At 46.1% G+C, this 57,671-nt stretch carries 52 protein-coding genes and 1 pseudogene; 13 read left to right on the top strand and 40 right to left on the bottom strand.

What is annotated here, in order from left to right; translation table 11 throughout:
• Positions 1 to 57 precede the first annotated feature (57 nt).
• Genes potC through potA form a run of 3 tightly spaced genes read right to left on the bottom strand, consistent with a single transcriptional unit; the run spans position 58 to position 2,796 of the window.
• Positions 58 to 825, bottom strand: a complete 768-nt coding sequence (potC, locus tag G7083_RS00265) for a spermidine/putrescine ABC transporter permease PotC (RefSeq protein ID WP_166013030.1) — start codon at positions 823 to 825, stop codon at positions 58 to 60.
• Positions 825 to 1,682 (bottom strand): spermidine/putrescine ABC transporter permease PotB, encoded by an 858-nt coding sequence (gene potB / locus G7083_RS00260; protein ID WP_166013029.1) that lies wholly within the window; start codon positions 1,680 to 1,682, stop codon positions 825 to 827. Before potB ends, potC begins: the two co-directional genes overlap by 1 nt.
• Positions 1,666 to 2,796, bottom strand: a complete 1,131-nt coding sequence (potA, locus tag G7083_RS00255; protein WP_319946302.1) for a spermidine/putrescine ABC transporter ATP-binding protein PotA — start codon at positions 2,794 to 2,796, stop codon at positions 1,666 to 1,668. The genes potB and potA overlap by 17 nt, the downstream gene beginning before the upstream one ends.
• 324 nt (positions 2,797 to 3,120) lie before the next feature.
• Here potA and G7083_RS00250 point away from each other — a divergent pair, with 324 nt between their 5' ends.
• Together G7083_RS00250 and G7083_RS00245 are read left to right on the top strand one after the other, a co-directional pair.
• Positions 3,121 to 3,927: a hypothetical protein gene (locus G7083_RS00250; RefSeq protein WP_166013027.1), complete on the top strand. Its 807-nt coding sequence runs from the start codon at positions 3,121 to 3,123 to the stop codon at positions 3,925 to 3,927.
• Positions 3,920 to 4,711 (top strand): glucosaminidase domain-containing protein, encoded by a 792-nt coding sequence (locus G7083_RS00245; protein ID WP_166013026.1) that lies wholly within the window; start codon positions 3,920 to 3,922, stop codon positions 4,709 to 4,711. The genes G7083_RS00250 and G7083_RS00245 overlap by 8 nt, the downstream gene beginning before the upstream one ends.
• 129 nt (positions 4,712 to 4,840) lie before the next feature.
• Here G7083_RS00245 and ttcA read toward each other — a convergent pair whose 3' ends face one another.
• From ttcA to ccoN, 11 genes and pseudogenes are all read right to left on the bottom strand, one after another.
• Positions 4,841 to 5,773 (bottom strand): tRNA 2-thiocytidine(32) synthetase TtcA, encoded by a 933-nt coding sequence (gene ttcA, locus G7083_RS00240; RefSeq protein WP_166013025.1) that lies wholly within the window; start codon positions 5,771 to 5,773, stop codon positions 4,841 to 4,843.
• Between the two features lie 135 nt (positions 5,774 to 5,908).
• Complete coding sequence (uspE, locus tag G7083_RS00235) at positions 5,909 to 6,856, bottom strand: universal stress protein UspE (protein ID WP_166013024.1); 948 nt, start codon at positions 6,854 to 6,856, stop codon at positions 5,909 to 5,911.
• A gap of 128 nt (positions 6,857 to 6,984) precedes the next feature.
• A complete protein-coding gene (locus G7083_RS00230) occupies positions 6,985 to 7,737 on the bottom strand; it encodes an FNR family transcription factor (protein WP_166013023.1) in 753 nt (250 codons plus the stop codon).
• Between the two features lie 89 nt (positions 7,738 to 7,826).
• Positions 7,827 to 8,501, bottom strand: coding sequence for a sulfite exporter TauE/SafE family protein (locus G7083_RS00225; RefSeq protein ID WP_166013022.1), 675 nt, complete (start codon positions 8,499 to 8,501; stop codon positions 7,827 to 7,829).
• Entirely contained in the window at positions 8,498 to 8,662 is a 165-nt protein-coding gene (gene ccoS, locus G7083_RS00220) for a cbb3-type cytochrome oxidase assembly protein CcoS (RefSeq protein ID WP_166013021.1), read from the bottom strand. Before ccoS ends, G7083_RS00225 begins: the two co-directional genes overlap by 4 nt.
• 3 nt (positions 8,663 to 8,665) lie before the next feature.
• Complete coding sequence (locus G7083_RS00215) at positions 8,666 to 11,056, bottom strand: heavy metal translocating P-type ATPase (protein ID WP_166013020.1); 2,391 nt, start codon at positions 11,054 to 11,056, stop codon at positions 8,666 to 8,668.
• Positions 11,057 to 11,060: 4 nt separating this feature from the next.
• Complete coding sequence (locus G7083_RS00210; RefSeq protein WP_166013019.1) at positions 11,061 to 11,537, bottom strand: FixH family protein; 477 nt, start codon at positions 11,535 to 11,537, stop codon at positions 11,061 to 11,063.
• 76 nt (positions 11,538 to 11,613) lie between these two features.
• Positions 11,614 to 12,594: a cytochrome-c oxidase, cbb3-type subunit III gene (gene ccoP, locus G7083_RS00205; protein ID WP_166013018.1), complete on the bottom strand. Its 981-nt coding sequence runs from the start codon at positions 12,592 to 12,594 to the stop codon at positions 11,614 to 11,616.
• A gap of 6 nt (positions 12,595 to 12,600) precedes the next feature.
• Positions 12,601 to 12,765 carry a cbb3-type cytochrome oxidase subunit 3 gene (locus G7083_RS00200; protein WP_166013017.1) on the bottom strand — a complete coding sequence of 55 codons (165 nt, stop codon included), beginning with the start codon at positions 12,763 to 12,765 and terminating at the stop codon, positions 12,601 to 12,603.
• Between the two features lie 11 nt (positions 12,766 to 12,776).
• Positions 12,777 to 13,391 carry a cytochrome-c oxidase, cbb3-type subunit II gene (ccoO, locus tag G7083_RS00195; protein ID WP_166013016.1) on the bottom strand — a complete coding sequence of 205 codons (615 nt, stop codon included), beginning with the start codon at positions 13,389 to 13,391 and terminating at the stop codon, positions 12,777 to 12,779.
• 4 nt (positions 13,392 to 13,395) lie between these two features.
• Positions 13,396 to 14,831: pseudogene (gene ccoN, locus G7083_RS00190) on the bottom strand (cytochrome-c oxidase, cbb3-type subunit I).
• Between the two features lie 197 nt (positions 14,832 to 15,028).
• On the opposite strand from ccoN, the gene G7083_RS00185 reads away from it, so the two are divergent.
• Positions 15,029 to 15,322 (top strand): hypothetical protein, encoded by a 294-nt coding sequence (locus G7083_RS00185; protein WP_166012977.1) that lies wholly within the window; start codon positions 15,029 to 15,031, stop codon positions 15,320 to 15,322.
• 237 nt (positions 15,323 to 15,559) lie between these two features.
• Here G7083_RS00185 and G7083_RS00180 read toward each other — a convergent pair whose 3' ends face one another.
• The 3 genes from G7083_RS00180 to matP all read right to left on the bottom strand — a co-directional run bounded on the left by G7083_RS00180 (position 15,560) and on the right by matP (position 16,801).
• A complete protein-coding gene (locus G7083_RS00180; RefSeq protein WP_166013015.1) occupies positions 15,560 to 15,892 on the bottom strand; it encodes a hypothetical protein in 333 nt (110 codons plus the stop codon).
• A 131-nt stretch (positions 15,893 to 16,023) separates the two neighbouring features.
• A complete protein-coding gene (locus G7083_RS00175) occupies positions 16,024 to 16,341 on the bottom strand; it encodes a DUF3634 family protein (protein ID WP_166013014.1) in 318 nt (105 codons plus the stop codon).
• 10 nt (positions 16,342 to 16,351) lie between these two features.
• Positions 16,352 to 16,801: a macrodomain Ter protein MatP gene (gene matP, locus G7083_RS00170; RefSeq protein WP_166013013.1), complete on the bottom strand. Its 450-nt coding sequence runs from the start codon at positions 16,799 to 16,801 to the stop codon at positions 16,352 to 16,354.
• A gap of 160 nt (positions 16,802 to 16,961) precedes the next feature.
• On the opposite strand from matP, the gene G7083_RS00165 reads away from it, so the two are divergent.
• Positions 16,962 to 18,611, top strand: a complete 1,650-nt coding sequence (locus G7083_RS00165; protein WP_166013012.1) for a Lon protease family protein — start codon at positions 16,962 to 16,964, stop codon at positions 18,609 to 18,611.
• Between the two features lie 64 nt (positions 18,612 to 18,675).
• Positions 18,676 to 19,194, top strand: coding sequence for a bifunctional 3-hydroxydecanoyl-ACP dehydratase/trans-2-decenoyl-ACP isomerase (fabA, locus tag G7083_RS00160; RefSeq protein ID WP_166013011.1), 519 nt, complete (start codon positions 18,676 to 18,678; stop codon positions 19,192 to 19,194).
• Positions 19,195 to 19,307: 113 nt separating this feature from the next.
• On the opposite strand, the gene rmf is transcribed toward fabA, so the two are convergent.
• From rmf to G7083_RS00100, 12 genes are all read right to left on the bottom strand, one after another.
• Positions 19,308 to 19,481, bottom strand: coding sequence for a ribosome modulation factor (gene rmf / locus G7083_RS00155; protein ID WP_166013010.1), 174 nt, complete (start codon positions 19,479 to 19,481; stop codon positions 19,308 to 19,310).
• Between the two features lie 186 nt (positions 19,482 to 19,667).
• A complete protein-coding gene (locus G7083_RS00150; protein ID WP_166013009.1) occupies positions 19,668 to 21,356 on the bottom strand; it encodes a DUF3466 family protein in 1,689 nt (562 codons plus the stop codon).
• Between the two features lie 5 nt (positions 21,357 to 21,361).
• The gene (locus G7083_RS00145) at positions 21,362 to 23,281 is read right to left on the bottom strand and encodes an ABC transporter ATP-binding protein (protein ID WP_166013008.1); all 1,920 of its coding nucleotides are present in this window, start codon (positions 23,279 to 23,281) and stop codon (positions 21,362 to 21,364) included.
• Complete coding sequence (locus G7083_RS00140) at positions 23,259 to 23,495, bottom strand: glutaredoxin family protein (protein ID WP_166013007.1); 237 nt, start codon at positions 23,493 to 23,495, stop codon at positions 23,259 to 23,261. The genes G7083_RS00145 and G7083_RS00140 overlap by 23 nt, the downstream gene beginning before the upstream one ends.
• 7 nt (positions 23,496 to 23,502) lie before the next feature.
• Positions 23,503 to 25,641, bottom strand: a complete 2,139-nt coding sequence (gene rlmKL / locus G7083_RS00135; protein ID WP_166013006.1) for a bifunctional 23S rRNA (guanine(2069)-N(7))-methyltransferase RlmK/23S rRNA (guanine(2445)-N(2))-methyltransferase RlmL — start codon at positions 25,639 to 25,641, stop codon at positions 23,503 to 23,505.
• A gap of 494 nt (positions 25,642 to 26,135) precedes the next feature.
• Positions 26,136 to 26,678, bottom strand: coding sequence for a cell division protein ZapC (locus tag G7083_RS00130; protein ID WP_166013005.1), 543 nt, complete (start codon positions 26,676 to 26,678; stop codon positions 26,136 to 26,138).
• Positions 26,679 to 26,834: 156 nt separating this feature from the next.
• Positions 26,835 to 27,845 carry a quinone-dependent dihydroorotate dehydrogenase gene (gene pyrD, locus G7083_RS00125; RefSeq protein WP_166013004.1) on the bottom strand — a complete coding sequence of 337 codons (1,011 nt, stop codon included), beginning with the start codon at positions 27,843 to 27,845 and terminating at the stop codon, positions 26,835 to 26,837.
• Positions 27,846 to 28,011: 166 nt separating this feature from the next.
• Positions 28,012 to 28,230 (bottom strand): DUF2835 domain-containing protein, encoded by a 219-nt coding sequence (locus G7083_RS00120; protein ID WP_166013003.1) that lies wholly within the window; start codon positions 28,228 to 28,230, stop codon positions 28,012 to 28,014.
• Between the two features lie 46 nt (positions 28,231 to 28,276).
• Complete coding sequence (gene pepN, locus G7083_RS00115) at positions 28,277 to 30,883, bottom strand: aminopeptidase N (RefSeq protein ID WP_166013002.1); 2,607 nt, start codon at positions 30,881 to 30,883, stop codon at positions 28,277 to 28,279.
• A 326-nt stretch (positions 30,884 to 31,209) separates the two neighbouring features.
• On the bottom strand, positions 31,210 to 33,207 hold the full coding sequence (gene prc / locus G7083_RS00110; RefSeq protein WP_166013001.1) for a carboxy terminal-processing peptidase: 1,998 nt from the start codon (positions 33,205 to 33,207) through the stop codon (positions 31,210 to 31,212).
• 17 nt (positions 33,208 to 33,224) lie between these two features.
• The gene (gene proQ / locus G7083_RS00105) at positions 33,225 to 33,848 is read right to left on the bottom strand and encodes an RNA chaperone ProQ (protein WP_166013000.1); all 624 of its coding nucleotides are present in this window, start codon (positions 33,846 to 33,848) and stop codon (positions 33,225 to 33,227) included.
• Between the two features lie 100 nt (positions 33,849 to 33,948).
• Positions 33,949 to 34,422: a GAF domain-containing protein gene (locus G7083_RS00100; RefSeq protein ID WP_166012999.1), complete on the bottom strand. Its 474-nt coding sequence runs from the start codon at positions 34,420 to 34,422 to the stop codon at positions 33,949 to 33,951.
• 85 nt (positions 34,423 to 34,507) lie between these two features.
• Here G7083_RS00100 and G7083_RS00095 point away from each other — a divergent pair, with 85 nt between their 5' ends.
• The 4 genes from G7083_RS00095 to rsmF all read left to right on the top strand — a co-directional run bounded on the left by G7083_RS00095 (position 34,508) and on the right by rsmF (position 41,778).
• Positions 34,508 to 36,304, top strand: coding sequence for an ABC transporter ATP-binding protein (locus G7083_RS00095; protein ID WP_166012998.1), 1,797 nt, complete (start codon positions 34,508 to 34,510; stop codon positions 36,302 to 36,304).
• A gap of 42 nt (positions 36,305 to 36,346) precedes the next feature.
• Positions 36,347 to 37,588 (top strand): paraquat-inducible protein A, encoded by a 1,242-nt coding sequence (locus tag G7083_RS00090; RefSeq protein ID WP_166012997.1) that lies wholly within the window; start codon positions 36,347 to 36,349, stop codon positions 37,586 to 37,588.
• A 9-nt stretch (positions 37,589 to 37,597) separates the two neighbouring features.
• A complete protein-coding gene (locus tag G7083_RS00085; protein WP_166012996.1) occupies positions 37,598 to 40,237 on the top strand; it encodes a PqiB family protein in 2,640 nt (879 codons plus the stop codon).
• A 119-nt stretch (positions 40,238 to 40,356) separates the two neighbouring features.
• Positions 40,357 to 41,778, top strand: coding sequence for a 16S rRNA (cytosine(1407)-C(5))-methyltransferase RsmF (gene rsmF / locus G7083_RS00080; RefSeq protein ID WP_166012995.1), 1,422 nt, complete (start codon positions 40,357 to 40,359; stop codon positions 41,776 to 41,778).
• A gap of 185 nt (positions 41,779 to 41,963) precedes the next feature.
• Here rsmF and G7083_RS00075 read toward each other — a convergent pair whose 3' ends face one another.
• Positions 41,964 to 42,797 carry a S1 RNA-binding domain-containing protein gene (locus G7083_RS00075; RefSeq protein ID WP_166012994.1) on the bottom strand — a complete coding sequence of 278 codons (834 nt, stop codon included), beginning with the start codon at positions 42,795 to 42,797 and terminating at the stop codon, positions 41,964 to 41,966.
• Positions 42,798 to 42,897: 100 nt separating this feature from the next.
• Here G7083_RS00075 and G7083_RS00070 point away from each other — a divergent pair, with 100 nt between their 5' ends.
• The 3 genes from G7083_RS00070 to G7083_RS00060 all read left to right on the top strand — a co-directional run bounded on the left by G7083_RS00070 (position 42,898) and on the right by G7083_RS00060 (position 45,960).
• Positions 42,898 to 44,247, top strand: a complete 1,350-nt coding sequence (locus tag G7083_RS00070; protein WP_166012993.1) for a hypothetical protein — start codon at positions 42,898 to 42,900, stop codon at positions 44,245 to 44,247.
• Between the two features lie 159 nt (positions 44,248 to 44,406).
• Positions 44,407 to 45,468, top strand: a complete 1,062-nt coding sequence (locus G7083_RS00065; RefSeq protein WP_166012992.1) for a 3-deoxy-7-phosphoheptulonate synthase — start codon at positions 44,407 to 44,409, stop codon at positions 45,466 to 45,468.
• A gap of 9 nt (positions 45,469 to 45,477) precedes the next feature.
• Positions 45,478 to 45,960: a YajQ family cyclic di-GMP-binding protein gene (locus G7083_RS00060; protein WP_166012991.1), complete on the top strand. Its 483-nt coding sequence runs from the start codon at positions 45,478 to 45,480 to the stop codon at positions 45,958 to 45,960.
• A gap of 178 nt (positions 45,961 to 46,138) precedes the next feature.
• Here the strand turns inward: G7083_RS00060 and G7083_RS00055 are convergent, their stop codons facing one another.
• The 9 genes from G7083_RS00055 to G7083_RS00015 form a co-directional block, all read right to left on the bottom strand.
• A complete protein-coding gene (locus G7083_RS00055; RefSeq protein WP_166012990.1) occupies positions 46,139 to 46,561 on the bottom strand; it encodes a hypothetical protein in 423 nt (140 codons plus the stop codon).
• On the bottom strand, positions 46,548 to 47,615 hold the full coding sequence (locus G7083_RS00050) for a formate dehydrogenase subunit gamma (RefSeq protein ID WP_166012989.1): 1,068 nt from the start codon (positions 47,613 to 47,615) through the stop codon (positions 46,548 to 46,550). Before G7083_RS00050 ends, G7083_RS00055 begins: the two co-directional genes overlap by 14 nt.
• A gap of 6 nt (positions 47,616 to 47,621) precedes the next feature.
• On the bottom strand, positions 47,622 to 48,230 hold the full coding sequence (gene fdh3B, locus G7083_RS00045; RefSeq protein ID WP_166012988.1) for a formate dehydrogenase FDH3 subunit beta: 609 nt from the start codon (positions 48,228 to 48,230) through the stop codon (positions 47,622 to 47,624).
• Between the two features lie 11 nt (positions 48,231 to 48,241).
• Positions 48,242 to 51,097, bottom strand: coding sequence for a formate dehydrogenase subunit alpha (locus G7083_RS00040; protein ID WP_166012987.1), 2,856 nt, complete (start codon positions 51,095 to 51,097; stop codon positions 48,242 to 48,244).
• Between the two features lie 11 nt (positions 51,098 to 51,108).
• Entirely contained in the window at positions 51,109 to 51,306 is a 198-nt protein-coding gene (locus G7083_RS00035) for a twin-arginine translocation signal domain-containing protein (protein ID WP_166012986.1), read from the bottom strand.
• Between the two features lie 77 nt (positions 51,307 to 51,383).
• Positions 51,384 to 52,022, bottom strand: a complete 639-nt coding sequence (locus G7083_RS00030) for a molecular chaperone (protein ID WP_166012985.1) — start codon at positions 52,020 to 52,022, stop codon at positions 51,384 to 51,386.
• Positions 52,023 to 52,032: 10 nt separating this feature from the next.
• The gene (locus tag G7083_RS00025; RefSeq protein ID WP_166012984.1) at positions 52,033 to 53,691 is read right to left on the bottom strand and encodes a 4Fe-4S binding protein; all 1,659 of its coding nucleotides are present in this window, start codon (positions 53,689 to 53,691) and stop codon (positions 52,033 to 52,035) included.
• Positions 53,692 to 53,933: 242 nt separating this feature from the next.
• Complete coding sequence (locus G7083_RS00020) at positions 53,934 to 54,533, bottom strand: DUF3306 domain-containing protein (RefSeq protein ID WP_166012983.1); 600 nt, start codon at positions 54,531 to 54,533, stop codon at positions 53,934 to 53,936.
• Complete coding sequence (locus tag G7083_RS00015; RefSeq protein WP_166012982.1) at positions 54,460 to 54,936, bottom strand: DUF3305 domain-containing protein; 477 nt, start codon at positions 54,934 to 54,936, stop codon at positions 54,460 to 54,462. The genes G7083_RS00020 and G7083_RS00015 overlap by 74 nt, the downstream gene beginning before the upstream one ends.
• Before the next feature lie 170 nt (positions 54,937 to 55,106).
• Here G7083_RS00015 and G7083_RS00010 point away from each other — a divergent pair, with 170 nt between their 5' ends.
• Positions 55,107 to 55,940: a formate dehydrogenase accessory sulfurtransferase FdhD gene (locus G7083_RS00010; RefSeq protein ID WP_166012981.1), complete on the top strand. Its 834-nt coding sequence runs from the start codon at positions 55,107 to 55,109 to the stop codon at positions 55,938 to 55,940.
• 105 nt (positions 55,941 to 56,045) lie between these two features.
• Here the strand turns inward: G7083_RS00010 and G7083_RS00005 are convergent, their stop codons facing one another.
• Entirely contained in the window at positions 56,046 to 57,638 is a 1,593-nt protein-coding gene (locus tag G7083_RS00005) for an ABC-F family ATPase (RefSeq protein WP_166012980.1), read from the bottom strand.
• Positions 57,639 to 57,671: the final 33 nt, after the last annotated feature.

Genomic DNA, 57,671 nt, shown 5'->3' with positions numbered 1-57,671 from the left:
TACAAAGAAAAACAGAATGACTCCTATCATTCTGTTTCGCGTATATCCCAAAGGATATCAATTTTTTTCTCTTGCTAACAACTGCGAAAGGATAACAAGAGTCAATGACACGACTAACATGACGGTCGCCAGTGCGTTAACTTCTGGTGATATGCCAACTTTAACCATGGAATAAATCTTCAATGGTAGAATTTCATAGGTCGGCCCAGTCACAAACGAACTGATAATCACATCATCCAGCGATAGGGTAAAGCTGAGTAACCAGCCAGCCGCGACCGCAGGTTTTGCCAAAGGTAGAATGATCTTCTTAAGTATAACCCATTCTCCAGCACCGAGATCTTTGGCTGCTTCCAGCATTTTGACATCAAAACCGTTAAGTCGCGTATACACACTCACCACCACAAAAGGTAAACAGAAGGTGATGTGTGCAATCAGCAGAGTAAGGAAACCCAGTTTGGCACCCATGACTAAGAACAACGCAAGCAGTGAAATCGCCATCACAATATCGGGTGACATCATCACTACAAACAGCATGCCACTGACGATTTTTTTACCTTTAAACTGGTAACGGAATAGAGCCACCGCAGTTAAACTACCAATCAAGGTTGCCGCCGTCGCAGAAAACACCGCAATATTGAGCGAGTGCCAAGCCGCTTGCATTAAGCTGTCGTTATTCATCAGCGCGTGATACCACTTGGTGGTAAAACCACCCCATTTGATACCAAACTTGTTGTCATTAAATGAGTTTGCAATCAACACAATGATTGGCAGGTACAAAAATAAGTACACTAAACTCATAAAGCTAAATCTAATTGAACGTCCCATTAGTCTAGCTCCACCTTTTTATTCAATAGTTTACCCGCCCGGTAGTAAGCATATAACATGATGGCCATAGCCAGTGTTAGAGCAATACTGGTGGCCGCTCCAAATGGCCAGTCACGTGCATTGAGCACTTGGCTCTTGATCACGTTACCAATCAAGAGGTTTTTCGCACCACCTAATAAATCGGCAATGTAGAACATGCCAAGAGCAGGTAACAGAACCAATAAACAACCGCCGATAATACCAGGCATAGTGAGAGGCAAAATCACCCGAATTAAGGTTTGCAATTTGTTGGCACCCAGATCGCGTGCCGCTTCAATATAAGTGCCATCTAATTTTTCGATAGCAGAGTAGAGCGGTAAGATCATAAATGGCAATAAAATGTAAACCAGACCAATCATCACCGCAGTTTCAGTAAACATAATGCGGATCGGCGAATCAATCAGTCCGAGCGACATTAAGGCTTGGTTGAGAATGCCTTGTGTGCCGAGCACAATTTTTAAGCCGTATGTGCGGATCAGTGAGTTAGTCCAGAAAGGCACAATCACCAGAAACAGCATAAATGGTCGCCAGTTGGCGGGCATTTTGGCCACTATGTAGGCAAAAGGGTAACCAATCACTAGGCAGATCAAGGTTGCCACAATCGCCATATAGAACGAGTGCAGCATGACTTTGCCGTATAGCGGATCAAGCAAGCGTGTATAGTTCTCAAAAGTGAAAACAAATTTAATCAGATTTGCTTCATCACGCGTCAGAAAACTGGTACCAATAATCATTAGGTTAGGAGCTAGCACAAACAGCACTAGCCAACCAACAATTAAGGTAATGATCGCGTTTTGCAGATTAAGCTTTTTGCTCATTGAGGACCACCTCCCAGCTTTCAACCCAAGTGATGGCAACTTTCTGTCCGATAGAGTGATCAACATCAGGATCATCTTCGTTGAAAAATTCGCTGACCATGACACACATACCGGATTCCAGCTCGACGACCGATTCCAGAGTCATACCTTTGTAGGTGCGATCCGTCACGTGACCGACAATACCTTTTTCTTCTGACTCTTTAATTTCTTCGATACGTAAGTCTTCAGGGCGGAGCAGCACTTGCAGCTTATCACCCGCTTTCACTTCATCTTGGTAATAAACAATCGACTCAACCCCTTCGATGTCAACGCGAATGCGTTTTTCATCAATACGGTCTAATGTCGTTGCTTGGAATACGTTAATTTCGCCGATGAAGCGTGCCACAAACAAGTTTTTAGGGTCTTCGTAGATTTCACGTGGTGAACCATCTTGTTCAATTTTGCCGGCACGCATAACAATAATGCGGTCTGACATTGACAGAGCTTCTTCTTGATCGTGAGTCACGAAAATAAAGGTGATACCTAATTGGCGTTGCAGTTGCTTCAGTTCACTCTGCATCTGTTTACGCAGTTTGTAATCCAAAGCAGAAAGCGATTCGTCGAGTAGCAGCACTTTAGGCTTGTTGACCACCGCTCGTGCAATAGCAATACGTTGTTGTTGGCCGCCAGAGAGCTGATGCGGTTTACGCTGAGCCATTTCGGCCAGGCGCACCATGCGCAAAGCCTCCATCACACGTGGCTCGATCTCGCTGTTTGGAACTTTTTGCATGCGCAGGCCAAACGCCACATTTTCAAATACGGTCATGTGCGGGAACAAGGCATAGCTTTGGAAGACCGTATTGACGTGTCGTTGTTCAGCAGGAACTTGAGTAACGTCTTGATCATCGAGCAGGATCTGACCTTGATCTGCCGTTTCAAAACCAGCAATCATTCTTAACACTGTCGTTTTACCACAGCCGGATGGGCCGAGGATAGTTAAGAATTCGCCATGATTCACATCAAGATTTAGGTTACCAATGATTTCCTTACCATCGAAACTTTTGCTAATGCCAGATAAACGAATGACTGGCTTTCCTACTGAATGTTGTTCGTTCAACGTCTGTATTTCTCCCACCTTGGTCCGTAGACGATTCTACTTGTTAGACCTGTAGTTAAACAAAAATAAGGGGCGCATCATAAACACCAAGAGCACGATTTCAAAGTGTTTTTCTTACCTTGAAACCGAAAAGTTTTTGCCAGTTTCCACTCACGTTGGCTAGCCTACTGATTTTACTTAACTCTCAATGCTATCAATTGCTTAATTATCAATCATATCGACTAGAATGCAAGACGAGATTGGTAATCTGATTTTAGCCTGAGCTTGATTTCAGTATAATGAATTCAATTTTTATGTTGAAGCGTGACGTTATTCGCGCATTCGACCCAACTAGGGCATTTTATGAATAACGATAGGGAACAAGAGGTTAATCTTGGCGGTTCGATAGACAGAGCGCTATCGGGAAGTTATGAGTTAAAAGTGGGTGATGTACTCAACGAAGCATGGGGCATGACGCTTAAACACTTTATTAACTTCACGCCCGCCATTTTTTTACTGCTGATCTTGCAGTTGGCTATCTTTTATTTTGCATTTAAATGGCAGATTGGTGATCTCTCGGTGTTGTTGTCGATCTTTGAACAAGGTGGCACGGTACCTAGCGGACTGATCCAAGCAGTATTTATTGCCAACTTTAGTTATGAGGTGATCAGCGCACCAATTTACGCTGGGATCTGCCTAATGGCAATGAGTCACGCGGCCGGATTAAGTACGCAAACTCGTCATATCAGCAAAGGCTTGCAATTTACCGTACCGGTCATTTTGGCGACCTTGTTCAGTTTATTGTTACAAGCTGTGGCTGGAATGCTGTTACCCTTTGTTTCGATGTATTTATCGATCGCATTTAGTAATTCGCTACTACTGATCTGCGATAAAAAAGTGCCACCGATGCAGTCGTTACTGCTATCACTGCGCTCCGTGAATAAGAAAATTTTCCCGTTAATTGCGATTTACTCAATCTTGATGCTGCTGTTTATGCTGGCTGTTTTTCTATACGGAATTGGTTTAGTGCTATTTTTGCCGTTCTTTTTCCATGTTAAAGGGATCATTTATCGCAATATGTTCGGCATTCGTTTAAAAATTATTGCTACTGGTCAATCTCAGCCGGGTCCACAAGCTAGCCAATCGCAGTCCGGAGTGTTTGATGCGTAATACATTGATTTCTTTGTTTATTGTTTTGATTGCAGTATTTGGTGTTTATCACTTTGAAAAGTACACTAAGCCACAAAAATTGCCATCTTTAAAAGGTGAGGTTATCGGGGTAGCGCCGGATTTTTCTTTAATTAATGATATTCCGCAACGCAAAGAGGCGTTGTTTGGTTATTTAAAACCCGGAGTGCTGTACGAGAACTCGCGGATCTTACAACAGCGGGCAATTTTGAAACGAATACAAAAAGAGTTTTCCGCAGGGCAAGTTTCGTCTGAACATTTGAAACAAGCACAGCACTTAGCCAAGGCTTACTGGGTTGAACTACCCGAGGGCAAGATCGATCAAGTATGGCTACACGAGATGTTACTACGGGTTGATGTGATCCCCGAGGCTCTGGTATTAACGCAGGCTGCTAATGAATCGGCATGGGGCACGTCAAGATTTGCCCGTGAGGCCAATAACTATTTTGGGCAGTGGTGCTATCGTCCGGGTTGTGGGGTGATCCCTTTAGCCCGTTCCTCCGGCTCAACACATGAAGTGGCGAAATTTGATTCGGTGCAAGATTCCATTCGAGGTTACTTTATGAATGTGAACCGTCATAAAGCCTATCAAGAGTTACGAGAAATTCGTTTGCAACTGCGCCAGCAAAAGATCAATCCTATCACTGATCAAAGTGCATATGCGATGAGCTACGGCTTGTTGAAATATTCAGAACGTAGAGAAGCTTATGTGCAAGATTTACAGGCTATGATGTCATCCAATCAACAGTATTTTAGTGTGAATTAGATGTGCTAGCTTTACGTAAATTACCTTCTCTGCCAGAGGCAAGAATAAACCGATAGGCTTCAATCTAAAATAATTTAGGCTGCCAAATTGGCAGCCTAAATTATTGAAAGTATTTAACGATGAGTTGTTTTACAGATTGGTCACATCCAATTGCAGGGTGGGGTCAAACTCAGTCACGACATCTTCATCGTCAATCGATACTGGGGCAATATCTTCTTTATCAAAGCCAATATCACCGCCATTGATCACGCCAGAATCTTTGGTGATTGACTTAAAATCAAACAATTCGAAATCGGCCAGATGGCTAGGAACCACATTTTGCATCGCTCGAAACATGGTTTCGATACGGCCCGGGAAGCGTTTATCCCAATCATTGAGCATCTGCTTGATCACTTGGCGTTGTAGATTCGGCTGTGAGCCGCACAGGTTACAAGGAATGATCGGGTAGCTGCGCATCTCCGAGTATTTAATAATGTCTTTCTCACGGCAATAAGCGAGAGGGCGGATCACCACATGTTCACCATTATCGGAAACTAATTTCGGTGGCATGCCTTTCATTTTGCCACCGTAGAACATGTTCAAGAACAAGGTTTCCAAAATATCATCGCGGTGATGACCAAGGGCAATTTTAGTCGCGCCTAACTCTTTGGCGGTACGGTATAAAATACCACGACGTAAGCGTGAACAAAGAGCACAGGTCGTTTTTCCCTCTGGCACTTTGTCCTGCACGATGGAGTAGGTATCTTCTTCAATGATTTTATATTCAATGCCTAAACTGGCTAAATATTCTGGCAGGATATGTGCGGGAAATCCTGGCTGCTTTTGGTCAAGATTTACCGCCACCAGTTCAAACGAAATCGGCGCGCTTTTTTGTAAACTCATCAAAATTTCCAGCATGGTAAAGCTGTCTTTACCTCCGGACAGACAAACCATAATCCGATCGCCATCTTCAATCATGTTAAAGTCTGCAATCGCTTGACCGGTATTACGGCGAATACGCTTTTGCAATTTATTAAAATTGTATTGTTGAGCTTTGGTGAACTCTGGAGTTTGCGCTGTCATGGCTTGCTATCTTAAATCTCAGAACAAAAAATGAAGTGCGTATAATACGGATAAATAGGCTAGATACTAGTTCAATCACCATTAACCGCTAAAAAATCCCAGCCATTGCGGCTGGGACATAAGACTTTGCGAAATTTAGATGGCGGTTTGTGGATCAAGAGGGCTGACATATCCATGAGGCTTTAGTGCAAGCACATCACAATTGATTTTATCGATCACCTGCTCAGCAGTATTACCGATAAACACCGCTGAAAGACCGGTTCGACCCGTGGTACCTAAGATTACCATGGCAGCATTGAGCTGCTTCGCGGCATCTGGGATCACATCTTCCGGTAATCCTTGCTGAACCAGAGTCTGCTCTTCACTGAGTCCATGTTTTTGACGCAGAGCTTTCATCGCGGTGAGATGATAACCACGCACGGTATCGGTATAAGTTGCAGGATCAAATTCAGGCAGCTCAATAGTGATGTTCACTGGAGTCACGGGATAAGCGTTAACCAGATAAGGCGTCGCACCGAGCGTTTGACTAAGGTTGAGCAGTTGCTTAACCATCCGATCATTCAAATCAATATGGGTATCGATTTCAGACCCGACATGTACTGATGCAATAATACTGGCATTTTCTGGCCAGTCGGCATTTTTGACTAGTAGCACTGGCGTTGGACATTTTCGCATTAAATGCCAGTCGGTTGGTGTAAAAATGACTGACTCAAGCATGTCGTGTTTGCGGGTTGCTTTGATAAGAATATCGTGTTCACCGGCAAAAACTTCACCAATAATCGCTTCATAAGGACGATTGTGCCATACCACTTTAATTTCAAACTGAACCGACGGATCGAGATAGGGCTCAGCAATCGAACGCATCCAATGCTCTCGTTGCTGAATCACGCCTCTACGCATGGCGTCACGCTCTTCTAGAGATAGCATCGACGTCATGTCATAAGAAAAATCGTAAATCGATAGGAAGAAAGTGATGTGGCTGGTTGACGTGGATTTTTGTGCCAACTGCATTGCCCGAGCTAAAGCGGGTTGCTCATCATGGTTGATGTCAGCCACTACAAGAATTTTACTGTAAATACTCATAGGAAACTCCTTGTCCAGTGAGGAGGTTTGTTCACTTTACTTTAGCGTAGTTATGAGCAGAGTTTTAGTCAGTACGTCACTATTTCCAAGAAGTATGATGTAGCTCATCAAGAGCTACATCATTGATGTTACTTATTTTCTTTAGAAACACCGGCTAATTCCATCAATTCTGCATGATTGAGAATAGTGATGTATTTGCCTTTAACGCTAAGGATTTCTGATTTTTGGAAGCGACCTAACAAACGGCTGATCGTTTCAACCGTCAAACCTAGATAGTTACCAATATCGCCACGGGTCATCGTGAGGCGAAACTCTCTTGGGCTAAAACCCCGCTGAGAAAAACGAGTAGAAAGGTTGTATAAAAATGCCGCCAAACGCTCTTCGGCATTTTTCTTGGAGAGCAGCAGGATCATTTCCTGATCGCCTTTAATTTCACTACTCATTAAGCGCATGATTTGTTGGCGTAGTTTCGGCATTTTACCGGAAAGGTCATCTAATATTTCGTAAGGAATTTCACAAACCATTGAGGTTTCTAGCGCTTGAGCAAAGCTAGGGTGTCGATCTTCGGTAATCGCATCAAAACCGACTAAATCGCCGGCTAAGTGGAAAGCGGTGATCTGTTCATCGCCTTGTTCGGTGATGGTGTAACTTTTTATTGTTCCAGAACGAATCGCGTAAAGTGATCTCAGTTCATCACCTGCTTTAAATAGCTCCTGACCTTTCTGAATGGGTTTTTTTCGCTCGATGATCTGGTCAAGTTGGTCAAGCTCAGACTCATTCAAGGTAAAAGGGATACACAGTTGGCTAATACTGCAATCTTGGCAGTGAATCGCGCAACCACCCGATTGGATGCGCTTTGCAGCAGGCTTTTCAGAAATCATAACAACCTTTCACTAATTGATGTACGTCAATATTTTATCATTGCTTAACTCTAAAGGGTAGTTTAAATACATCGGCGATAGTGAAAGGATTAACTCTGGATGAGTAGCAGTATTGTGGCGTTATAGGCGGTGTAGATGCCATAGAGGATGAGTATTAATGCGGTGCACTGGCGAAATAACTGGTTGTTTTGCCAATGAGTTATTCGGGTTGCGCCCCAACCACTGGCAAGCATGGCAGGCAGTGTGCCGAAACCAAAAGCCAACATAATCAATGCACCTTGCGCGAAACTTCCGGCGACAGCAGACCAAGTTAGCATCGAGTAAACTAAGCCACACGGTAGCCAACCCCAAATAAAGCCAAAAGGTACAGCGTGCCATGGCTGTTTGAGTGGCAACAGTAATTTTCCGTAAGGGGCGATCCAAGGCCATAATTTCTGTCCAAGCTTTTCTAACCGGAGTAAACCAAACCACCAACGGCCCATATATAAGCCTAATGAGATCATTAAGATGCCGGCAATGATTCTGAGCCAAATCAAACTGGATTGGATATTGATCAGCGAGCTAAATGTGGCGACAGCGCCACCGACTATGCCACCGATTAGCGCATAACTGAGTAAGCGTCCAAGATTACACAACAGTAGAATCATCGGCGCGGCTCGAGATTGATTGAGAGTTAAAAGAGCACTGATCCCACCACACATTCCAAGGCAATGACCAGCACCAAGTAAGCCGATAACCGAAGCTCCCAAGAGATCAGGATTCATCGTTGATCCTTATTAGTACCGTGATCATCTTCAAATAAAATGTTATGGCCTTGACGTTCGAGATCTTCAAATTGTTGATGCTTAACGGCCCAGATAAAAATGGCCACCGCGATACACACCAGTCCAATCGCAATTGGGATCAGCAAATATAAACTTTCCATAGGCTAGCTCCCTTTATGATTTAACAAACGCAGTGAATTGGCGACCACAATCATCGAGCTGCCCGACATTCCAATTACCGCAATATAGGGTGCAATGAGCCCAGCGATGGCGAGCGGTAAGATAATCGCGTTATAACCTAATGACCATGCTAAGTTTTCACGAATAATATTGCGCGTTTTGATGGCTAGCGCTCTGACTGCCAGTAACTTATCTAAACGATCACCCATCAGAATCATATCCGCCGAGGCTTTGGCGATGTCGGTTCCGCCGCCCATGGCTACTGAAAGATGAGCTCCGGCTAGTGTTGGGGCATCATTGATCCCATCGCCAACCATCATAGTTACGCCGGTTTTATTCAATTGTTGTAGATAGGCTAATTTTGCTTCTGGTTTGGCTTGCGCAATGATGGTATCGATATGTAGCTCATTGGCCACACTTTGGGCGTTGGTTAGCGAGTCTCCTGTCAATAAGGTGATGCTGATACCGGCTTGATGAAATTTTTCAATCAACTGTTTGGCTTGTTGGCGGATCGGATCTCGATAATGAAAAGTTGCGATATGTTGGCCATCGAAAGATAACCATATACCGTTAACATTACTATTAGATGGTGTTGAATTAGCTGTTATGGAGCCTAATGCAAACTCAGCGCTGCCGATTTTGAGCGTTTTGTTCTGATAAATCGCTTCAATACCGCTACCGATAATGTTGTGTACCGCAGTGAGTGTAACATGATTGGTTTTATAGCGGTCAAAAGCTTTGGCTATGGGGTGGTTGGCGTAACTCTCTAATTCGGCTGCGAGTGCCAGACATTGTTGTTGGGTAAAGGGGTGCCAAGTCTCGATACGATCAATCTCTACATGACCATGGGTTAGGGTTCCGGTCTTATCGATGACCAGTTGATCGACTTTACACAGTGTTTCGAAAACGTGATTTTTACGCAGCATGATCCCCATGGTACTGAGGCTTGATGTGGCACAGGTTAAGGCGGTGGGCGTTGCGAGGGAAAGAGCACAAGGGCAGGTGACAACTAACACGGATAGCATGATCCAAAAAGCATCATCAGGTTGTACGTAGTGCCAATACAGCCAAGTTGCAGCGGCAATAATGAGAATTATCGCCACGAAATAGCGGGCGACAATATCGGCAAGTTCAGCGATTTTCGGTTTGGAGGATTGAGCGCTATCTTGCAGCGTCACAATCTGTGAGATCACCGAATTAGCTTTGCTTGCCGTGACACGTAAATCAAACGATTCATCACCATTTAAAGTGCCAGCAAAAACGCCATCACCGGGATGCTTGATGACGGGAATCGATTCACCGGTCAACATTGATTCGTCAATATATACTCGCTGATTAATGATTTTGCCATCGGCCGGGATGTGCTGACCAGGTAGAACTCGTACCGTGTCACCGGGTTTGAGCATTTTAACCGCAACTTGTTTTCCATCCAGTGTAGTTGCTAGTGCTGGGATCAGTTTGAGTAGATTACCACTGGCTGCCGCGGCTTTGCGCCTAGCGCGCATTTCTAAAAATCGGCCGACCAATAAGAAGAAAGTAAACATCGAGATCGATTCAAAAAAAACCTCGCCTTGCTGAGTCACGGTGGCAACCAAGCTTGCTACATAAGCAAAAATCAGCGCCAGTGATACTGGGACATCCATACCTAATGTTTTGCCGCGTAAATTGCGCCAAGCATTGATATAAAAGGGTTGAGCTGAATAGAGCAAAACGGGTGTGGCAAAAATCAAACTGACCCAGCGAAAGTAGTGTTTAAACTCAGCGTCAAGATCACCAAACGTCTCTAAATAGAGGGCGACGGCCAACATCATCACTTGCATACTCGCCAATCCTGCAATACCAAGCCGATACAGATAGGCTTGCATGGCATTATGGTAGTTCGCTTCATGTTGATCCGCTTCAAAAGGGGCGGCTTGGTAGCCTAGTTGATGGATCTGAGCTAAAACCTGACTGAGCTGGGTTTGGTGGCGATCCCAACTGAGCAGTGCTCGATTAGTGGCCGTGTTGACCCTGATTGCCAGCACCCCTGGTTGCGCTTGGATCTGTTTTTCAATTAACCAAGCGCAGGCAGCACATGAGATCCCATCGAGTGACAATGTCACCTCGGCGCAGTTTTGCTGATCACGAACAAACTCTACTTGCACATCGGGATCATCGTAGTGAAGCAAAGCCTTCAGTTGTTCGGGGACCAGTGCGACTTTTTCCGCTGTGGCCGTGCGAAACTGGTAGTAAGCCACTAAGTCATTATCAACAATGGTTTGTGCTACGCTTTGGCAACCTGGGCAGCACATGTTGCGATTTTCACCTAAAATTTTAACGTGAAAATCGGTGTTAGTTGGAACGCTCTCACCACAGTGGTAACAGTTAATATTCATGGTGTTAGTTCATCAAGGGGGTTGATGATGCAGGAAAGGTCACGCGGCCTTGGATCAGCCATTGCTGATCATGAGGAGTCAGCTCAATAAACCACGGGCCTTGCAGTTCTGTATCCAATTTTAGACGATAAACACCCTTGGCATCAGCGGTAAGCAGTCTCGAGAAATCTCGCTCGGCGAGGGTGCGATGAGCAAATAACGCTTGCAGGGCCGGAAAATAGCTAAGCTGGCCTTTATCAAGCTGGATGATAACTTCTGTTCCTTGTGAGTAAACCGTGGCCTGCAACTGCAACGCTTGGGCTACCTTTACTTTACTAAGATCGAGATTAATTGCTTTGCCTTTTTTGTAGTAATCCTCCGTCACTAACGATACCGGATGATGAGCAAAAATAATCACCGTGACCAGCGTCCAAATCACTACGCTAAGAGGCAGAATAATTAAGAACCAAGGCCAAAATTGTTTATACCAAGCTGTAACCATAAGCAAATTCTCTACGATGAAAACACACTAAGACACATCAGTAATCGCCAGCAAACCAAGGGGAATCATTCCCATCTTATTGGTTATCGGGATTGCTTAGGCTCCACACATAAGCGGCAACAAGCTGAATTTTATCTTCACCGAGGATGTCATTCCACGCAGGCATTACACCAGAACGTCCATACATAACCGTGGCGGTCACATCGGCCCGAGCATCGCCATATAGCCAATCATTATCGGTGAGATCCGGTGCACCAAAGGCAGGATTACCTTTACCGTCCGCTCCATGGCAAGCTGCACAGACCGCAAAGCGTACTTTACCTGCTGCGGCTTCCTTAGCATTTACCGAGCGCCCAGATAAACTCAGTGCATAACTGACCACCTCTTGCACACCTTGTTCACCCAAAATATCCAGCCAAGCGGGCATCTGTCCAACTCGGCCATGGCGAATCGTGGTAATAATGGCTTGCGGCTCACCACCATACAGCCAAGCTTGATCGGTCAGATTAGGAAAGCCAATTTGGCCTCGGGCATCAGAACCATGGCATTGCGAACAGTTTTGCAAAAACAAACGTTGGCCGACTTTGAGTGCTTCACTGTCCGCCGCGATAGCAGGCAGCTCACGTAGGTTATTCGTGTCATCTTGATAAGCTAACCGCTTGAAAGCTTGACCATAGTAAGCTTTCGCATCGCCCAGCTCTTTGGAATATTGCACTAACTGCCGATTTTGTTGGGCGATCGCGATGGAAGCTCGCGAATCTTCAACTGAACGCACCGTTTGATCGGAACTTTGCCAGCCAAGGATGCCTTGAAAACTGCCTAAGCCGGGGTAGAGGGCAAGATAAATTGCCGCGAAAATGAATGTGGCGATAAACAGATAAACCCACCATTTGGGTAGCGGATTGTTTAGCTCACGGATCCCATCGTATTCATGCCCCATATCAACGCCTTCCTTTACCCCCATGTTGTCCTTGAGGCACCAGATAAGCAGAGCTGCGCAACCGAACAAAGTGCCAATCGTGATCAGGATGATCCACAGGCTCCAGAATGTCGTCATGCCGAGTTACTCCTTGTTGTTAGAGCGAGGTTGCTCTTCATCATCAAAGATCAGGTTGGCTGCTTCATCAAAACGCGCCTTACGTTGGCGACCATAAGCCCACCAAATTACGGCAACAAAGCAGAGCAGCAGCACTACGGTCCAAATCGTGTGAAGAGTAGCAATATCCATCATGAGCTCCATTATTTCATTGCATGGCCAAGCGACTGTAGATAGGCAATGATGGCATCTATCTCCGTTTTACCTTGCACATCTTGGCTTGCGCTGGCGATTTGTTGATCGGTATAGGGCACGCCAAATTGATCACGAAATAGGGTCATTTTTTGTGGCGTGAGCTGACCATCCAGCAAGTTTTTGGCTAACCAAGGAAAAGCGGGCATATTGGATTCAGGGACCAGCTCACGCGGATTGAGCAAATGTACCCGATGCCATTGATCAGAATAACGCCCACCGACACGGGCTAAATCTGGTCCGGTTCTTTTAGATCCCCATAAAAAAGGGTGTTCCCAGACACTTTCGCCCGCGACAGAGTAATGACCATAACGCTCGGTTTCTGAACGAAATGGACGGACCATTTGACTGTGGCACACATTGCATCCTTCACGAATATAAATATCACGACCTTCTAACTGCAACGCCGTATACGGTTGCAGGTTTTGCACCGGTTCTGTGGTTTGTTTTTGAAAAATCAGTGGAGTAATCTCGACCAAAGCTCCCCAACTGATGGCAAAAATAATAAAAATAGCGAGTAGGCCAACATTACGTTCCAGAAATTCATGGCGGTTTTTTGAACTCATGGCTTCACTCTCCTTGTGCTGTGTGGACAATCGCTTTCAAACTATGTTTCGGTGCAGAGAGGGTTTTATAGGTGTTATAGGCCATTAAGAACATTCCCGATAAGAAGATCAGGCCACCAATAAAGCGGGCGGTATAGAATGGATAAGATGCCTGGACTGATTCAACAAAACTGTAAGTTAAAGTGCCATCAGAGTTGACGGCGCGCCACATTAAGCCTTGCATTACCCCAGAAATCCACATAGCAACGATATAGAAAACGGTGCCTATGGTTGCTAACCAGAAATGAGCATTGATCAGGCCAATGGAATACATACGTTCTTGATCAAAAAGACGAGGGATCAAATGATAAATGGAGCCAATCGAGATCATCGCCACCCAACCTAAAGCGCCAGAGTGTACATGGCCAATCGTCCAGTCGGTGTAGTGGGATAGGGCATTGACGGTTTTAATCGACATCATTGGCCCTTCAAACGTCGACATGCCATAGAAGGAGAGAGAGACAATCAAGAAACGCAAAATCGGATCATAACGTAATTTATGCCAAGCTCCAGAGAGCGTCATAATGCCATTGATCATTCCTCCCCAAGATGGCACAAACAGTATCAGTGACATCACCATACCTAACGACTGGGTCCAATCGGGAAGTGCGGTGTAATGTAGGTGGTGTGGGCCAGCCCAAATGTACAGTGAAATCAGCGCCCAAAAATGAACAATCGAGAGACGATAAGAGTAGACCGGACGTTCCGCTTGTTTTGGCACAAAATAATACATCATGCCCAGAAAACCTGCAGTGAGCAGGAAACCAACCGCATTATGACCATACCACCATTGCACCATGGCATCGACCGCTCCTGGATAGATCGAATAGGACTTACCCCATGCAACCGGAAGTGCCATGCTATTGACGATGTGTAATATCGCGACGGTTAGAATAAATGCTCCGAAAAACCAGTTAGCTACATAAATGTGCGAGGTTTTTCGCTTGACTAAAGTGCCAAAGAATACCACGGCATAAGCAACCCATACTGCTGTGATGGCAATATCAATCGGCCATTCTAGCTCGGCATATTCTTTACCTGAGGTGTAACCTAAAGGTAAAGAGATGGCCGCCGACACAATAATCGCTTGCCAGCCCCAAAACGTAAAAGGGATCAACAGCCCACCAAACAAGCGAGTTTGACACGTGCGCTGCACGACATAATATGAGGCTGCAAACAGAGCGCTGGTACCAAATGCAAAAATTACCGCATTAGTATGTAACGGGCGTAAGCGACTATAAGTTAACCAAGGGGTATCAAAATTTAGCTGTGGCCAGACTAATTGAGCGGCAATTAAAACGCCGATCCCCATACCTACGATCCCCAGAGAATAGCCACTAGGGTGAATTGACGAACCACGGTATAGTTGTAGCCGTGTTCAAGCTGCTTTTGTTGGCTCATTTGCATGCGTCCAAGGTTAATTGACTACAAATATGGGATGAGTAAACCGTTTTGAAAAACCATTGGTGATTCTTGTAAAAACAGCGCAAGCAACCGAATTTAGGCATGGATCCTAGGTGCTGTATTTTATCTTTCAGCGGCATTTCAGCAGGGAATATAGTTCAATTAACAATTTAATGACAGAGTGATAACTTTGTGTGTTGTTGGGTTTTTATCTTTTTTTTAAAAATTTGAAGTTTGTTACACGGGGGCAAGTATCCATGGCAGTTGAAAAACTCACCAAAGCACGATTGATTCAAATCATCATCACCTTAGCGATATTAGTTTGTGCTTTCTTATGGCGCACTTTTTCCTATCAGGGTAGCTCACCAAAGCCGTTAGCTTCGATTGGGCAAATCAGCTCATTTTGCCAAGATTGGGATCAAAATGACAAACGAGTGGTAATTCTTGCTGCAGTAAGAGACATTGCTAACAAGCACAACCAAGGATAAAGACTCTAGTTGCTGAAAATATGACAGGTCTAAGTGTTGGCTAATGATCATACTTAACATTGTTAAATGATAAATATGATTATTAGCTATTTTATGGTAAATACAATTATGTTTAATCCCATTTAAGCGGGGGGTATCATAGGCAAGAGAACGGCTGGTGCTTTCAATTTAAGATTTAACATAATATACATAATGCGCATCAATGGCTTGGGCAATTTTCTATAATATGATTATTAATCAATTGGTTGAAATATGAATTCTTAACTGACGTTCTGGCCAATCATAAGTATATTGACTGTCAATCTTGATGGTTTTGGTGGCGACTTGGCAAATTTGATCGTCACCTCGGGTGGTCACTTTTTTTACTACCGCTTGTTTAGTGTGGGAATAATCAAGGTCGATAAAAACATCGCAATAGCCATTGGTTTGTGGCTTGCTTTTTTTCATCGACTTCTCGATTTGTGTTTTGATTTTCTTTGCCACTCGATTGAGCTCGGCATCATCCGCTTGGGCGGATTGATGAGTGAAAAAAAGACTCGTACAGAATATTACTGACCATAAGTATTTCATGCAATAACCTCGTCAGGTTCAGATAAACCAGCAAAATGTAGCGTACTTCTTGGCTGATTTTCTTTGAACTTACCCATTTTTCGGCTCAAGCAGACTTTTCATGCAATGTGGCTGTTGTCAATTAATCAGGCTTAGCGACCTTTTTTTAGCATTGAATTTGACGAGGCAAATCCTTGATGTGGAAATACATTACGGATCCGCTGCTGAATTTTGCGCGGCACTGATTTGCTAAATGTCAGTTTGGCTCCCGTTCTTTGTCGATAGACTTTGAGTCGACCGGAGAATGGCTCATGCTGAGCGATATCCAGTAAATTATGTTTAAAAGTCGGTGGCAAATGGCCTTTACTGTTTATCAGTTGCCCATCTTTGATATTTACCACTAAGACCGGTCTATCTAGTGCGACTAACCAAAAGATAATGATGGCTGCGACCAATATGACATACAACATGTGCATTTCCTTATTCGGATAATAATCGACTGAGATCTTCTTTTAAGCTAGTCACCGTTTTGCTGGCTTTTTCGCTTCGTGATGCTTCACTGAGTAAGTATTCAATGGCGTCAGATAAGGTACAACCTAACTGGTTGGCACGCTGAGATAACTTTTCCCATACCCGATAATCTAAATCGATCGATTTCTTGCGGGTATGAATTTGCTCTGCATTAAAGTGGCGTTTGCGTTTGGCCCGAATCGCTTGCTTGAGCTTATTGTCCAATTCTGGCGCCATATGCTGCTCAATCCATACCAACACTTGGGTAGGTTCATGCTCAATCGCTTTCAGTTTCTGAACCACGGATTCAATTTCACTTTGGTCGATATAATGAGTGATCGCTTGGCCATCTTTCCATTTGTTGATGAGATATTGCCATTTCCAACCACATTCTAAGTTTTCAAGCTGTTGATATTTCATACTAGCCACTTCCTATTGTCTATGGTGACAGCGTAACCCAGCCGAGTTTAACTTTCAATTCTGACCTGCAAAAAAGCGAGTGAGATCATTGTTGAGTAATGCTGTTCGCTAGAGCGCTTTTTCGATATAATTTAGCTCTTTTCAATCAGTTCGATATCTCATGACCCAAAGCATCTGGCGCAGTGTAACGCCTCAATTTGAGCAGTTTAGCCAAGCTCTTGAAAACTACCCTAACCTAGCGCCCACTTCACTGATCGAGATTCAACCTCGCTTAGCCAGTGCATTCGAGCAATTTGTTCATCTGCGTGGTTTTAGCCGAATTTTGTTGATTAACGCGCCAGATAATTCAATTTACCGTACATTTTTCAAACAAGCATTATTAGAGCAAGCGCCCGATGTTCCGGTTTTGAGTACCGAAACGTTAGATATGGCAGAGATTTTTGGCCAAGTAAAAGCCGAAAACGGTCAGGTAACTCAGCATATCTCAGGCTATCTTGCACAAGCCAATGGTGGATATTTGATTGTCTCGGCTAATTTATTGTTAGCCAATCCACGCTGTTGGCCGCTATTGAAAGCAGCGCTACTCGGTGACCCCGTTGCTCCGATGAATTGTGATCCTAAATCGCCAATTTCTGATCTTCCATCAACTTGTTATGATCTCAAATTGATCGTGGTTGGCGATCGTACTCAATTAGGTGATGTGGATTTTCTCGATGCCGATATCCACGCCGGTTTGTGCTTATTTGCAGAACTTGAGCTAGATTTAAAGCTTGATGAGCACACGATTGAACAATATCTCGCTTATTTAGTTTGGTTAGCCGAACGATTTGATTTACCACCACTAACGACTGATGCGATCCAAGCACTGATGACCGCAGGGGCGCGTTATACCGAAGATCAGCATTATGCCCCACTCTGCCTAATGTGGCATCGAGCCCTGCTTGAAGAGGCTTGCTTGGAAGCGCAAGATCAATCAATCAGTGCAGAGCATATTGAGCTGGCCCTAGATAAACGTTATTTGCGTGAATCTTATTTGCCAGAACGAGCGTTAGACGACATTCTTGATGGCCAAGTAATTATTGAAACACAAGGCGAACAAGTTGGCCAAGTCAATGGCTTAACTGTCATTGAAGTCGCTGGGCATCCATTGACTTATGGCGAGCCAGCCCGGATTTCTTGTGTGATCCACTTTGGTGATGGCGATATTTCTGATGTAGAACGTAAAGTCGAATTAGGTGGCAATTTGCATGCAAAAGGCATGATGATCATGCAAGCGTTTGTCAGCAGCGCCTTGGATTTAGATGGCTCATTACCCTTCTCTGCCTCTGTCGTATTTGAACAGTCTTACAGTGAAGTCGATGGCGATAGCGCTTCGTTGGCAGAATTGTGTTCACTGGTCAGTGCATTATCTGAATATCCGATTGATCAACAGATCGCAGTTACGGGCGCGGTGGATCAGTTCGGACGTGTGCAAGCGGTCGGTGGTCTTAATGAAAAAATTGAAGGATTTTATCAAGTTTGTTGTCATCAAGGTTTAACCGGTCAACAAGGGGTCATTTTACCGCGTTCGAATCTTAAACATTTGGTACTGCATAAATCAGTGGTGGCCAGTATCAAGAATGGTGAATTTCATATTTGGCCGGTTTCTACTGTGGATGAGGCGATCCCACTGCTGATGGGCAAACCCTTCCGTGGCGAAGATGAAGACAGCGTGATCGCAAAAATTGCGGAACGAATTGATAATTTTGAAAAACTTGTGCAACCACATGGAATTGTCGAACGGATCAAAAACTGGTTTGACAGGCACTGATCGGACTTGTTTGGCGTACACCTGTTCACTAAGATGCACCCAACAAAAAATGGAGTAATCAATAATGCACAACAAACGTGATTCGTATAATCGAGAAGATCTTTTAGCATCGAGCCAAGGCAAATTATTTGGCGAGGGCTATCCTCAACTCCCAGCGCCTAATATGCTGATGATGGATCGTATTACCAAAATGTCGGAAACTGAGGGTGAGTTTGCTAAAGGGTTAATTATCGCAGAGCTCGATATTACGCCGGATTTGTGGTTTTTTGATTGCCATTTCCCAGGTGATCCAGTGATGCCTGGCTGTTTAGGTCTGGATGCGATGTGGCAGTTAGTGGGCTTTTTCCTCGGCTGGGTTGGTGGTAAAGGTAAAGGCCGTGCGCTTGGGGTTGGTGAAGTTAAGTTTACTGGACAAATTTTACCAACAGCCAAAAAAGTGACTTATGAAATTAATATGAAGCGAGTGGTCAACCGTAAGCTGGTGATGGGCTTAGCTGATGGCCGAGTGCTGGTCGATGGTAAAGAAATTTATGTCGCTAAAGATCTTAAAGTTGGTTTATTCCAAGATACCTCTGCATTCTAAGCTCATTATTTTCTGGTGTTGAACGCATTTTGAGCCAATGTAAAACAGCCCATTGCGGGCTGTTGTTACTGATGTACATTACGGCCTGATGATCAGCCGTGTTGTATGGGAAATTATTTGCAGAGACCAGAAAGCTTATCGTTTCTAGCATCACGCCAACCACCTAACCAATAAGAGCGCACTTCCGTCTGTAGATAGGGACATTCATCATGGGAGCGGCCATTAAGACCCGCTTTGTATCCTTGTGATTGAGCTCTTTCTAGGCGATCACGCTTTTGTCTCTTCATCGTTCAGTCCTCATACGGTAACTTGGGTATAACGTACTACTATTAAACTTGGGTGGCGTTTTTATGACCACATCTTTGAGCATCGATCACTTTTTGGTGTTTCTCAAGTAATAAAAAAGGCACAAACCCAAATCTGTGAGCTTGTGCCCTTCCTGACAAAACTTGTGCCCTTTTTGACAAAGAACGCTATTTTCTACGTAAACCTAGCCATCCCAATATCAATAACAATCCGAAACCTAAGCCAGCCCCTTTACGTTCAGAGACTTGCTGCTCGGTGATCCGCTGTTGAATGTTTGAACTAGTCGCATCCTGAATCGGAACCAACTTCACTGCCACCACGGTTTCATCACGATCCCCGCCGCCACACAATGCATTGTGCGCTGTGCTATCGTAACCGCCATCACATTTCAGTGCAGTGGCCGCAATTACCCCTGCGTCATTAATATCGGCCGCATCGATAATTCGGTATTGGTTATTGCCAGTCAGCGAACCATCATTGGTTAAATCATCTAACCACCAGGCTTGGTTGGCAAAAATTGCCATTCGTTGTTTAGCTTCAGTAGTATCTACGGCTTTGTATGGGTAAATAAAGCCGCGTTTACGGCGTGGTTTACCATCGGTTTCACGGGTATTTTCAGCATCAATTTGGCCGACAATTTCATTGTAATTGTTAATCGCTCCGGCTTTGCCACCGGCACCAGTAAAGAAAATACCCCCGGTTAAAAAGGTCGCTGTCGGAGTGGTTGCCGAAACATCATTCACCACAAATAAGCGATTAGCCGCCGCCCCATTTTCTGGTCGGCTACCGGCACGTTTGGCTTCCCCTAATGCCAGCAGATTTTTATTTACATCGGTTACCACGGAGTTGCTGTGCACATAGTCATCACCAATTTCCGCCGTCGCCCCTACTACTACAGTGGTTTTGGGGCTACCTAGATTAGCATCAAGCTGAAAAATAGACGCTTGCATATAGCTATGGTCGTTATCGTAGGTGTTATAGCCAACTGCATAAATTTGAGTTCCATCGATAATCAAATCTCGCATACTGCCTTGTGATAAACGATTATTATGTCTTGATCCTACATTTTCTCCCCACGATAGCTCAACTGAAGTACCATCTTTTTTCCAGATTGCTGGTTTAGAAGTGAAAAAATTCCCTTCATCATTTCTTTCGGTACGAGACACACTACCAACTGTATATTCACCATCCGTTTTCCAAGCACGGGTATAAAGCGCATTAGCTGCGGTGACATTGTCTGGTGATAACGCTTGAATCGCTCCTGAATTACGGTGATACGTTGTCACGTCACCGGTTTTGACGTTGATCCCAATAGGCTTAGCGTCACTTGTTAGGCTATTTATCACCACGTTTTGTGATTCATCAACAGAAGTGCCCGATGCATCTTTACCAATAAAAGCAATAGAGTTAGGGATTTGAGTTCCATTGAGCTCTGCGTGCCAGCGGTTCCAATGCGGCACGGCCCAAGTTTCACAAATAGCGTAACCAAGCTGGTCATAGCAGTAACTTTCAAAGTCATCCCACTCTTGAATATAAACAAAGGCGTTATCAATCCCAAACGCGACTTCATCGCGGTAACTTAATCCATCCACCGCTCTACCGGCACTGGCTTTTTCAAGCCGAGTTTCTCCGGCTAAAGCGAATGCTGAGCAGTCAATCCCGCCAACACTATTAAGAGTAAAACAGCTCTCAGCAACCGTAACATCGCTTGGTTGAATGGCCACGCCCCATGCACTGCCATAACTCAGGTTAGTCTCTGGGGTAACCTCAATCACATTATAAAGCGCGGCATGGCTTTGAGTGGCGAGCAGTACCGCACTGGCTAAAATCGAACGTTTAAAAGTAATACGACTCATGTTTTCTATTCACTTTCCTGTTGCATCGCTTCAAGCTCTTCCCAACGCTCAAAAGCAATTTCGAGTTCCTGCTCTGTTGCAGTTAACTTGTCTAAAATCGGCTGGGTTTTATCGACAGGCTGACTGAAAAAGTCTGGGCGATTGACGATATCTTGTAATGCAGCGATCTCATTTTCTAACTCTTCCAATCTTTGTGGAAGAGTTTCGAGCTCACGTAGCAGTTTATAAGATAACTTCTTCGGCTTAGTTTTCGAGGGTGCGGATTTGGGAGACTCCTCAACCACTTTTTCTTTTTTGACGATATTTTCAGCAGTCCTAGCTTGTAAAACTTGGGCACGCTGCTGCTGAGCATCATGATAGCCGCCAACAAACTCTTCAATCTTACCGTCACCTTCAAAAATCCAGCTTGAGGTGACGGTATTATCAACAAATTCACGGTCGTGGCTGACCAGCAGCAAAGTACCTTGATAATTGGCAAGCAATTCTTCCAAAAGTTCCAAGGTTTCGATGTCTAAATCGTTAGTTGGTTCATCAAGTACCAATAAATTGTTCGATTTGAGCAAAATACGCGCGAGCAGTAAGCGGTTCTTCTCTCCACCTGAGAGTGCTTTGACCGGGGTTCTGGCGCGTTTAGGGGAAAACAAGAAATCTTGTAGATAACTCAATGCATGACGTAGACGCCCGCCAACCATCACTTCTTGTTTACCATCGGCGAGATTGTCGATGACGGTTTTTTCCGGATCGAGTAGCTCACGGTATTGATCAAAATAAGCCACTTCAAGTTTAGTGCCACAATGCAGCTTGCCACTGTCGGCCTCTAAGTCACCGAGCAACAGCTTGAGCAAGGTACTCTTACCACAACCATTGGCTCCGATTAATGCAATTCGATCACCACGCATAATATTAAAGCTGAAATCATCAACAATCGTTTTACCGCCAATCGAATAGTGTAAGTTTTGTGCTTCAAAGACAATTTTGCCAGAGCGATTAGTATCATCAATTTGCAAATTGACTTTGCCTTGCACTTCACGGCGCTCGCTGCGCTCTTGGCGTAAACGTTTCAGGGCGCGCACGCGTCCTTCATTACGGGTACGGCGCGCTTTGATCCCTTGGCGGATCCACACTTCTTCTTGGGCGAGCTTTTTATCAAACTCTGCATTTTGCAGCTCTTCAACTCGCAGCATCTCCTCTTTTTCCAGCAGATAATTTTCATAATTACCAGGAAATGAGCTCAGTTGGCCACGATCCAAATCGACGATGCGAGTTGCCATCGATTTGATAAAAGCACGGTCGTGTGAGATAAAAATGATCGAACCACGGAAATCTTTGAGAAATCCTTCTAACCATTCAATGGTCGTTACATCAAGATGGTTGGTTGGCTCATCGAGCAGTAACACATCAGGATCACATGCTAAAGCCCGCGCTAACGCCGCTTTACGCTGCCAGCCACCTGAGAGATCGCTAAGTTGAGTATGGCCATCTAATTTCAACGAACCCAGTACATTTTTAATTCGGTCTTCAAAGCGCCAAGCGCCGGCCACTTCAAGCTGCTCTTGAATATGGGCCAGTTGGTTAATGTTGGCTTCACTCGGATCGCTGGCAACTAGATCTAATTGATCTTGATAGATCTTAAGTTGCTCACCGACGCCTTGTAGGCCTGCCGAGACATAGTCAAACACGGTGCCCGCTTGGTTGCGCGGCGGATCTTGCTCTAAACGCGAAACCACCACATCTTGCATCACTTGTACTTTGCCATCATCCAGTACAATTTCACCAGCCAACACCTTCATCAGGGTTGATTTGCCAGCACCATTGCGGCCAACTAAACACACTCTTTCATTTTCTTGTAACGCAAAATCCGCTCTATCCAGTAATGGATGATCACCAAAAGCCAACTGGCTATTATGGATGGTAATTAATGCCATTGTTGTGTAACCACTCTATTAATTCTTGTAAATCAAAAGGCCAGTGCAATTCGCTAGTTTGGTAGGCCACCACAGGAATGGTGACCGCGTAACGAGAAAACAGTTGCTCATCCAAGGCGATATCAACCTGGGTCGCTTGCAGCCCTACTTTATCTAATAATCCTTGAGCCATCTCACACAGATGGCATCCTTGCGTACTGTATAAGGTGATCATGCGCTGCTTAGCTTTGATGGGTGATCAACCAGCAGTTATGGATCTGTTTATTGCGTTCAAAGTCCATTGGTAGAGTCTGCTGTGAGATATTTTGCGCATTAAGCCCTAATCCGTTGAGTGCTTCGATATCCATCTTAAAATGGCGCTTGTTGTTGGAAAATACAATCGTACCTTCTGCACGTAGCAGTCGTTTGAGGTTAGTCATTAAAGTGACATGGTCACGCTGAACGTCAAAGGTTTGCTCCATACGTTTTGAATTTGAAAATGTAGGTGGATCAATAAAAATCAGATCGTACTGGCCTTGAGCATTGGCTAGCCATTGTAGGCAGTCAGCTTGCACATATTGATGCTGGCGACCTATTTGCCCATTTAGCTGCATATTTTCTTTTGCCCACTCAAGGTAGGTTTTCGACATATCGACCGTGGTTGTCGACTTCGCACCGCCGCATGCGGCATGCACCGTGGCCGAGCCTGTATAGGCAAACAAGTTAAGGAAATCTTTACCGTGGGCCATTTGCCCTAAACGGCGGCGCGTAATTTTGTGGTCAAGGAATAAGCCCGTGTCCAGGTAATCATATAAGTTGACGATTAACTGCACACCATACTCATGAATTTGCATGGTTTGTGCCTGTTGTGCCAATTTTTGGTATTGCGCGCTGCCTTTTTGTCGTTCACGAACTTTCAGCACCACATTATTGGCATCCACATCCAATACTTGAATCGCAGCTCGGATAATATCGGTCAGGCGACGTTTGGTTTTCTCTTCCGGAATATCTTTGGGTGCTGCGTATTCTTGGATCATCAGATGATCTTGATAAACATCAATCGCGACGTTGTATTCCGGCAGATCGGCATCGTATAAACGGAAGCAGTCTAAACCTTCACGCTTGGCCCATTTGCCAATTTTGTTAAAGTTTTTCTTTAATCGGTTTGCAAAATCAGGCGCAATGGCGGTTTGTTGAGGGCTAGCTTCGCCGCCTGTCCCTGCTGTTGCATTATTATCACGTACCGCGATAATGTAGTTTTTTTGGTGACAAGGTAACGCGCCGTTATTCAGTTTAAATTGTTTATCCGCACGCATGCGTAAACAACTGAGTAACTCATCAGAGCTAGAGAAAATAGAAGCTTGGCAACCGGAAAATTCCGCTTTGAGCTGAGCACCAAATGCGGTGTATAACGCAATCAAACCTGGATGAGTGCCTAACCGCTCGCCATATGGCGGGTTACAAATCACAATCCCTTGCGCAAAATTTGCTGGACGTTGCACTTTCGCCGCATCACCAAGTGTAAAGGTGATCAAATCGGCGACACCGGCACGACGCGCATTATCTTTTGCGGTTTGTAGTACTCGGCTGTCATTGTCTACGCCATAAAAATGGCTCTCGATTTTTTTGACGCCGCGTTTACCCTGTACACTCGCTTCTGATTTCACGCTTGCCCACAGTTCTGGATCGAAATCTTCTAATGATTCAAAACCCCATTTGTTACGTTGTAATCCAGGCGCGATATTGGCAGCCATCATCGCTGCTTCAATCAGTAACGTACCAGAACCACACATTGGATCCAGCAATGGCTTGCTGGCCTCCCAACCACTACGCAAAATAACTGCAGCGGCTAAAGTTTCGCGCAAGGGAGCTTTACCAGCCTCAGTTCTATAGCCACGAGCGTGTAGACCCGAGCCGACCATATCAATCCCAAGCAGCGCATTTTCTTTGTGTAAACGCACATGAATATGAAGATCCGCAAGATCTTTACTGATCGATGGTCGTGGCAGGTTTTTCTTAGTGAAGCAATCGACGATCGCATCTTTCACTTTCATCGCGCCATACTGGCTGTTACGGATCTCGCGGTTCGTCCCATTAAAATCCACCACTAATTTTTTTGAACTGTGGAAATGGTTAACCCAGTTTACTGATGTGGTTGATAAATAAAGGTCTAAGTCATTTTGACATTTGAACTCAGCGACAATACGAACAAATCTTGATGCGAGACGGCTCCAAAGGCAGCAACGATAAATCTGCTCGTTAGTTGCTTTAAATTTAACCCCGGCCTGAACCGGTTTGGCATCACAGATCCCCAGTTGGCTTAACTCTTCAACTAATAGATTTTCAAGGCCGTTCGACGTCACCGCTAGATATTGATTCATAGTGTTCTTTTGCTGATAAAAATGACCTCGGATTATAACTGACAATCTGAACCATACCTAAAGCTAACTCATCAACCGATCAAAAAATCTCACTTTGCTGGTGATCACCTTGTCGCACTGAACATTTGGTCAGTATGCGCACACTTCTACTCTGTTGCCTGTCAAATAAGCACTTATTAATCAAATTGACTAATTATGCACGTCTATTTTGGTCTATACCATTTGTGATTTACGCTTGTAATTAAGCGACAAATAGCCTCAAACGGGGAATTATTAGCGACCAATTGGCCATCGAATGCTCTAATTAAGCGCTAGTTAGCTATGCCAGTAGTGTTTGAAAATTGTACCGAGCTCACATTGTTTTGTTATGTGGCTGTGTCGATTGAATAAATCGCAGGCAAAAAAAATCGGCTTACGCCGATGAGAAATGAAAGAATCCAATAGAAAAGGAACGAAAATTAAAACTGTAACTAACTAACTAACTAACTAACTAACTAACTAACCATGGCCATCTGCTGAGTAAAACAAACGGTATTCGCTGCAGACATTCGGTCATGCATCACTTTAATCACTTGACCAAACTCTAAGGCTTTATTGTCGGTTAAAGTAAAAGGGACTAAATCAGCATAAGCGCAAAGCGTGGCGTGCTCCCCTACTTCTAATGCAATAAATACCCCATCATTAAAAGCATTGCCTAATTGGATCAGCGAACCTTGTTCTGGGGTGTAACCTACCCCTTGCGATTCGAAAAACCAGCTTTTGGGCTGCACTGGCTTGTGAAAGCGTTTCGCGGCAATACAGTACAGCGCAAGCTCAGCTTGACGCGGTTCACTGAGTGGTAAGCTGACGATTTGCTCTTTATACAGTTGAAAATCCGAGGCGTCATCGACCGTAAAATGGTTTTCGATAAACGCACAATCAACCAACAGATTACGGCTTAAATTTGTGCGAAACAGCATATCAGCACCAAGATTGAGCATCAGATAGCCTTCGCGATCTGAATAGTACCAGCTCCATTTGTCACTTGGTTTAAGCATTGTTCCACTCTCAACAAAATATTTGGGGGCTAGGTAAAACGCTTAAATTACCCTTGCCTTACGAGTATGGGTAATTCTATGAGTAGACTCAGAAAAAAAAAGAGGAAATGCGCTTTACGCATTTCCTTAGTCATACTGTCTGTTAAATTTCAAGCACTACAGATTTTTGACGATATCAGCGACCAAAGCCGGTCCTTGATAAATAAATCCACTGTATACCTGAACCAGTTTTGCTCCCGCCATCAGTTTTTCTTTGGCTGAGACATAACTATCGATGCCGCCTACCCCGATGATCGGGATTGCTTCACCCAACTCTTGGTACAAGCATTTGATCACTTCGGTACTCCGCGCTTGTAAGGGGCGTCCGCTTAAGCCGCCACTTTCATTGGCAAAGCGCATTCCTTCGACCAGTGAACGATCTAGGGTTGTGTTGGTGGCAATCACACCATCAATTTTATTGTTCAGCAGCGACTGACAGATTTGTTTGATCTCATCATCACTCAGATCGGGTGCAATTTTTAAAGCCAGCGGAACATATTTGTCATGTTTAGCGGCCAATTCTGCTTGACGAGTTTTTAATGCAGCCAGTAATTCATCCAGAGCTTGCCCATATTGTAGAGAACGCAACCCTGGTGTATTTGGCGAAGAAATATTGACCGCAATGTAACCAGCGTAAGGATAAACTTTATCCATACAGATCAAATAATCTTCGACCCCTTTTTCGATCGGAGTGTCTTTATTTTTACCGATGTTGATCCCAATGATCCCGTCGTATTGAGCGCGTTTGACATTCTCAACCAATTGATCAACACCTTGGTTATTGAAGCCCATACGGTTAATGATGCCTTCGGCATGCACTAAACGAAACAAACGTGGTTTATCATTGCCCGCTTGTGGTTTTGGGGTCACAGTTCCTACTTCAACAAATCCAAATCCCATCGCGCCAAATGCTTCAATACATTCGCCATTTTTATCAAGTCCTGCCGCTAAACCGACTGGATTTTTAAAAGTGAGTCCCATGCATTGCACCGGACGATGAGGAAGTTGTTGCCGGTAGAAAACATCAAGCGGCGTGCCGGTAAAACGTTTGAAATTAGAGATGGCCAAATCGTGTGCTTTTTCAGCATCCAATTGAAAAAAGCCAGCTCTGGCTAAGCGGTAAAGCATAATGCCTCCGAAAGAAAAAAGCCCCGTATAAACGGGGCGCTATTATTGACGTATTCTTCAGTCAATTCAATGCTTATTGTGCCGCAACACAGTTTAAGTTGCGCAAAATCAACTCCGGCGAGTTAAGTGCTAGCGGAGCAAACTAATCGTTTGCGCAATAATCCAGCTACATCACTTCTAACCTAACGAAGCGATGCTGCTGATCGGTGGTTAATCGAAACCGTCCCTTGATACCGCTTTGGCTTAAAAATGGCCGCAAACGAGTCGCGGGGAGTTGCAGACGTAACCCCTGCTCGGTGGTCACCATTACACCACTGGCCGCGCCAGCGTAGTGCATCACAAAGCTGTGATAAGAGATATTGAGCGAGAAAAAATAATGATTCATATATTTATCAGGTGGCTCGCAGGCCACCTGGTTAACCTTTTATGATTTACTCTGCCAAGGCTTTACTGACCTTTTCAAACAGATCGCGGGCTAAATTGTCCATCTCTTTTAACTGTTGTAACTCTTGCTTGATCAAGGCTTGGCGCTGCTCATCGTACAAACGGAATTTCAGTAATGGATCAATTAAGCGCGATGCGACTTGTGGATTGCTGCTGTTCAATTCACGCAAAATTTGCCCAGCAAAACGATAACCCTCACCGGTTTTCGCGTGGAAATTAACCGGATTCGCATTTAAAAAGGTGCCGATTAAACTGCGCGTGCGGTTAGGATTTTTTAAGCTAAATGCTGGATGTTGCATGGCTTGTTCAATCACCGTTAGCGCTTGTGCAGCAGGGTTGCAACCTTGCAGAGCAAACCATTTATCCATAACCAGACCATCGTGTTGCCATTGCTGACTGTAGTCTTGCATCAACTGTTCACGACAAGATAACTGCGCTTGGTTAGCGGCCGTCATTGCGGCAATCGTATCGGTCATATTATTGGCTTGAGCGTATTGCTGCTGCACCAGATGCTCTCCTTGTGCCGTGTACGCAAGGTAACTTAAGCAGCCATTACGTAATGCGCGCCGGCCGATCGCCGCATGATCAATCGAATAATCGGCTTGCTTCAAGGTGTGATAAGTCGCGCTAAGCTCGTCTTCTAACTCAGTCGCCAAGATGGTTTTGATCGCGTTGAGCACTTGGGCAATCGCATCAACATCAACTTGTTTATACCAGCCAGACACTTCGTTGTGACTTGGAAGCACAAGCATTTCTGCCACAAACTCAGGTTCTAAATGGTCACTGAGCAATACTCCGCGCAACGCATCAATCACCGCCTCCGCCAACACAACGGGTTGCCCTTGCTGTACACGCTCGACATTGCTCCGAATGTATTTGCTAAGCAGCATTTGTCCGGCATCCCATTGAGCAAATTGATTACTTGCATGCTCCATCAACAACATCAACTCTTGATCTTGATAAGCGTACTCAAGTTTGACTGGTGCGGAAAATTCACGCAGCAGTGACGGGATCGGCTGTTCGGCCACCTTTTCGAAGCGGAAAGTTTGTTTGGCCTCAGTCACATTCAACACGTTGCCAATCGGCTTTCCGTTACACTGTAGCGGAATAACAGCCCCATTGGCGGTATAAAGTTCTATATCCAATGGGATATGCAGTGGCTGCTTTTGTTGCTGATCGTGGGTTGGCTCCGTGTGCTGCTCAACGTTCAGTTCATAGCTTTGTTGGCTCGCATCATAAACGCTACTTATTTTCAGGGTTGGGGTGCCCGATTGGCTATACCACAGACGAAATTGTTGTAAATCGATCCCTGAAGCTTGTTCCATCGCGGCCACGAAATCTTCACAAGTTGCCGCAGTACCATCATGGCGTGTCAAATAAAGTTGCATACCACGTTGGAATTGACTTTCACCGAGCAGAGTATGCAACATGCGGATCACTTCACTGCCCTTTTCGTATACGGTCAGGGTATAGAAGTTATTCATTTCAATTACTTGATCAGGACGGATTGGATGTGACATCGGGCTTGCATCTTCCGCAAACTGCGGACCACGAATAATCCGCACATTACCAATCCGGTTAACCGCTCGCGAGCCAAGATCAGAAGAAAACTCCTGATCCCGAAAGACCGTTAAGCCCTCTTTTAAGCTCAGTTGGAACCAATCGCGACAAGTGACACGGTTTCCGGTCCAGTTATGGAAATACTCGTGGCCGATCACCGCTTCAATCCCGAGGTAGTCGGTATCGGTAGCGGTTTTTTGATTAGCCAATACGAATTTAGAATTGAAAATATTCAGCCCTTTGTTTTCCATCGCACCCATATTGAAGAAATCGACGGCGACAATCATGTAAATATCAAGATCGTACTCTAAGCCGAAGCGCTGCTCATCCCAGCGCATCGAGTTAATTAACGAGTTCATAGCATGGGTCGCACGATCTAAATTGCCTTTATCGACAAAAATCTCTAATGCTACCTGACGACCGGTACGGGTCAGATAGTGATCACGCAGCACATCAAAATCCCCTGCCACTAGGGCGAACAAATACGCTGGTTTAGGATGTGGATCTTGCCATTTCACCCAGTGGCGACCTGAATCCAGTTCACCTTGGGCAATTTTGTTGCCGTTACTGAGCAGATACGGATTTTGTGCTTTATCCGCAATGATCGTGGTGGTATAGCGGGCCAATACATCTGGGCGATCAAGATAATAAGTGATGCGCCGAAATCCTTCCGCCTCACATTGGGTACAGAACGCACCACCGGATTTATATAACCCTTCTAGTGCGCTATTGGCCTGAGGATCGATCTGCGTGACAATGGTTAACGTAAATTCACGTGGTAGACCCGTAAGCTCTAAATGGGTCGAGCTTACCGTGTAATCTTGCCAATCTTGACCATTAACTTGCAGTTGTTTGAGCTGCAATCCTTCACCATCTAACGTTAACTGGTTACTCTCTTGCTGTTGTATCACTTGCGATACGGCAGTCACTTGCGTGGCGTTATCGAACAGATCAAACACGAGATCGAGATCAGCAATTGCGTGTGATGGTGGCTGATAATCGAGGCGATATTTGGCTTGAGGTGTGTGAGCCATTGTCCTAATCCTTATTGACGTGATGTGCTTGAAAAAATCGAGCTGCGTTAAGTCGTTTGAGCGCGAAAAGCACCAATTAACCAACATCTTAGGCCGCACTCACTGAATAACAAGAGTTAGCGCTAAAAAAACTGCGCGTTAGCGGTAAACCACCGATGCTGAAATGGATTGAAGAGAGGTTTGCTAACGCCGCGTGTCAAAATTACCGGTAAATACGGCCATGAATATGGGGATTGCAACATGAAACGAGAGAAAGAAACGGACCCTTAGGTCCGTTTGAATTGATGTTTGACTTTTTGAGCCACTAGTCATTAGCGGATGATCAATTAGCGGGCAAACATATCCAGCATAATGTTGACCGATTCATCTAAATACGCGTCAGGCGCTTCATAGTCTTTAGGGATGTCTTGCAAATTGGCATAAGCGGGTTTGCCTTGCGATTTTTGGCGCTGATTGATGCGAGCTAAACGCTCTTCATCAAATTTAGCACTCTGCGCTTTGCGCGTTTTTTCATTTAAAGACAATAAATTATCGTCTTTTTCTGCGCGATATTTGGCAATATCTTGCGTGATAAACGCAAATTCCAGATCGTTAGCCACTCGTTGCTGATGTTTGATATCGAGCTTGGCAATCAACGCATTGAAATCATTCAAACGTCCATACTTAGCCTGAACAATGCTGTCCCATGGTAGTGCGTTAGCTTCGACACTTTCTCCAGTTTGTGCAGGATCAATCGACGTTGGGTACAAAATATCAGGCACTACCCCTTTATTTTGAGTGCTGCCACCATCGATGCGATAGAATTTCTGAATAGTGTACTGTACATAGCCTAACTCTTGCTCGAACATATCATAGATATGATTGAGTGAACGATGCTGCTGTACGGTACCTTTACCAAACGAGTTTTCGCCTAAAATAATTGCCCGACCATAATCTTGCATCGCCGCGGCAAAAATTTCAGAAGCGGATGCACTGTAACGGTTAATCAAAACCGTCATAGGGCCACTATAACTGATCTTGCCATCGGTATCGGAATTAACATTCACTCGGCCGTAACTATCACGCACCTGGACCACGGGACCACTGGTAATAAATAGCCCAGAAAGCGCGGTCGCTTCCGTCAAAGCACCACCACCATTGTTGCGTAGATCAACAATAATCGCGTCGACTTTTTGTGCTTTCAATTCAGTGAGTAATTTATCGGTATCTTGCGCTAAGCCAACGTAGAAGCTGGGCACTTCGAGAACACCAATTTTTTTCCCGTCTTTCTTGATGACTTCTGATTTTACCGCGCGATCTTCTAAGCGAATTTTGTCACGGATAATCGTGACAACGTGACTTTTGGCATCTTTACCTTCCGGTAAGATCAACAGCTTCACTTTGCTGCCTTTCGGACCTTTAATCAGTTGCACCACATCATCAAGACGCCAACCAATCACATCGACAATCTCTGCACCTTCTTGACCAACGCCAATAATTCGGTCGCCATCGCCGAGTTGTTTACTGAGCGCAGCTGGGCCACCCGCCACCAAAGAACGAATGATGGTGTAATCATCGGTCATCTGTAATACCGCACCGATCCCTTCCAACGAGAGATTCATCTCTGATTGAAACTGCTCTGCGTTACGCGGTGACAAATAACTGGTATGCGGATCGACCTCACGCGCAAACGCGTTCATGTAAAGTTGAAAAACATCTTCACTCTTGGTTTGGGTAAGACGTTTAATCGCGTTGTTATAGCGTTTTTCGAGTGTATCTTTGATTTCTGGCCACTCTTTACCTGCCAATTTCAAATTCAGCGCATCATATTTAACCCGTTGTCGCCACAACTGGTTAACTTGTTGAATATCCTTTGGCCATGGGGCTTTAGCACGATCCAATTCGATTGATTCATCGGTTTCGAAGGTCATTTCGTGATCGAGTAACGACAGCGCGTACTGGAAACGTGCAAAACGTTTTTCCATCGATAAATTATACAAATCGTAAGCAATCTGATTGTTGCCCGCTTTAAGCTGATCATCTAATTGCAAAGAGCACTCTTTAAAGGAGTCAATATCGGCTTGGGTAAAAATATTACGACTGTAATCCAACATCTCAAGATAGCTTTCAAACATCGCTTGAGAAAATTGATCATCGAGATTGAATTGTTTGTAGTGAGAGCGGGTAAAACGTGAAGTGACCCGTTTGGCAGCGGTTTCGTGCTGCGTTTCTGGGGCAAGAACAGGTAAATCTTCGGGTTTTAGCTTGGCTTCCAGAGCCTGAACTGAAAAGGCTGCTAGCCAAAGGCTAGCAGCAATCAGAGATATTTTTGAACGGCATTTCATGCGAAGGAGTATCTCCCTTATGCGCGCAAGTGCTCCGCTTTCACAACCATTTGTAGGCCGTTGGCAAGTTGAACACGCACATCTTCCTTATTGATTTCAACGATGGTCGCTGCCATGTTGCCTTTACCCATATTCACGTTAACAGATTTACCGACGTTAAGTTCTGTCGCGGTCAAAGTGCGCGTTTCTACGGGCTTTTTCTCTACTTTTGGTGCATGTTGTGGACGACGCGCTTGTGGTTTTTTCACCGCAGGCTTGTTTGCTTTCGCTTCTTCACGCACTTTTTTCGCTTGCTCTTTACGACGTGCATCTACACGAGCTTTACTTTCAGCCAACGCGGTTTGTGCATGCTCCACGTGTTGCTCTTCCAGTTCACCACAAGGGTTACCATCCAAGTCAACCCGAGTTGCACCAGGTTTTACACCATGTAAATAACGCCAAGAAGAGGTGTACTGTCTTAATGCGGCACGAAGCTGTGTTTTGCTGACTTTAGTATCTTCATTTAAGCGATCAGCAAGATCCTGAAAAATACCAATTTTCAGAGGTTTTGCTTCACCTTCTAAAGTAAAGCAGTTAGGGAAACATTCAGCAATATACGCGATAACTTCTTTGCTGTTTTTTAACTTTTCAGTGTTTTCCATGGGGATTCCTGGTTATTGCGGCTGCCCGCCAAACATTGATGTTCAAATATGTGCGGTATTATAAAGACCTGCAACGGAAAAACCACAGGCAAAGGGCAAATTATGCTTTATTAGCCTGTGAATTGAGCAGCTTTTCCACTTCCTTCATCAAATAGGTCAGGCCTTGTTGGTCAATTTCACTAAAACGGCCTATGTTTGGACTATCGATATCCAATACCCCTGCAACTTTTCCATTAATTGAGAATGGGATAACGATTTCTGAATTGCTGGCGGCATCGCAAGCAATATGCCCGACAAATTGGTGAACATCATGTACGCATTGAACTTTATTTTCGGCCACGGCAGTTCCGCACACGCCTCGCCCAATCGGGATCCGCACACAGGCTGGTTTACCTTGAAATGGACCAAGAACCAACTCTTGATCTTGCATCAAATAAAAACCGACCCAATTGAGTTCAGTCAGCTCCATATTGAGTAAGGCGCTGAGATTAGCAAGATTAGCGATCAGATCGCTCTCACCTTCGAGTAAGGCGCTAGCTTGCTGAGTTAGGCGTTGGTACTGCGGTAAGTTCATAATAATTTCCATTTAAAAAAGAAAGACTTCATATCTTGAACTACGTACAATGCGCACAAATTAAATAGGATGCATTCTCATTAATATGACGTACTTCAATGACACTATTAGCCGTTCTTGGCTGATAACTCAAGTAAAAAAACATCAAGCTAAACTGCTGTTTGCTAACTTGATTGCCATTATCGCCACGCTGGTCAGCGTACCTATTCCGCTACTAATGCCATTAATGGTCGATGAGGTTCTGCTCAATCAACCCGCTAAAGGGTTGGCGGTGATGAATCATTTTCTTCCTCAAGCTTGGCATACCGCGACTGGCTATATCATGTTGACTCTGCTGATGGTGATCGTGCTGCGCATTGTTAGCCAATTGTTGAACATTTTACAAAACCGTCAGTTTACCTTGGTTTCGAAAACCATTACTTACGAAATGCGACGTAAGATGATTGAGAAGCTAGGTCGGATCAGTATTCGCCAGTATGAAACCCGCGGTAGCGGAGGGATTAATGCCCATCTGGTCACCGATATTGAAACCATCGATCAATTTATTGGTTCCACGCTGAGTAAATTTTTGATCTCGTTATTAACCGTGATCGGAATTGGTATGGTGCTGCTGTGGCTGGAGTGGCGACTCGGGCTGTTTATTTTGCTGGTCAATCCGATTGTTATCTATTTTTCAAAAATGCTCGGTAGCCAAGTTAAACACCTGAAGAAGAAAGAGAACCAAGCCTTTGAGCGCTTTCAAAATCGGCTGGTGGAAACCTTAGATGGTATCTATCAGTTACGTGCCGCCAATAAAGAGCGTGAGTTTATTCGCCGCCTGATTGCTGATGCCGATGCAGTGCGGAGCAATGCCGATAAATACGCTTGGCAATCGGAAGCGGCCAGTCGCCTCTCCTTCCTACTCTTTTTACTGGGGTTTGAGCTGTTTCGCGCGGTTGCTATGTTAATGGTGGTATTTAGTGACCTCTCTATCGGGCAGATTTTTGCAGTGTTTGGTTACTTGTGGTTTATGCTTGGTCCAGTTCAAGAGTTGCTCAGTGTGCAGTTTTCTTGGTATGCGGCTAAAGCGGCATTAACGAGAATTAATGGCTTATTAGAGCTAGAAGAAGAGTATCGCCCGGTCAGCAAGATCAACCCATTTACGCAAGCGGGTGAAGTCGCGATTGAGATTGACCAGGTCAATTTCTCCTATGATGAGGAAAACCAAGTCTTAAATCAGCTCTGTTTAACCATTCCGGCGGGTAAAAAAGTCGCGTTGGTCGGTGCCAGTGGTGGTGGTAAATCGACGCTGATCCAGCTATTAATCGGGGTATATCGCGCACAAAGTGGCGCAATTCGCTTTAATGGACAGCATTGTGATGACATCAGCTTCGAAGTAATTCGTGATCAAATTGCTGTTGTTTTACAACAACCTATACTGTTTAATGACACTTTGCGGCATAATCTTACCCTTGGCGGTCAATTTAATGATCAAGCCTTGTGGCAAGCGTTAGAAATCGCTCAATTGCATGATGTGATCAGTAAGCTCGATCACGGGCTCGATACGCAAATTGGTCGTAATGGGATCCGTTTATCTGGTGGACAAAGACAACGCCTTGCTATCGCGCGTATGGTACTTTGTGATCCGAAATTTGTGATTTTGGATGAAGCGACCTCCGCATTAGATACCGCAACCGAAGCGGCATTACATCGTGCGCTGTCAGAGTTTCTAAAAGGACGCACAACCTTGATTGTGGCGCATCGCCTATCAGCGGTGAAACAAGCGGACTTAATTTATGTACTGGAAGATGGACATGTTAGCCAATCAGGCACGCATCGTGAGCTACTTGCACAAGAAGGTCTCTATCAAACCCTGTATGGCACGCTACAGTCGCAGCACTGATCATCGTTCATTCCTTCTCACTTTATCTCAGGGGATCAGCGCATGATCCCCAATTCATTACCTCAGCATGCCACACCAGCGCGTGATATCCGTTTATGTCCCGGTTGTGAGTTGGCAATCGATGCCTTGCCAGCTGGTCAAGGCTACACCGCTTATTGTCCTCGCTGTGCAACTCAACTCTATCGCGGGGGTACGCCATCGCTTGCGGGCCATTTAGCACTGGCGATCACCGGCTTACTGCTGTTTATTCCCTCGCATTTTTTCAGCTATATCAATATTCGTTTGTTTGGGGTACTGATCCCTGCCACCTTACCGCAAGGCGTAGTGGCATTATGGAACGAAGGCTATTGGCCTTTAGCCATACTGGTGCTGTTTTGTAGCTCAATCGCGCCGCTACTGCTTTGTTTAAGCGTGGTCAGCGCCCATTGCGCGCTCCGCTTTGGTTACTTTTCACTGCTACGCTACGCATTATTCCTGCTGCACCATCTTAAAGCGTGGGTGATGTTAGATGTATTTTTAGTCAGTGTGGCCGTTTCATGTTTTAAACTGAAAGATTATTCCGACATTTTTATTGGACCTGGGTTATTGGGGCTGGTGCTACTGCAGTTGTGCACGCTATTGCTGCTTAGCCGGATCAGCACTCGCCACTACTGGGAAGCTTGGCACAGCGAAAGCGAATATTGCCTATCGAGTAAACAGGTACATTGCTATCACTGTCATCTTTCTCAACCAGAAAGCCGACACTGTGTTCGCTGCCAGCATCCGCTTGAGCATCGCAAACCGAATTCGATTGAGCGTACTTGGGCTTATGTTTTGGCGGCCACGGTAGCGATTTTTCCGGCTAATTTGATCCCGATTTCGATTTTGATCACCAAAGGTCAACGGATTGAGGATACGATTTTTTCCGGAATCTTATCGTTAGTCAAAAATGGCATGTGGGGTATCGCGCTGATTATTTTTATTGCCAGTATCGTAGTGCCGGTGATTAAAATAGTCGGCCTCGCCTACTTATTATTGGCGATTAAATTTAAGCGCCAAGTGCATCGTAGACAACGGATGATCATTTATCGCGGTGTTAAATGGATCGGTAAATGGTCAGTCATGGATCTGTTTGTAATATCGATTATGCTCACCTTGGTTGATCGAGGTCAAATCCTTGATTTTAGCCCAGGTTATGGGGCGGTCGCTTTTGGTATGGTTGTGGTTCTGACGATGTTGGCGACGGAGAGTTTAGACCCTCGCCTACTATGGGATGAGAACAACTCCACGGATACTCAACAATAGGTTGTTTGAATGAGTCAACAAAATACAACACAAACGGCGTACACACCGGACATCCGCAAATCGAGAGGACTCTCTCCACTATGGATTTTACCGCTGGTCACTATGGTGTTGGCAGGCTGGTTAGTATTCAAAGCGATCCACGATGCCGGAGTGCGGATTCAAATTCAGTTTGAAAATGCACAAGGGTTGGTTGCCGGACGTACCACGATTCGCTATCAAGGCTTAGAAGTCGGCATGGTTCGCGATATCAAACTTTCGGAAGCTCTCGACAGCATTTATGTGCATGCGGATATTTACCCTGAAGCGACGCAATTGTTATCTAACCAAACCCGTTTTTGGATGGTTAAACCGACCGCCAGTTTATCCGGCGTTTCTGGGCTCGATACCTTAGTCTCAGGCAACTATATTGCCATTCAACCCGGCGCCTTGCATCAAGATGACTACCCAACCCAATACCAAGCCTTAGACTCTGCCCCCTCAGATTTGCTCGCTCAGCGCGGTTTGACCATTTCGCTCAAAGCAAATGATTTAGGCGGTATTTCAGTCGGTTCACAAATTGTCTATAAAAAAATCCCTATTGGTGAAGTATTTAGCTATCAATTGGATGATGATGCGCAATCGGTGAGCATTCACATCTCAATCAAAGATGAGTACCGCCATATTATTAATACCGAAAGCCGTTTTTGGAATGTCAGTGGTGTGGAAACTCGGATCGGTTTTGATGGCGTGGATGTGCGACTGGAAAACTTAAGTGCCCTGATTGGCGGTTCCATCGCGGTCGACTCACCGGAAGAAGGTAAACCCGTGGAGCAAAATGCTCAATTTCGCTTATATCGAGATTTAAATACCGCCGGACGTGGGATCGCAATTTCCATTACCTTACCAGATGATAACCATATCTCGGCTGCGGGTGCGCCAATCATCTATCGCGGGATCGAAATTGGCCAAATCACCGACTTACAATTGACCGACAATCGCAACAGCATTGTCGCTGCCGCGGCGATTCAACCCGCATTTAGTGACATGCTCAATAGTGGTAGCCAGTTCATTTTGGAAGAAGCGCAAGTCTCTCTGACTGGAGTGGAAAATTTAACCAATCTCGTTAAAGGTAATTATCTCACCTTGATCCCTGGCTCAGGAGAACGTGCACGAACTTTCAATGCGATACGCAAGAATGAATTCAAATATGCGCGAGCTAATAGCATCAGTTTTAACTTAGTCGCCGATAATTCATTTGGCTTGGAGGCTGGAACGCCGATCCTTTATCGCGGGGTCGCGGTAGGTAGCATTACCGACGTTAAGCTTAAACTCGATGCGGTCGAGTTTAGTGTGGTGATTGATGAGCAGTATCGAGAGTTGATCCGTTCACAAAACCGATTTTATGTTACTGGCAGTGCCTCGGCGGAATTAACGGAATCAGGATTATCCGTTTCTGTTCCTCCGGCAAAACAGTTGCTTTTAGGTTCGATCAGTTTTGCGAGCGAAGGCAGTGACACCGTACTTGATCAGTATCGCCTGTTTGCCAGCCAATCGTTGGCCGAATTGGCCAAATACAATCAATCCGGCTCACGCTCATTGACCTTATTTGCCAATGAGCTTCCCTCGATCAATGCTGGCTCTCCCCTGCTATACCGCAATTTAAAAGTTGGGAGTATTGCCGGTTTTACGCTGACCAAAAACGGCGTGCAAATTGAAGCGACCATTGAAAAGCAATATCAACATCTGCTGACCGCCAATACGGTGTTTTGGAATCGCTCAGGAGTGGAAATTAAAGCCTCACTGGATGGGGTTGATGTCAAAGCGGCTCCCCTACAAACCTTACTGCGTGGTGGGATTGCCTTTGATAGCCTGCCAGGAATTGAAAACAAAGTGGGTGCGATGTGGAAACTGTATCGCGACTATGATCATGCTCGCCGCTACGGTGAAAAAATTACCCTCACCGCTTTAGGCACCTTAGGGGTAAAAGTGGGCACGCCTGTGCAATATCAAGGGGTACAAATTGGTGAAGTGTTCCAAGTGATCCCCGATTTTGACTCGGAGTTTGTCACACTCTCAGCGCGTATCGAGCCACAATATGCGCCTAAAATCGCTAAACAGAATTCACAATTTTGGCTCTCGCAAGCCAAAATCGGTTTAAGCGGAATTGAAAACGTGCAGAATTTGTTGGGACAAAGTATTGAAGTTCAACCCGGTAGTGGTGCTGACCGTTATGAATTTGCTTTGCACAAAGAAGCGCGTCATGGTGGTGCCGGAAAAACCTATATCTTGCAGAGTGAAAAACGCGGCTCCGTCAGTGTCGGCACCCCGATCCTGTATCGCGATATTGAAGTGGGTAAAGTCATCGATGTCCGCCTCGGCGAATTTGCTGATCGAGTGATCACCACGATTCGGATTGCACCGCAATACACCTATTTATTGCGTGAAAACAGCGTATTTTGGAACGTATCCGGATTAGATATGACGATTGGCATCACGGGAGCTAATGTGAAAGCCGGCACCTTTGACAGTATGCTACGTGGCGGGATCACCTTTGCTACCCCAGATCAAAAGCAATTGTTGCCTGCCGCCGCGGAAGATCACAGCTTCTATCTTCATCCGCAAGCTCAAGAACAATGGAGTAAATGGCGCACTCCAATCCCTAAACCATAAATCACTTTTAGCAAGCACAAAGCAGCCATAGGCTGCTTTGTCACTTGTTTGGCAAGCCTTTATGTCCTTGGGCTATCTGGTTATAATCACCGGCCTTAATTGAACAACGGAACTTGCCTGTGCATCCGAACATTGCCCTGCCTGAAGAATTTATCGCATCGATGGCGCAAATACTCCCCGACTCAACGCAGCTCGCGGATTTTATTGCCGCTTGCCAACGGCCACTGCGTAAAAGCATTCGCGTCAATACCCTAAAAATTTCAGTCACCGATTTTGTACAGCGTGCCAATCAGCACGGTTGGCAACTCACTCCGGTGCCTTGGTGTGATAATGGATTTTGGATTGAAGCCGATGAAAGCCAAGTACCGCTTGGCAATAGTGCGGAGCATATGGCAGGGTTGTTTTACATTCAGGAAGCCAGTTCCATGCTGCCTGTTGCAGCGCTATTTATGGGTAACGCTGAATATAAGCGGGTACTGGATATGGCCGCCGCTCCGGGTTCGAAAACCACACAGATCGCCGCGCTAATGCACAACCAAGGAGTGTTGGTTGCCAATGAGTTTTCCGCCAGCCGAGTTAAAGTGTTGCATGCCAACATTGAACGCTGTGGTGTACGAAACAGTGCGCTGACCAATTTTGATGGCTGCGTATTTGGAGGTTGGCTGCCTGAGTGTTTTGACGCGGTGCTGATTGATGCACCCTGTTCGGGAGAAGGCACCATTCGCAAAGATCCGGATGCGATGAAAAACTGGAGTATGCAAGCGATTCATTCGATCGCCGCGACGCAAAAAGCCTTACTTGAGAGTGCCTTTCAGGCACTGAAAGTTGGCGGCACGTTAGTTTACTCAACTTGTACCCTCAGCCGTGAAGAAAACCAGCAAGTCTGTTGGCATCTAAAACAGACCTATGGCGATGCGGTCAGTTTTGAGTCACTGGCGGATTTATTTGCGCAAGCCGACCGTGCTCTGACGGAAGAAGGTTTTCTACACATATTCCCGCAGATGTATGACTGTGAAGGTTTTTTTGTCGCCAAGATTCGCAAATTGGCGGCCATCCCAACCCCTGAAGTACACAAACGGTTAGGTAAGTTCCCATTTAGCAAAGCCAGTGCTAAGCAGCAAAGTGAAATTGCCCAGCAGTTACATCGCGCACTTGGCGTGACCTTACCGGAGCACTCACAAATTTGGTTACGAGATAATGATGTGTGGTTATTTCCACAGGCATTAGAGCCATTACTGGGTGAATTACGTTTTTCGCGCATGGGCATAAAAATTGCTGAAGCACATAAATCCGGTTATCGTTGGCAGCACCAAGTGGCAACCTGTCTTGCTAGCGATAATCTCGCACACTGCGTTGAATTGGATATCGATCAAGCTCGAGAATGGTTTATGGGGCGAGATGTCAGACCCTGCGGGAACAGCGCTCAAGGCGAAGTGATGGTCCGTTACGCTAACCATGTGATTGGTCTTGGTAAATGGGTCGGTAATCGAGTGAAAAACGGCTTACCAAGAGAGCTGGTGAGAGATAAAAATCTGTTTTAAGTGCTCAACCATCGAATGAAATTGTCAACACGGGTCGCTATTTTCAAGCAGTATACTAAGCTTACAGCTAAACCAATCGCGATTTGATGTTGATTAGCGCAGGCTCTTCGGAGCCATTCCCCTAGGCCCTAAACCTGACTGTTAGGGCCTCTTTTTATGCGTTGAGGTTGGGTTAACCGCCGCAATTAAGCTAAGCGAATCCCCTCATCCTCAATCACGATTTTGCCTTGCTTATACAAGCTGCCAATCGTCTTTTTAAAGGTACCTTTACTGGTGCGGAAAGTGGCAAAAATCGCTTCTGGTGTGGATTTATCGCTTAACGGCAGAAAACCGCCTTTTTTAGCTAAAGTGTCTAAAATCTTAGTGCTCAGATCATCCATTTTTTCGGTGCCGATTTTTTGCAGTGCCAGATCGATCTTGCCATCTTCGCGGACACTTTTAATGTAGCCTTTCAGCTTCTTACCAATGAATAACTTACCAAACACATCAGAGGCGAAAATCATCCCCCAGTGGGTGCCATTCACAATCGCTTTGAAACCAAGTTCAGAGCGTTCGGCAATGATCAAATCGACCGCCTGATTTGGCGTATAACGAGCCGGCGTTTTATCCAGCCATTTGTTGAATTTGGTGGTGCCAACAATACGGCCTGACGCTTTATCAGTGTAGACATAAACTAAAATTGTTTGCCCTGCATTAAAACGCGCTCGCTGCTCACTGTAAGGGATCAGCAAATCTTTACCTTTGATGCCCCAATTCGCAAATGCGCCAGTGTTATTCACCCCTTCGATGGTCATTAAGCCCCATTCGCCAACCTGAGCAATCGGGGTTTCAGTCGTCGCAGCCAGTTGGTTTTCTGAATCAAAATACAGAAAAACATCAATAAACTGCCCGATTTCAATCCCTTCCGGTACAAAACGCTTAGGCAGCAAAGTGGTTCCGTATTCACCGGCATCCAAAAAAACGCCAAATTCAGCGAATTTCACGACTTCTAAACTATTAATTTGACCAATGTTAATCATATAAAACTGTCTCACAGCAAATTTGCGGAGATTATACGTTATCTCTGGTATGCTTTCTCGCATTCGAGCAATAAATCCCGCAATTTTACAGGAGTTTTCGTTGATTACCGTAGAGCAGCAAGATGCGGCAACCTTGACGATTGTCAGCCAGATGAGAGGCAGCAAAGAGCTTGATCTCAACTTTTATCTGTTTATTCCGGGTGAATTGGATATTTCACCGGAAGTGATCTCCGAATCTGAATTTTTTTATAGCTCGATCCACCAGCAGCGTGCCTATTACAGTGATCAGATCCTACTGCCGCTGGTACACAGCCGCCTCGCCCAGCGTGGTCATCTTTCCACCACACAATATCGCGTGAGTTTGAGCTTGTTTGCTTACCAGTATGTGATTGCGCTGGATAAAGCGGTCGCGCAGCTTAATAACACCAGTGATACGGTCAGTGTGGAGGAAGTGGACAGTGTGATTGAGTTGTCGCTGGATATTTTACGTCGGTTACGGCGTAGCATTCCCTATGAAGAGCAGTTGAAGCGTTACTACGCCAACATTGATAACTACCTGTCTTGGTACACCGAGCAAAGTTTTTTATCGATGATTGCGCACATGACACGGGATAATGAGTACAAAATTAATAAAGATCGCCTGATCACTCTGATTGAAAAAGAACAAGCTCATCGGGCGCTCAATCAATACAACTCCGATCAAGCCAATCAAGACATTACTCGCTTAAGTAATAAAATGCGTTTGCTGCGCCGGCTGATCGAGCATCCGATCATCCTTAATGAAAAAATAGTGTCACTTGGCAACAATACCAAGCGCGCGGTGAAAGGACTGGCCACCGGTTTAGTCATGGTGGCAGTGACGATTACTGCGATTTCTGCCCGTGATTACTGGGGAGAGATTACCGCCTCTTTTATCATTGCCATGTCGTTTATTTATGCGTTACGCGAAATTTTTAAAGATGATTTGCGTGACATGATGTGGCGTTGGATCAGTAAAGGCAAAGCAAAATGGCGCCGCCACTATTTTGACCCGACCACAGGTAAACAGGTGGGCGATAAAGAAGAGTGGTTGGATTATAAAAAATTGAGCGACCTCCCCGACCGGATACAAGCGATCCGTAAAAAACGTATTGTGCAGCGTGAAGAGCAGATCTTGCATTATCGGTCGCATACTGAGATGTCAACCTCACGCTTTATGAGTGGCTATGAAGAGACGCGCGAAACCTTAATGGTCGATCTGCGGGCCATCATGCGCCAGATGGATAAGGGCTCCAACTACATTTATCAGCTCAACAATGGTCAAGTGAGCCGCGAGTCGGTGGAAAAACGTCATCTGCTGAATTTGATTGTCAAAGAGAATCATCATAAAGCTGAACCGACCTACTACCGTTGGAAAATCGTGCTCAATCGGAGTCGGATTGTCGATATTGAATCCATTCCGCTGACCTAAGCGCTATATTCGTCGAGCGAGAGTGTGGAAAGTTTCGCCAAATGTTATTTCAGCCACTCAATTTAACGCCATTTACACCGTTGTTTACGGTGCAATGGTTTATTCTCTCTGGCAAATTCGCTATCTTTAGCGCTTCGCCACAACAGGATAGGCGCTTGCATGCCACTGAAAACTGATGAATTAAGAACCCAAGCATTGGGTCCAATGCCAACACCCGCCGAATTGAGCCTCGCCCACCCGATCACCGAACCTGTCGCGTCAAGAATTGCACAGTCTCGGCGTCAAATTGAACGGATCTTGACTGGTGAGGATGATCGCTTGTTGGTGATTGTTGGCCCTTGCTCGATTCACGATACCGATGCAGCGCTCGAATACGCCCGCCGCCTAGCTGCGCTACAAAACAATTACCAAGAGCAATTGTTTGTGGTGATGCGCACTTACTTTGAAAAACCGCGCACAGTCGTTGGCTGGAAAGGTTTGATCACCGATCCTAATTTAGATGGCTCCTACGCTTTAGAAACCGGCCTCAATAAAGCGCGCCAATTACTGCTCGATGTCAATAAACTCGGTTTAGCGACCGCGACAGAATTTCTTGACATGGTGACTGGGCAATATATTGCTGACCTTATCACTTGGGGTGCCATTGGAGCCCGTACCACTGAATCACAAATTCACCGCGAGATGGCCTCGGCCCTTTCTTGCCCGGTTGGTTTTAAAAACGCCACCAACGGCAATGTGAAAGTCGCGATTGATGCGATCCGAGCGGCCAAGGCGTCACACTATTTCTATTCACCAGATAAGAATGGCCGCATGACCGTTTACCGCACCAGTGGAAATCCATTTGGACACGTCATTTTACGTGGTGGAGATACAGGCCCCAACTTTGCGGCTGAGGCGATTAATGAGGCGTGCCAACAGTTAGCCGAGTTCAATTTGGCTGAGCGCTTAGTGGTTGATTTTAGCCATGCCAATTGCCAAAAGCAGCATCGTCAACAACTGGATGTCGCGCGTGATATTTGCCAACAGATCGCCGCGGGCAGCCACCAAATTGCTGGCATTATGGCGGAAAGTTTCCTTGTGGAAGGTAACCAGCCAATGCATGATCTCAATAACCTGACTTATGGACTTTCGATCACCGATCCGTGTTTAGGATGGGACGATACCGCCACCATGCTCGACATGTTGGCACAATCGATCAAAGTTCGTCGTTCCCGTAATTAAGGAAAACTTATGCCTTCTTTTGATATTGTTTCAGAAATTGATGCCGTTGAACTGCGTAACGCGGTAGATAACGCCACTCGTGAACTGGCGACTCGCTTTGATTTTCGCAACGTAGAGGCCAGTTTTTCTCTGAAAGAAGAGACCGTTAAACTGGCGGCTGAAGATGATTTTCAGCTTGGACAGATGATGGATATTTTGCGTGGTAATCTCGCCAAACGTGGGGTTGATGCGCGAGCCATGAAAGCCAACGACTCAGTCCATATCGGCAAAAACTGGTACAAAGAAGCGGATTTTAAACAAGGTTTGGAAGCGTTACTGGCCAAAAAAATCGTCAAACTGATCAAAGATGCCAAAATTAAAGTGCAAGCGTCGATTCAAGGCGACAAAGTGCGAGTGACGGGTAAAAAGCGCGATGATTTGCAAGAAGTGATGGCGCTGCTACGTGAGGCCAACCTTGAGCAGCCGCTGCAGTACAATAACTTCCGTGATTAATCACGCATAACCACGATGGTTATAAAGCAAATAGTTATAAAGCAAATACTTATAAAGCGAATGTTTATAAAACAAACAGCTGAATGCCCCGTGACTCGGGGCATTGTTTTATCAACGGTGATTGACTCTGTGATCTCGAATCAATCACCGTACAAAGTAGCACAAATGAATGGCTAACTTACCAACTCGGTCCTTTGCTGGGCGAATGAGGTAAATGGCGTCGATATTGCTGCATGCCTTGGATGATGCGCCAAATCCAAATCGAAATAGCAGCAAGGGCAATTAACGCGCCCAAATAAGGGATCGCATAACCTAATTGACCAAGCCACGTTTCATGCATCCAGTAACGATTAACCCCCATAATGATACCGTTGCTGGTTGCTACCGTCACAATCAGCACCACAAAGAAGGTGAGATAGAGGAAGAAACTGCGAATTAGCCCATAGTAATGAGAATTCGCGACATCACCATCTTGGTTCTTATCCAATCGGTAACCGGCATAAATGATGCCAATCACACCCGATAGCAAACAAGTAAAAGGCGTCAGTAAGCTAGCAATGTAGACAAACCAAACTGATTTGTGCGCGCTATCTTGATTCATGGCTCACCTCTCCGTTTGTTTGATCCCGTGACACCATTTGAGAAGGTGTACTCATTTCTTCAATTTCACCGCGGCGTTTCACTTCTTCATACCAAAGGTCGTGATGCTCTTTGGCCCACGTTTCATCCACTTTGCCAGTCACCATGCCTTCTAATGCGCCTTCCATACCAAATAAACCGATATAAATATGGAAGATAAAGCCACAGATTAAGATCAATGCCGAGAACATATGAATGAGGTTGGCCCATTCCATATCACGGCGGGTCTGGCCGAAAATCGGGAAATCGAGCACTAGCCCACTGATAGCCGCAAAGGTTCCAAACACAATCAGCAGCCAATAGATGGCTTTCTCTCCGGCGTTAGAAAAACCAGCCGAAGGATGTGTGCCTTTATGCTTACCCACCATGCCGCCTAATTTGATAAACCACTGCATATCCACTTTATTAAATATTGATTTACGCCACCACTTGAGCAGTACCAACATCAGCAAAATGAAAAACAGTGGCCCCATGTAGTTGTGATACTGCTTGGCGGCATAGATGATCCAGCCCCATAGTTGGCCTGGAATATAGGGTTTTAAAAAATATTTACCATATACCAGCATCAAGCCACTGAACGCCAAAGTGAGAAAGGTAAACGCCATACTCCAGTGCAGCGCCCTATCTGAGCGCGACCAACGATTGAGTTTACGACCGGTACGCGGCTTACTCAGCATCAGTGGGCCAACTGCGATATAGGCCAGCACCACCATCGCAATGCTACCGAAAATCGCAACCGCACCAGCCGGAGACATCCATTTCTCTTTGAGGATAAACCAAGTTTCACCGGGTTTACTGATCAACACGCCATGCTCAGGCGAGTGAGACGTGGTGTAGCCCGCCTCACCTTGGCGAACCTGACGCCAAAAGTCGGCCCCTGCCAGTTGGCTCATCTCTTTTTGTGCCACATCCGGTTTAGTATTCTGCTCTGCCATTGCCGGTTGAACCAACCAGCATAGCAGTGCTGCTAATAAAGGCAGCACAAAACGAGTGGCGCGAGAAAGTTGTTGTCTCATAGCCAGTTAACTCCGAGTTGCATCATAGGCGAGATCTTCACCGTTAGTCCAACCGGCACCTTTGGCACCACGTTCAACCACTCGTTGACGGAAAATATCGGAGATCTTTTCCGCATCTCCAGCCAACAAAGCTTTGGTAGAACAAAGCGATGCACACATCGGCAGCTTACCTTCGGCAATCCGGTTGGCTCCGTATTTGCGACGCTCGGCTTCTGAACCCGGCTCTGTTTCAGGGCCACCAGCACAGAAGGTGCATTTGTCCATCTTACCGCGTTCACCAAACGCTGCTTGTTTGGGAAACTGCGGCGCACCAAACGGGCAAGCAAACAAGCAGTAACCACAACCGATACAGAGATCTTTGTTGTGCAGCACAATGCCATCTTCGGTATGCACAAAGCAGTCTGCAGGACACACCGCCATACAAGGTGCATCGGTACAGTGCATACACGCCACGGAAATCGAGTTTTCACCCGGTTCACCATCGTTGAGCGTAACCACGCGGCGACGCTGGATGCCCCATTCCAGCGCATCATCGTTTTCATTTTTACAGGCCGTGACACAGCCGTTACATTCGATACAGCGTTTGGTGTCACACAGGAATTTCATTCTTGCCATGGGTAAGCTCCTTACGCTTTACGAATGTTACAGAGGGTGACTTTGGTTTCCTGCATCAAGGTGACAGGATCGTAGCCGTAGGTCGTGGCAGTGTTTGCCGATTCCCCAACCACATAAGGCTGTGTCCCTTCTGGGTATTTCGGACGCAGATCTTCCCCTTGGAACTTGCCAGCAAAGTGGAACGGAATAAACGCCATCCCCGCTTTCACACGGCGGGTCACCATCGCTTTAACTTTGATGCGCCCTTTCTCAGCCCCTTCAACCCACACCATATCACCATCTATAAAGCCTAAATCGTTGGCATCTTTCGGGTTCACTTCAACAAACATCTCTTGTTGCAGCTCGGCCAACCAAGGATTCGAACGGGTTTCTTCACCGCCCCCTTCATATTCTACTAAGCGGCCAGAAGTAAGGATGATCGGATATTCCATCGATTTATCTTGTGCTTGAATCGATTTATACAGCGTAGGTACCCGAAAAATAAACGCTTGATCATCCCATGTGGGGTAATCAGCCAACAGATCGCGGCGCGGGGTGTACAAGGGTTCACGATGCAGCGGCACGCGGTCTGGGAAAGTCCACACAATCGCCCGCGCTTTGGCGTTACCAAATGGAACACAGCCGTGCTTAATCGCCACCCGTTGAATACCGCCAGACAGATCGGTTTTCCAATTCTGACCTTCAGCCGCTGCTTGCTCTACGGGGGTTAAATCACTCCACCATCCCAATTGCTTGAGCAGTTTATCGCTAAATTCTGGATAGCCATCTTGCAGCTCACAGCCTTTCGAATAACTGTCTTCCGCGAGTAGGTTGTGACCTTCAAATTCGACGCCAAATCGAGTGCGGAAGTTACCACCACCTTCGGCGACCGTTTTCGAAGTATCGTAAAGAATATGGGTACCAGGGTGTTTCATTTCCGGTGTGCCCCAGCAAGGCCAAGGTAAGCCATAAGTCTCACCATGCACAGGTCCGCCTTCTGCGGCTATGGTCACTTTATGGAAGGTATGCCAATGTTGCTGATGAGTTTTCAATCGTTCAGGACTTTGACCAGTACAACCAATCGCCCACATCCCGCGGTTAAATTCGCGGGTGATGTCTTCAATCAGTGGCTGATTATTTACCACCTGAATGTGTTTACACAGTTGATCCGCAATCCCCAGTTTTTGACTGAGCAAGTACATGATTTCGTGATCGGGTTTAGAGTCAAATAACGGCTCAATCACCTGATCTCGCCATTGCATTGAGCGGTTAGAGGCGGTCACACTACCATAGGTTTCAAACTGAGTGGTCGCCGGTAGCAGATACACCCCATCGGTGCGATCGTTCATCACCGCAGCAACGGTTGGGTATGGATCCACAATCACCATCATATCCAGCTTTTGCATGGCCTTTTTCATTTCCACGCCGCGGGTTTGCGAATTGACAGCATGCCCCCAATAGAACATCGCGCGAATATTTTCTCGTTGCTGCAGGTTGTCTTTGTTTTCCAGCACGCCATCGATCCAGCGTGAAACCGGGATCCCCGGTGTTTCCATCGGCAGTGCGCCGTGATAGATATTCGGGTCAAAACGCTGCTTAAGCCATGAAAAATCAATATCCCAGACTTTAGCCCAATGTTGCCATGAACCTTCGGTTAAGCCGTAATAGCCAGGTAAGCTATCGGACAATACCCCAAAATCGGTAGCCCCTTGCACATTATCGTGACCGCGGAAAATATTGGCCCCACCACCGGATTTTCCGATGTTACCTAATGCCAGCTCGAGTACACAGTAAGCGCGGGTATTGTTGTTGCCGGTGGTGTGCTGCGTACCACCCATACACCAAATTACACAACCCGGACGGTTTTCGGCCAGAATTTTCGCTGTGGTGTAAACTTCTTGTTCGCTTACGCCGGTGACACGTTCAACTTCTGCCGGCGTCCATTTTTCGACTTCAGCGCGGATTTCATCCATGCCGAATACACGTTGCTGAATGTACTCTTGATCTTGCCAGTTATGTTTAAATACATGCCACAAGATGCCCCAGATAAAGGCCACATCGGTACCTGGCCGCAGAGCAACAAAATGATCGGCCTTGGCCGCCGTACGAGTGCGGCGCGGATCGGCAACCACAATCTTGCAGCCATTTTTCTCTTCCGCGATCAAAATATGCTGCATTGCCACCGGGTGTGCTTCTGCCGGATTGGATCCAATAAACAACATCGACTTGCAATTTTGCATATCGTTGAATGAATTGGTCATTGCCCCATAGCCCCAAGTATTTGCCACCCCAGCCACGGTCGTGGAGTGGCAAATACGCGCTTGGTGATCAACATTGTTGGTGCCCCACAGCGAAGCCATTTTACGAAACAGATACGCTTGCTCATTGCTGTGTTTAGCACTACCGAGAAAGTACACCGCGTCCGGACCTGACTGTTCGCGGATCTTCAGCACTTGGTCACCAATCTCATTGATGGCTTGTTCCCAAGAGATTTTCTTCCACTTACCACCATCAAGTTTCATTGGGTATTTCAAACGCCGCTCACCATGGCCGTGTTCACGTAAAGCTGCACCTTTCGCACAGTGACCACCTGCATTAAATGGATGATCGAAAGCTGGCTCTTGACCGGTCCATACTCCGTTTTGTACTTCCGCGTAGATCCCACAACCTACCGAGCAGTGCGAACAGATAGTGCGCTTTAGTTCGGTTTTCGCGCTGCGTTGCACGTCGCTGGCCTGCACTTTACGGATCATGCTCGGTGTGAACAGAGAGGCTCCGACCACTGCGCCACCGGCGGCCAGTGACGTGTTTTTCATAAAGGCCCGGCGGCTAATACCGAGCTGATTTGGCTGTTTGGTCACGCTGTCTGCACGTTTGATCAGTCTCATCGCATTGGCTCCTATAGCGTGTTGTAGTAATCACGAATGTGCTGGGTTTCGTAATAGCCTTTTTTCAGTGGCGGTTGACTTTCGGCATTCACATCACTGGCCTGCGTTGTTGTACTGACCCCAGCGACGACAGCACCAGCCACAACCGCGGTGCCTAATCCTTTCAGCAGATCGCGTCTGCTGTGGTCTACTTGGTGCTCTTTTTTCATTGATTGCTTCCTTATTGCTTATATTTTAGCAACTTAGCTGTGCGTCTTAAGACGTCTGCTTTCTGATCCCAGTCGGTTTACTGCTCGACTTTATCGGTCAGGTTTTTCACCTCGATCCGATAGCGATTGTTGCGACTGCTTGGGACATGCGTCATCGCCACTTGTTCTAAGCTCAAAAACGCGTCCAAAAGATCGGCCACGGCGAGATAAAATTGCGCATGAGGTGCTTGTCGGATTTGCCTGACTAGCTTGCCAAACCACGGTGCAATATGGCGGTAGAAAAACACGTCTTCTTGCCCCTCGGTTTGCTCACACAAATAAGCCATGGTTTCGCACAGCACCGCGATGTGATCTTCAGGCTCACGGACTTGCTTCTCTCGCTCTAGCCCCAATCTGGTCAAATCCGCACGGATCTCAGCCAGCGGCTTTTCCATCAGTGAACCGGTTAAATGCCATGAGGCAAAAGGCACCACCTCACCACGGCCAATACCAATAAATAGCTTTTGATACTCCTCAGCTAAGGAGTCTGCTCGAGTATTTTGTGCAGCAGCGGCGAGCGCCTGCCACGCTTGTGCCATTTCGGTGCCATTGGCTTCAAATTCCAATTCGGCTAAAAAAGTACACAGATCGGCACAAGGCACATCACGCAGCAGTGTCGCGATCAGTAGGTAAATGTCGGCGCGCATTGATGGTGAATGCATAGATTGCGCTTGCATTGCTTTCTCCTCAGTAGTTGAGCTGCTGCTCAGGATCATCGGCCATGGCTTCAAACAGGTCGATGACTCGGCAGTCTTCGCACATCGCAATCCGATTCAGGGCGGCAGGATGAGCAAAATGAGAGTGACCGTGTAATTTGTTTTGTAACAAAGAGATCATCGATTGCGGCGCGAAAGGCTTATGGCAGCGCAGGCACAGGGCCGGCTCTTCTTGATGCAAAGTCACCACAGATTGGCGTGCCGTTGGGTTCCAGTTAAGCTGCGCAGTAGTACTCAACGCTTGTTGCGGGCAAGCTTTGACACATAAGCCACACTGCACGCACTCTTGCTCAATAAAACGTAAGGCTGGGCTATCTCCCGCCGGATGCAGCGCTGCGGTTGGACACACCGCAACACAGCTCATGCATAAAGTACAATCACTGGTTTGGCATGCAATCGTGCCATAAGGCGCATTGAGGCTGAGAGGTTGCACGCTCAGCGGCGCATCGAGTGTTTTTGCTAAGCCATCCAGCGCGGTAAACAGGCGCTCGCGCTTATTACCCACTAAATCCCCCAAATGAAGTCCCAGCGGCTGTTCACACAGAACCGGCATCCCCTCGCGCAGCGATTCAAGATAAACAATATCAATCGTCTCTTTGGCCAAACCTAAGTGAGTCAGTAGGCTCTGCGCCATGCTCACCTCTTGGTTGAGAATGCGTTGAATGGTTGGCGGCATATGGTGACTTGCCGCAAATAACACTTGAGTTGCACCATTCACTAATGCGGCAAACCAACTGTCGATACCAACCGAAGGCAGTTCTTCCACCACCACAGGAATCACGTTATCTGGCAATACCTTAAGCGCCATGACGTTGTAACTTTTATGGCGAGAGCTGCAGATCAGCACGATCGGTTTTTCACCGGCGGCTTGGTGGTAATTGGCCAGTAAGCGCTCAATGAATTTTTGCGTATCGGTAGGATTGGGCAGTGCGTAGTGAATCGCTTCGGTCGGACAAGCGGTCGCACAGGTCCCTACCCCTTGGCACAAATAAGGGTTAATTTGAATGCGATGCCCGGTTTGATCCGATCCTTCACTCGACAGCGCGCCTGCCGGACACGCATCGACACAACGTTGGCACCCCTTCACGCCACGAGAGCTATGCGCACAAAGATCGGTATCGAGACGAAAATATTTTGGCTTATCAAAAGTGCCGATCAGGGTTGGAATTTGTTCCAGTGCATCGGCTAGGGTTGGATAGCCGCGCCCGACCGGAAAATAGCCCGGGACAGGAACCTCTTCACGCATCAAACCATTGAGCGACATATCTAAAACAAGATCAAAGCAGTTGGCCGCGAGCGCAGCTTGCGCCAAATTGATTCGCTTGCCATGATTTTCCACATTCACCGTGAATGCACCGAGAAAGCCACTGATTTCTAGCGTATCGGCATAGTACAGATTGCTTTGGGTGCCAGGCTCACCATCCACCGAAAGTAGCGTGATGGAAGTCATGCTGCTGAGCTGCTCGGCAATCCGTTCAATCAGCGTAGTGGGACCGATAATTAACGTGTCGCCACCACTTTGGTAGCTGACCGTAGGCGGAATAAGATTAGTCAGCTCAACCGTATGCTCGATGGCATACTGTCGCGCCCGAGCGTTGGCAGACGTCGCTTGTTGTAGGAGGTTTAACATTGCTTGCTTCCGTTGATAAGAATCACGAACCGAGTCGGCTCGTTTTAAACAAGCCATCGATAGCAAGTAGCGTTAGCAAATAGCGTTCCAAAACTATTTTATTGAAAAATAACAACATTTATTGATGGTAGAGATAAGCTATTAACCCACAGCATCAGAGTGAGACATTATGTCTCACCCTATCTATGGCAGAATAAGTCAAAATGTCCCTGATCGTGATATGGTCAATTTTGTCTCATCGGCTATGGATCTGATAGGTCGCTCTCTACTTCAGTATTGCAAGCTGAACGCGGCTTAGGTTCAACTCGCGGCGCTGAATCTTCGGCGAGGGTGACAGTTGCAAGTGCATTATCATTATTTGATGGCGGTTGCTCTTGTTCAATCTCTGACACCGTTTGTGTCTCATGGCACCATTGACGTAAAGTGTGTGCCACTTGCGTGGTGAGTGTTGCCGTATTACGGTAATCCGCGTTGTAATCATCCAACATACAGACTTGGTCAAACTCACCACTCAAAAATAGCTTACGCAGCGCGGCTTTTTTCAGCGCTGGCGCTGCATTGGAGAGCAACAAACTCGCCACGCTAGGTTGTTGCTCCTCGTCTACATTGCTTGATTTGAGCGCGGGGCTTTCCCGTCCATGATCAGATCCACATGGTTCCTGCGCGATTTGTGAATACTCGCAAGCCAACTCCTCTGATAGCTCAAGGGGTGATTTTTGCTCTGGCTCTCTGGCTAATTTACGTTGTGACCAACGGGAAAAGAACGGCTCAGTTGCCACAAGATCTCCCCGCGCCGGCGCGTTTTTTGCGGCGGATTTCGAGTAGCTCACCATGGCGACCAATATAAGCTTCTATCCACGCCTGTACTGGCAATGGCATATCAGCCGAAAGCACCAGATAATCACTGTCCATATAGCGGCTGGCAAGTGCTTGTGATGCGGTCAATTGCACAATTTTCAGCGGTTGATCTTCATTGGGGTTTTCTGCAATCAAAAACAGTTTCGGCGCTTGTGAACTGAGGTTAAAACGATAATCGGTGCGCTCATCACGATGCAAATGCACGGTTGCAATATATTGACTCGTCTCTTCTGACCTTAAGCTAAAACCGTGCAACAACCACTGAGTGGTTTGCCAGCGGCCACGCGAGACAAGATGAGGCTCAAGCTGGCAAGCCAGCGACCAAGCGCTATCAGTCTTGTGATATAGGGTATCGATTAAAAATGGAGGAGAAGTTTGTTCAGTCATAACTCAGACTCGATGAATCATCACAATCTAAATTAAAGCAATAATTGCGCCATTTGGGTTAAGGTCATTTTTTCTTCGGCACTTTTTTTGCTAGATTGACGAGACTTTTCTTATTCGTGGTTGAGCAAAGGATTATCGAAGCTCAAACACGTCACACACAGGAATCCCGCGTGGCTAAACCTTCCATCATCAAAACCAGCGTCGATCCGCTGCAAACCATTGACGTTGAAGTGTATGACGAGTACGGCGAAAAACTGGTGAAATCGATCGCTTGCGAACGCCCGCTGACGGTCTTGCTCAATTGGCAAGAGATTGTCACTTTGATGACGCTCGGCTCACGCCCAGAAGCTTTAGTGCTCGGTTATTTGAAAAACCAACGTTTTATTTCTGATCCTGATGCCCTTGATTCAGTGATCATCGATTGGCAAACCCAGTCTGCTGCGGTGATCACACGTGAAAATCTGGATCACTTGGCCCCAGCTCTTAAGAAAAAAACCGTAACCTCCGGCTGTGGTCAAGGCACCATGTATGGCAACGTAATGCAGCAGCTAGAAAATTACCAAGTTCCACAACAACCAATTAAGCAGTCACAGATTTACGCGGCACTGGAGGCGTTAACCCACTACAACGACACCTACAAAAAAGCTGGAGCGGTGCATGGTTGTGCCATTTGCCAACACAATCAAGTGATCTCATTTGTAGAAGACGTCGGTCGCCACAATGCGGTAGATACCTTGGCTGGTGAAATGTGGCTGAATAACCTGAGCGGTCACGACAAAATTTTCTACACTACGGGGCGTTTAACCTCAGAGATGGTGATCAAAGTGGCACAAATGGGCATTCCGGTGTTACTTTCTCGTTCAGGGGTAACACAGATGGGGCTTGAATTAGCCCAACGTTTTGGCATTACCACGATTGCCCGCGCTTCAGGTCGTCGCTTTCATGTGTACAGTGGCGCCAACAAAGTGGTGTTTGATGTGAAAGGCTCGCTTGAACAAGCATAAGCAAACTATTGAACAGTCGTTGAACACGTTTTCTGATCACTTTGCTGGATAGCAAAAGAGCCTCAACTGAGGCTCTTTTCAATAACGGGTTGCGCGAATTAATGCTTAACCCTCAACACCACGCGAGCGCAGGAACTCAGCGTAAGTTCCTTTAAAGTCAGTGATTTTGCCATCACGAATTTCAATGATACGGGTTGCCAATGAATCAACAAACACACGGTCATGAGAGACGAAGAACAGCGTACCTTTGTACTGCTCTAAGGCGTTGTTCAAAGACTCGATCGATTCCATATCCATGTGGTTGGTTGGCTCATCAAGCAGCAACATGTTAGGTTTGTGCATCATGAGTTTACCAAGCAACATCCGGCCTTGCTCACCACCTGACAGTACCTTGACCGATTTTTTGATGTCATCTTGACCAAACAGCATCCGACCTAAGAAGCTGCGGATCACTTGCTCATCATCACCCTCTTGACGCCATTGTCCCATCCACTCCATCAGCTTCATGTCTTGTTCAAATTCATGCGCATGATCTTGTGCATAGTAACCAATGTTCGAGTTTTCCGACCATTTGTACAGGCCGCTACGAGGCTCAAGTATCCCAGCTAGGGTATTGAGCAGTGTGGTTTTACCCACCCCGTTTTCACCGATGATCGCCACACGCTCACCCACTTCAAAAATCGCATTGAAGTTGCTAAACAGATCGCTATCAAAACCTTGGCTAAGGTTTTCCACAATCAGAGCGTTACGGAACAACTCTTTCGATTGCTCAAAACGAATGAATGGGTTCTGACGGCTAGATGCCTTCACTTCATCGAGTTTGATCTTATCAATCTGTCTAGCACGAGAAGTGGCTTGTTTGGCTTTCGATGCGTTGGCCGAGAAACGTGCTACGAAGGTTTGTAGCTCAGCAATTTGCGCTTTTTTCTTGGCGTTATCAGACAACAGGCGCTCACGAGCTTGAGTCGCGGCAGTCATGTACTCATCGTAGTTGCCTGGATAAATGCGCAGTTCGCCGTAATCCAAGTCCGCCATGTGGGTACACACAGAGTTTAAGAAGTGACGGTCGTGCGAGATGATGATCATGGTGCAGTTACGTGCATTCAGTGTATCTTCTAGCCAACGAATGGTGTCGATGTCCAAGTTGTTGGTCGGTTCGTCGAGCAGCATGATATCTGGATCAGCAAACAGGATTTGCGCCAGCAGTACCCGCAGTTTCCAGCCCGGAGCCACACTGCTCATCAGGCCGTAATGTTGCTCTAGTGGAATACCTACCGCCAGCAGCAGTTCGCCCGCTTTGGATTCCGCCATGTAGCCATCCATCTCAGCGAATTCCACTTCGAGATCGGCCACGCGCATACCATCTTCTTCAGTCATTTCAGGCAGAGCGTAAATATGGTCGCGCTCTTGTTTGACCTTCCACAACTCTTTGTGACCCATGATCACAGTGTCAATCACAGTGAACTCTTCGTAGGCAAACTGATCCTGATTCAGCTTGGCAACCCGCTCATTCGGATCGTAACTGACGTTACCGCCGGTTGGATCTAACTCACCACTGAGGATTTTCATGAAAGTGGATTTACCACAACCATTTGCGCCGATTAAACCGTAGCGATTACCTTCGCCAAACTTAACTGAAATGTTTTCAAACAGTGGCTTAGCGCCGAATTGTTGAGTGATATTCGCTGTAGAAATCAAAGCCTGTACCTTAGTGGGTTAACATGCCTGCCT

Source organism: Vibrio sp. HDW18 (assembly GCF_011306175.1).
Lineage (GTDB): Bacteria > Pseudomonadota > Gammaproteobacteria > Enterobacterales > Vibrionaceae > Vibrio > Vibrio chanodichtyis.
This window is presented reverse-complemented; position numbering and strand designations above follow the sequence as displayed.

Bases quoted from the DNA above. Each gene is read 5' to 3' on its own strand.
- potC (WP_166013030.1), bottom strand. From the start codon at position 825: ATGGGACGTTCAATTAGATTTAGCTTTATGAGTTTAGTGTACTTATTT.
- potB (WP_166013029.1), bottom strand. From the start codon at position 1,682: ATGAGCAAAAAGCTTAATCTGCAAAACGCGATCATTACCTTAATTGTT.
- G7083_RS00250 (WP_166013027.1), top strand. From the start codon at position 3,121: ATGAATAACGATAGGGAACAAGAGGTTAATCTTGGCGGTTCGATAGAC.
- G7083_RS00245 (WP_166013026.1), top strand. From the start codon at position 3,920: ATGCGTAATACATTGATTTCTTTGTTTATTGTTTTGATTGCAGTATTT.
- ttcA (WP_166013025.1), bottom strand. From the start codon at position 5,773: ATGACAGCGCAAACTCCAGAGTTCACCAAAGCTCAACAATACAATTTT.
- uspE (WP_166013024.1), bottom strand. From the start codon at position 6,856: ATGAGTATTTACAGTAAAATTCTTGTAGTGGCTGACATCAACCATGAT.
- G7083_RS00230 (WP_166013023.1), bottom strand. From the start codon at position 7,737: ATGATTTCTGAAAAGCCTGCTGCAAAGCGCATCCAATCGGGTGGTTGC.
- G7083_RS00225 (WP_166013022.1), bottom strand. From the start codon at position 8,501: ATGAATCCTGATCTCTTGGGAGCTTCGGTTATCGGCTTACTTGGTGCT.
- ccoS (WP_166013021.1), bottom strand. From the start codon at position 8,662: ATGGAAAGTTTATATTTGCTGATCCCAATTGCGATTGGACTGGTGTGT.
- G7083_RS00215 (WP_166013020.1), bottom strand. From the start codon at position 11,056: ATGAATATTAACTGTTACCACTGTGGTGAGAGCGTTCCAACTAACACC.
- G7083_RS00210 (WP_166013019.1), bottom strand. From the start codon at position 11,537: ATGGTTACAGCTTGGTATAAACAATTTTGGCCTTGGTTCTTAATTATT.
- ccoP (WP_166013018.1), bottom strand. From the start codon at position 12,594: ATGACGACATTCTGGAGCCTGTGGATCATCCTGATCACGATTGGCACT.
- G7083_RS00200 (WP_166013017.1), bottom strand. From the start codon at position 12,765: ATGGATATTGCTACTCTTCACACGATTTGGACCGTAGTGCTGCTGCTC.
- ccoO (WP_166013016.1), bottom strand. From the start codon at position 13,391: ATGAGTTCAAAAAACCGCCATGAATTTCTGGAACGTAATGTTGGCCTA.
- G7083_RS00180 (WP_166013015.1), bottom strand. From the start codon at position 15,892: ATGAAATACTTATGGTCAGTAATATTCTGTACGAGTCTTTTTTTCACT.
- G7083_RS00175 (WP_166013014.1), bottom strand. From the start codon at position 16,341: ATGTTGTATGTCATATTGGTCGCAGCCATCATTATCTTTTGGTTAGTC.
- matP (WP_166013013.1), bottom strand. From the start codon at position 16,801: ATGAAATATCAACAGCTTGAAAACTTAGAATGTGGTTGGAAATGGCAA.
- G7083_RS00165 (WP_166013012.1), top strand. From the start codon at position 16,962: ATGACCCAAAGCATCTGGCGCAGTGTAACGCCTCAATTTGAGCAGTTT.
- fabA (WP_166013011.1), top strand. From the start codon at position 18,676: ATGCACAACAAACGTGATTCGTATAATCGAGAAGATCTTTTAGCATCG.
- rmf (WP_166013010.1), bottom strand. From the start codon at position 19,481: ATGAAGAGACAAAAGCGTGATCGCCTAGAAAGAGCTCAATCACAAGGA.
- G7083_RS00150 (WP_166013009.1), bottom strand. From the start codon at position 21,356: ATGAGTCGTATTACTTTTAAACGTTCGATTTTAGCCAGTGCGGTACTG.
- G7083_RS00145 (WP_166013008.1), bottom strand. From the start codon at position 23,281: ATGGCATTAATTACCATCCATAATAGCCAGTTGGCTTTTGGTGATCAT.
- G7083_RS00140 (WP_166013007.1), bottom strand. From the start codon at position 23,495: ATGATCACCTTATACAGTACGCAAGGATGCCATCTGTGTGAGATGGCT.
- rlmKL (WP_166013006.1), bottom strand. From the start codon at position 25,641: ATGAATCAATATCTAGCGGTGACGTCGAACGGCCTTGAAAATCTATTA.
- G7083_RS00130 (WP_166013005.1), bottom strand. From the start codon at position 26,678: ATGCTTAAACCAAGTGACAAATGGAGCTGGTACTATTCAGATCGCGAA.
- pyrD (WP_166013004.1), bottom strand. From the start codon at position 27,845: ATGCTTTACCGCTTAGCCAGAGCTGGCTTTTTTCAATTGGATGCTGAA.
- G7083_RS00120 (WP_166013003.1), bottom strand. From the start codon at position 28,230: ATGAATCATTATTTTTTCTCGCTCAATATCTCTTATCACAGCTTTGTG.
- pepN (WP_166013002.1), bottom strand. From the start codon at position 30,883: ATGGCTCACACACCTCAAGCCAAATATCGCCTCGATTATCAGCCACCA.
- prc (WP_166013001.1), bottom strand. From the start codon at position 33,207: ATGAAATGCCGTTCAAAAATATCTCTGATTGCTGCTAGCCTTTGGCTA.
- proQ (WP_166013000.1), bottom strand. From the start codon at position 33,848: ATGGAAAACACTGAAAAGTTAAAAAACAGCAAAGAAGTTATCGCGTAT.
- G7083_RS00100 (WP_166012999.1), bottom strand. From the start codon at position 34,422: ATGAACTTACCGCAGTACCAACGCCTAACTCAGCAAGCTAGCGCCTTA.
- G7083_RS00095 (WP_166012998.1), top strand. From the start codon at position 34,508: ATGACGTACTTCAATGACACTATTAGCCGTTCTTGGCTGATAACTCAA.
- G7083_RS00090 (WP_166012997.1), top strand. From the start codon at position 36,347: ATGATCCCCAATTCATTACCTCAGCATGCCACACCAGCGCGTGATATC.
- G7083_RS00085 (WP_166012996.1), top strand. From the start codon at position 37,598: ATGAGTCAACAAAATACAACACAAACGGCGTACACACCGGACATCCGC.
- G7083_RS00075 (WP_166012994.1), bottom strand. From the start codon at position 42,797: ATGATTAACATTGGTCAAATTAATAGTTTAGAAGTCGTGAAATTCGCT.
- G7083_RS00065 (WP_166012992.1), top strand. From the start codon at position 44,407: ATGCCACTGAAAACTGATGAATTAAGAACCCAAGCATTGGGTCCAATG.
- G7083_RS00060 (WP_166012991.1), top strand. From the start codon at position 45,478: ATGCCTTCTTTTGATATTGTTTCAGAAATTGATGCCGTTGAACTGCGT.
- G7083_RS00055 (WP_166012990.1), bottom strand. From the start codon at position 46,561: ATGAATCAAGATAGCGCGCACAAATCAGTTTGGTTTGTCTACATTGCT.
- G7083_RS00050 (WP_166012989.1), bottom strand. From the start codon at position 47,615: ATGAGACAACAACTTTCTCGCGCCACTCGTTTTGTGCTGCCTTTATTA.
- fdh3B (WP_166012988.1), bottom strand. From the start codon at position 48,230: ATGGCAAGAATGAAATTCCTGTGTGACACCAAACGCTGTATCGAATGT.
- G7083_RS00040 (WP_166012987.1), bottom strand. From the start codon at position 51,097: ATGAGACTGATCAAACGTGCAGACAGCGTGACCAAACAGCCAAATCAG.
- G7083_RS00035 (WP_166012986.1), bottom strand. From the start codon at position 51,306: ATGAAAAAAGAGCACCAAGTAGACCACAGCAGACGCGATCTGCTGAAA.
- G7083_RS00030 (WP_166012985.1), bottom strand. From the start codon at position 52,022: ATGCAAGCGCAATCTATGCATTCACCATCAATGCGCGCCGACATTTAC.
- G7083_RS00025 (WP_166012984.1), bottom strand. From the start codon at position 53,691: ATGTTAAACCTCCTACAACAAGCGACGTCTGCCAACGCTCGGGCGCGA.
- G7083_RS00015 (WP_166012982.1), bottom strand. From the start codon at position 54,936: ATGACTGAACAAACTTCTCCTCCATTTTTAATCGATACCCTATATCAC.